Raw genomic sequence first — 57,671 nt, 5'->3', positions numbered from 1 at the left:
GCGGGACAGCAGGGCGCGGCGGCGGGTGCCGAGCGCCGCCTCGCTCCACTCCAGGGTCTGCAGCAGCAGCTCGTCCTTGGTGCGGAAGTAGTAGAGGAGGTGGCCGCTGCTCATGCCGACCTGGCGGCCGAGGCCCGCCATGGTCAGACCGTCCAGGCCGCGTTCGGCGATGGTGGCCATGGCGGCGACCAGTACGTCCTCGCGCGGCGGCGCGTTCTTGCGCGCGGCACGTACCTCACCCGCCACCATGGCCCACTCCTCGTCCCGGCCGCCCGCTCGGGGTCAGGCCTTCGGCTGCTGCTGGGTGATGCAGTGGATACCGCCACCCCCGGCGAAAATCGTACGTGCGTCGACGAGCGTCACGGTCCGCTCGGGGAACAGACCGCGGAAGATCTCCGCCGCCTCTTCGTCGCGGGGGTCGTCGAAGGCGCACAGGACCACGCCGCCGTTGCACAGGTAGTGGTTGATGTAGGAGTAGTCCACCCACTCCCCGTCCTCTTCCAGCACGGTCGGCGCCGGGATCTCCACGACCTCCAGCTGCCGCCCCTGCGCGTCGGTGGAGGCGCGCAGGAGGGCGGCGATGGTCTTGCCGCGCTCGTGGTCCGGGTGGGCCGGGTCGGGCTGGCTGTGGACCATGACCACGCCGGGGCGGGCGAAGGCGGCGACGATGTCCACGTGGCCCTGGGTGCCGTAGGTGCCGTAGTCGCCGGCCAGGCCGTACGGGAGCCAGATCGCCTTGGTGGTGCCCAGGTGGGCGTGGATCTCGGCCTCGACCTGCTCGCGGGTCCAGTCGGGGTTGCGGCCCTTGCCGAGCTGCACGGTGTCGGTGAGGAGCACGGTGCCCTCGCCGTCCACATGGATGGCGCCGCCCTCGTTGACCAGCGCGGTGCTGTAGGTGCGGGTCCCGACGAGGCCGGAGATCTCCCGGGCGATCTTCGAGTCGTGGTCCCAGCGGGCCCACTCCTGGGCGCCCCAGCCGTTGAAGGTCCAGTCGACGGCGGCCAGCTCGCCCGCGTCGTTGGTGACGAAGGTCGGGCCGATGTCGCGCATCCAGGCGTCGTCGAGCTGCCGCTCGACCAGCTCGACGTCGTCGCCGACGATCGCGCGGGCGCCCTCGGCGTCTCCCGGGGAGACCACCAGGGTCACGGGCTCGTACGTGCGCACGGCGCGGGCGACGGCGCCCCAGGCCTCGCGGGCCGCGGCGAGCTCGGCCTCGTCGGTGAAGGTCGGGTTGGGGCTGGGCCAGGCCATCCAGGTGCGCTCGTGGGGCGTCCACTCGGCGGGCATCCGGAATCCGGCGTTCACGGGCGTGGTGTCGGTCATGGCAGGGAGGTCCTTAAGGGGCTGTGCTGGATTGCAGACTGGGCCGGCTTACGGGTTGGGCCGGCTTACAAGAAGTAGAGGCGGTTGAGGGAGACCGAATCGGCCGCCTCGGAGCGCAGCGGTTCTCCGTCGAGGGAGACCAGTCCGCTGCGCGCGTCCACATCGACCGCGCCCACCCGGGAGTTGAGGAGCAGGTTCGCGGGGCCGATGCCCCGGGTGCCGCGGACGGCGACCCGGCGTCTGCGGGTCGGCATCCCGTCGCTGCCGAGGGCCGCCGCGGCGGCCGAGACGAAGGCGACGGAGATATCGGCCGCGGTGGCCCCGTACGAGCCGAACTGCGGTCCGAGGACCAGCGGTTCGCAGGTGTCGGTGGCGGCGTTGGGGTCGCCGGTGACCCCGTAGGCCGGGAAGCCGGACTTGAGGACCAGCTGCGGCTTGGCGCCGAAGAACTGGGGGCGCCACAGCACGATGTCGGCGAGCTTGCCGACCTCGATGGAGCCGATCTCGTGGGCCAGGCCGTGGGCGATGGCGGGGTTGATGGTCAGCTTGGCCATGTAGCGCAGCACGCGGGCGTTGTCGTCGCCCTCGCCGTCGCCCTCCAGGGGCCCCAGCTCGCCCTTCATCTTGGCGGCCATGGCGAAGGTGCGCCGGATGGTCTCGCCGGCGCGGCCCATGCCCTGGGCGTCGGAGGAGGTGATGCCGATCGCGCCCAGGTCGTGCAGGACGTCCTCGGCCCCCATCGTGCCCGCGCGGATCCGGTCGCGGGCCATCGCGGCGTCACCGGGGAGGTCCGGCTTGAGGTCGTGGACGGAGACGATCATCCCGTAGTGCTCGGCGACCGCGTCCCGGCCGAAGGGCAGGGTGGGGTTGGTGGAGGAGCCGATGACGTTCTCGACGCCGGCCATCTTCAGGACGTTGGGGACGTGGCCGCCGCCGCAGCCCTCGATGTGGAAGGCGTGGATGGTCCGGCCGTCGAGCACCCGCAGGGTGTCCTCGACCGAGAGGCATTCGTTGAGGCCGTCGCTGTGCAGGGCGACCTGGACGTCGTACTCCTCGGCCACGCGCAGGGCGGTGTCCAGGGCGCGGGTGTGGGCGCCCATGTCCTCGTGGACCTTGAAGCCGCAGGCCCCTCCCTCGGCGAGCGCCTCGACCAGAGGGGCCGGGTCCGAGGAGGAACCGCGGGCCAGGAAGCCGATATTGACGGGCCAGGCGTCGAAGGCGTTGAAGGCGTGCTTCAGCGCCCACGGGGAGTTGACGCCGACGCCCCAGACGGGGCCGAACTCCTGGCCGATGATCGTGGTGACGCCCGCGGCGAGCGAGGCCTCCATGATGCGCGGGGAGAGCAGGTGCACATGGGTGTCGACGGCGCCGGCGGTGGCGATCATGCCCTCGCCGGAGACGATGCTCGTGCCCGTGCCGACGACCACGTCCACCCCGTCGAGGGTGTCGGGGTTGCCGGCCCGGCCGATCGCGTGGATGCGGCCCTCGCGGATGCCGATGGAGACCTTGCGGATGCCGAGGACGGCGTCGATGACCAGCACGTTGCTGATCACCACGTCGCAGGTGTCGCGTACGGCGGCGGCCTTCAGGTGCAGTCCGTCGCGGGCCGTCTTGCCGAAGCCGGCCAGGAACTCGTCCCCGGGCTTCTGGGAATCCGACTCCACCCGGACGGTCAGCCCGGAGTCGCCGAGCCGGACCCGGTCCCCGGCGCGGGGGCCGAAGACGGAGGCGTACTCGTGCGGGTCGATGTGCCGGCTGCCGGGGGCGCAGTGCGCGCTGTGGTCCGTGTGGGGCGTCTGCCGGCTCATGCCGTGGTCCCTTCCGGGCGGTCACTGGAGCCGGGAGCGGCGGCTCCGCCGCGCGGGGCGGGCCCGGAGCCCGGGGCCGGGGCGGCGCCCGGCGGGCCCGCCGAGGCCGCCGAGGCCGCGCCGAGATAGCCGCAGGCCTCGGCGCGGGTCAGCGCCTGCTCCTTGGCTCCGGGAGCGTCCAGCGGGCCGTCCACCAGGCCGGCGAAGCCGATGGCGATGCGGGCGCCGCCGATCGGGACCAGGCCGACCTCGGCCTCGCCGCCGGGGTCGAAGCGGACCGAGGAGCCCGCGGGCACGCACAGCCGCATGCCGTACGCGGCCGCGCGGTCGAAGTCGAGGCGCGGGTTGGCCTCGAAGAAGTGGAAGTGGGAGGTGACGCTCACCGGCACCGGGGCGGTGTTGCGTACGCGCAGGTGGACCGCGGGCTCCGGCTGGGGGGCGCCGGGGCCGGGGACGACCGCGCCCGGGGCGTGCTCGCCGAGGCCGGTGGCGCCGCGGATCGGGGAGGAGACCACCGCGAGGCGGGAACCATCGTCGAAGACGGCCTCCACGTGCACCTCGGTGACCACGTCGCTGACACCCGGCAGGACGTCGGCGGGGCCCAGCACGGAGCGGGCCTCCTCGATGGCCTCGGCGAGCCGCTTTCCGTCGCGCGCGGCCTCGCAGACCGTGTCCGCGATGAGCGCGGTGGCCTCCGGGACGTTGAGCTTGAGTCCGCGGGCCCGCCGGGCCCTGGCCAGTTCCGCAGCACCGCGGAGCAGCAGCCGGTCGCGCTCCGTAGGGGTCAGCCGCACGCCGATCCACCACCCTTCGAGTCGATGGGTTAGAGCATCACTCTAACTCTTCATTTCCCGGCAATGAAGCATTGACCTGAGACCAAGGCTTAGGTCACATTGAGTGTCGCTCAAACATTGCATTGCCACCCCCCGCCCTGCCAAGGGAGTCCCCCCATGCCCATCGAACAGCGCGGAGTCGACACCATCCCGGAGGAGGAACGGACGAGCGGTCCCCGTGACCTGATCTCGATCCTCCTCGGCTCCAATCTCTGCCTCGGTGTGATCGTCTTCGGCTGGCTGCCCCCGTCCTTCGGGCTGGGTCTGTGGCCCTCGGTCACCGCCATCGTGACCGGCACCCTCGTCGGCATCGCCTTCACCGCGCCGCTGGCGCTCGTCTCCCTGCGCACGGGGACCAACCTCTCCACCTCCAGCGGCGCCCAGTTCGGCGTACGCGGCCGGCTCGTCGGCTCGGTGGTCGGCCTGCTGCTCTCCCTCGGCTACACCGCGCTGACCCTGTGGATAGGCGGCGACGTGATGGTCGGCGCCCTGTCCCGGCTCACCGGGCTGCCCGACACCGGCCTCTCCCGGGCCGTGATGTACGGGGTGCTCGCCGCGGCCACCGTCGTCGCGGCCGTCTTCGGCTACCGGCTGCTGCTGCGCATGAGCAAGGTGCTCTCCATCGGCATGGTGCTGCTGCTGGCCGCCGGCGTGTTCGCCTACGCCCCCGACTTCACCGCCGCCGCCCCGCCGGACACCGCGTACCTGCTCGGCTCCTTCTGGCCGACCTGGCTGCTCGCCGCCGTCGCCGCCGGGCTCAGCGGGCCCGTCGCCTTCATCACCCTGCTCGGCGACTACACCCGCTACATCTCCCCGCACCGGCACAGCCCCCGCAAGGTGCTCCGGTCCACCGGGCTCGGCCTGCTCGTCGGACTGCTGGTCCCGCAGCTCTTCGGCACCTACACCGCGCTCGCCGCCCGCGCCGGGGCCGACTACGCCGGTCCGCTGGTCGAGGCCGCGCCGTTCTGGTACCTGCTTCCGCTGCTGGTCGCCGCGGCCGCCGGATCGGTCGGCAACGCCGGCCTGATGCTCTACTCCATGGGCCTCGACCTCGACGCCATCGTCCCCCGGGCCACCCGCACCACCGCCACCGTGATCGCCGCGGCCGTGGCCACCGCCTTCGTCTTCGTCGGCTCCTTCGAGTGGGACGTCCAGGCCGCGATGACCTCCTTCGTGCTGGTGCTGACCGCGCTCGGCACCCCGTGGGCCGTGATCACCCTCATCGGCTACGTCCGCTGCCGCGGGCACTACGACGCCGATGCCCTCCAGGTCTTCAACCGCCGCGCCAAGGGCGGGATCTACTGGTTCCGCGGCGGCTGGAACGTCCCTGCCGCCCTCTCCTGGGCCATCGGCGCGGGCGTCGGCCTGCTCGCCGTGACCACCCCGTTCTACGAGGGCCCGCTGCTGGCCCTGACCGGCGGCGTCGACTGCTCCTTCGTCCTCTCCGGACTGACCGGCGGCCTGATCTACGCGGCCCTGACCGCCCGCACGGCCCCCGCCCCGGCACCGGCCGAAGCCGCCGAGGAGCCGGTGGCCGCCTGAGTCACCCCGTACGCGGGTCCCCGTACCTGCTGCGGCGCTCAACCAACCGGCCCGCGGCGGCGTCTCCCTCTGCAGCGGCGGCCGAACAGGAAAAGGGCCGCCCCGAACGGCACGGGGAGGCGTCGTGGAAGAACTCGCATACGTGGCGGGAAAGATCGTCAAGGGAGTCGCGGGTCTGGCCTACGCCTTCGGCGACACCCTGGTGGGCCTCGGTCCGGAGGGAAAGGACCAGGAGCGCGGGAAGAAGCCCGGGGACGAGAAGAAGTCCGAGGGCACGAAGGAGTACGAAGGCGAGGGCGAGGCGGACGGGAAGCGCTGACCACGCCCCCTGCCCCCTCACACACCGAAGGCCCCCCGTGCACTGCGCGGGGGGCCTTCGGGCGGTTCGGGGCGGGGCCGACTAGCCGAGCTGGTGCATCCAGCCGTGGGTGTCGGCGGTGTGGCCGGTCTGGAGCTCCAGGAGGGCCTTGCGGAGCTTCATGGTGACCTCGCCGGGCTCGCCGTTGCCCTGGGTCCAGTTCGCGCGCTCCGACTTGACGGAGCCGACCGGGGTGATCACGGCGGCCGTACCGCAGGCGAAGACCTCGGTCAGGGTGCCGTTCTCGTTGTCGCGCTTCCAGTCCTCGGTGGTGATGCGGCCCTCCTCGGCGGTGTAGCCGAGGTCGCGGGCGATGGTGAGGAGGGAGTCGCGGGTGATGCCGGGGAGGAGCGAGCCGGTGAGCTCGGGGGTGACGATGCGGTCGCCGTACACGAAGTACAGGTTCATCCCGCCCATCTCCTCGATCCAGCGGTGCTCGACGGCGTCGAGCCAGACCACCTGGTCGCAGCCGTGCTCGGCGGCCTGGGCCTGCGCGACGAGCGAAGCCGCGTAGTTGCCGCCGGTCTTGGCGGCGCCGGTGCCGCCCTTGGCGGCGCGGACGTACTCCTCGGAGAGCCAGACGGAGACGGGCTTGACGCCGCCGGGGAAGTACGCGCCGGCCGGGGAGGCGATGACGATGAAGAGGAACTCGTTGGCCGGGCGGACGCCGAGGCCGACCTCGGTGGCGAACATGAAGGGCCGCAGGTAGAGCGAGGCCTCGCCGGAGTCCGGCACCCAGGCGCGGTCCTGCTTGATCAGCGCGTCGCAGGCGTCGATGAACAGCTCGGTCGGCAGCTCCGGCATCGCCATGCGGCGGGCGGAGGCCTGGAAGCGCTCGGCGTTGGCCTGCGGGCGGAAGGTGGCGACGGTGCCGTCGGGCTGCTTGTAGGCCTTGAGCCCCTCGAAGATCGTCTGCGCGTAGTGCAGGGTCATGTTCGCCGGGTCCATCGACAGCGGCGCGTACGGGACCAGCTCGGCGTCGTGCCAGCCGCGGCCCTCGGTCCACTTGACCGTGACCATGTGGTCGGTGAAGTGGCGGCCGAAGCCGGGGCTCGCCAGGATCGCCTCGCGCTCCGCGGCGGACAGGGGGGTCGAGGAGGGCTTCAGCTCGATCGTGGGCGTCGTCGTCATGAGTGCTTGTCCTTCACCGGTTGTGTATGGCGGACCGCGCTCACGGCGTACTAGGACGTCCGAGCTTCCCCGTAGTCCGCGGCCTCGCGTTCGATTATCGCGCGGGAGGAGGCTTCGGTGAAACGGGGTGTGTGCGGCCCAGAGGAGATGGTGGCACCCGGGGCCGCACAGGAAAAGCCGCCGGGTGCGATGGTCGCGACCCGGCGGCTTCCTGGAGGTGGGGCTACCGGGTCAGCCGGCTACTCGAGCGGCGAGGGCGTCGCCGATCGCGTCGGTGGAGCGGAAGGTGCCGTCGCGCTCGGCCAGGTCGGCGGAGACCGCCTCCTCGATGCGGGCGGCCTGCTCCTCGTAGCCGAGGTGGCGCAGCAGGAGGGCGACCGAGAGGATCGTCGCGGTCGGGTCGGCCTTGCCGGTGCCGGCGATGTCCGGGGCGGAGCCGTGGACGGGCTCGAACATGGACGGGAAGGCGCCGGTCGGGTTGATGTTGCCCGAGGCGGCCAGGCCGATTCCACCGGTCACGGCGGCGGCCAGGTCGGTGAGGATGTCACCGAAGAGGTTGTCCGTGACGATGACGTCGAAGCGCTCCGGCTGGGTGACGAAGAAGATCGTCGCGGCGTCGACGTGCAGGTAGTCGGTGGTGACCTCGGGGTACTCCTGGCCGACCTTGTCGAAGATGTTCTTCCACAGGTGACCGGCGTAGACGAGGACGTTGTTCTTGTGGACCAGCGTCAGCTTCTTGCGCGGGCGGCCGTTGGCGCGCTCGTACGCGTCACGGACCACGCGCTCGACGCCGTAGGCCGTGTTGAGGCTGACCTCGGTGGCCACCTCGGCCGGGGTGCCGGTGCGCAGGCTGCCGCCGTTGCCGGTGTACGGGCCTTCGGTGCCCTCGCGGACCACGACGAAGTCGATCTCCGGGCGGCCGGCGAGCGGGGTGGCCGTGTTGGGGAAGAGCTTCGAGGGGCGCAGGTTGATGAAGTGGTCGAAGGCGAAGCGGAGCTTCAGCAGCAGACCGCGCTCCAGGACGCCCGACGGGACCGAGGGGTCGCCGATGGCGCCCAGCAGGATCGCGTCGTGGTGCTTGAGGGCTTCGAGCTCCGCGTCCGGGAGGGTTTCACCGGTGCGGTGCCAGCGCTGGGCGCCGAGGTCGTATTCCTTGGTCTCCAGCTTCACATCCTGGGGCAGGACCGCGGTAAGGACCTTGAGGCCCTGAGCCACGACTTCCTGGCCGATGCCATCACCGGGGATCACTGCGAGATTGATGCTGGTCGACATGGTGGAACCGTACTCCTTGTCCCATCCCTCAGACATATTGCGTCCACCATGTGGACGCAATATGTCTCGGGCCGGGGAACGCTCAGCGGCAGGTCAGAGGCCGGCCAGTCGTCGGCCGGCGGCCGGTCAGTGGCCGGTCGAGCCGCCGTTGTCGCGGCGGTCCAGCGCGCGCTGCAGGGCGGCGGCGGCGTTCTTGCGGTCCGTGTCGGCGGACGCGGAGCGGCGGACGCGGCGGGCGGGGGCGGAGGGGGAGGTGTGCGTCATGGTGATCGACTCCTTGAGATCACGGCGCGGCGGGGCCGCGGATGAGGGGTTCCTTCAAGGCGCCGGAAGAGGCGGGGAGCGGTGCGCGGCAGGGGTTGCCTGCCATGGGGCGCGCGCTCTCGACCGCCATTCGCCGGATCGGCGAGACGTTCGGCTTCTACAACGTAGGCCAGCTCCCGCTGTATGTCTCCGCAATTACTCGGACTTCCTACTATCTGAGACGCGAAACCCCCGGAAAGGTCGCTCAGCGGGCTCCGTTTTCAGCCCGCCCGGGAGCGAAGTTCCCTGATCAGAGCCCTGACGGCGAGGGTGCCCGCAGATTCCGGTGTGGTGACGTACCCCACGTGCCTCACCGGCCCCTCGGGGCCCAGACCGGTGACGTCCACGGCCGCGGTCGCCTCCCGGAGGGACAGCTCGGGCATGATCGCCATGCCGAGCCCGCGGCCGACCATGGTCAGCACCATCGCGTCGTCCTCGGCCTTGACGGTCGCCCGGGGGATCCAGTCCTGCGCCCGCCACCAGGCACGCGTGTAGGAGCCGCAGTTCTCGTCCCAGTCCATCAGGGGCAGCGCCTTGGGGTCGGGATGCCCGGCCGGGTGCACCAGGGAGTACGCCTCCTCCACGAGCACCCCGGTCAGCAGGCCGGGCGGTACGTCCTGCGCGGCGCCCAGGGTGGCGATGCCGAGGTCCGCGCGCCCGGCGGCGACCTCCCCGGCCGTGCCGGCGCCGATCTCGCGGACCACCCGGACCTCGGGGCGGATGCCGGGGTGGCGGGCGGTGAGCCGTTCGAGGGCGGGCGGCAGCAGGTGCAGGGCCGCGCTGCGGAAGGCGGCGATGCGGAGCACGCCGTCCAGCGGGTCCGCTCCCTGGGCCGCCCGGCCCGCGCCGCGCACCTCCGCGCCCATCACCTCGTACAGCCGCAGGATCCGGCGGGCGTGGCCGACGGCCCGCTCCCCCGCCGGGGTGGGCGAGGCGCCGCCGCGGCCGCGCTCGAAGAGGACCGCACCGAGCTTGGCCTCGCTGCCGCGCACCGAGTGCGATACGGCCGACTGGGTGAGGCCGAGCGCCCCGGCCGCGGCGGAGAAGCCGCCGGTCTCGGCGACCGCCACCAGGACCCGCAGTTCCTGCGGCATCAGCTCGGCCATACCCGCTCCCACCTGGTCGTATGAGCGCCGTTCATGGAACGGCGGCATCCATGAACGCTACCCCCTGCCCGGGCCCGGGATTGCCTCCTAGCGTCGGCGCCATGACCACGAACACCGCGAGCACTGCAAGCACCGCGAACACCGCATACGCCGTCCACCAGATCGCCCGCCCCGCCGGCTTCCCCGACGCCTCCGACTTCGCCCTCGTGCGGACGCCTCTTCCCGAGCCGGGGCCCGGCACCGCCCTCGTGGAGAACCTGCTGCTCTCCGTGGACCCGTACCACCGCGGAATGATGGACGGCGGCGAGGGCGGCTTCGAGCTGAACACCCCGCTGGAGGGCCGCTCGGTCGGCCGGGTGCTCGCCTCCCGCGATCCGGGGCTGCGCGAGGGCGACCTGGTCTTCCACCGCGAGGGCTGGCGTACGCACGCCCTCGTCACCCTCGGCGCGGACGGCGCCCGCAAGCTGCGCGGGTACCCGGGCGTCCCGCTGGAGGCCCACCTCTCCATCCTGGGCGGCACCGGCCTCACCGCGTACGCCGCCCTGACCCGGACGGCCGCGCTGCGCGCGGGCGAGGACCTCTTCGTGTCGGCCGCGGCCGGCGGGGTCGGCACCGCGACCGGCCACATCGCCCGGCTGCTCGGCGCCCGCCGGATCATCGGCAGCGCCGGATCGGCGGCGAAGGTCCGCCACCTCACGGAGCGGCTCGGATTCGACGCCGCCTTCGACTACCACGACGGGCCGGTCGGCGAGCAGCTCGCGAAGGCCGCCCCCGAGGGCATCGACGTGTACGTGGACAACGTGGGCGGGGACCACCTGGAGGGCGCGCTCGGGAGTCTGCGCGAGTACGGGCGGATCGCCTGGGTCGGCGCGATCTCGACGTACAACGGGGACCGCTCGCCGGCCGCACCCCGCAACCTCTTCGAGGTCGTACACAAATCGCTGCGCCTGGAAGGGGTATTGGTTCGGAATCACACCAATCTGCAGGAGGAGTTGGAGGAGTTCCTGGTCCCCCATCTGCGCAGTGGCCGCGTGGGCACCGACACCACGGTTGTGCAGGGGATCGACCGCACGGTGGAGGCCTTCCTGGGCATGCTGCGCGGGGAGAATCTGGGCAAAATGCTCGTCCGCCTCGGGGACTGATTCCGGCCACCCGGATGTTCACCGACTTCTTACCGCACGGATGTAGACCTTTGGCGCGGCTGCCGCCACTCTTGCCGTCAATGTGCCAGCGGGGCACTTGAGTTGGAGGCGAGCAGCCAGTGACACCTATCAGCCGCAGAGGATTCGTGGGGATCGGCGCCGGGCTGATGGCAGGGGCGGCCCTGCCCGCGATCGCGCCGACCTCGGCGGCCGCGGCCGCCGCGTCGGGCACGATCACCGACGTGAAGCACGTGGTGATCCTGATGCAGGAGAACCGCAGCTTCGACCACTACTTCGGCAAGCTGAAGGGCGTCCGCGGCTTCGGAGACCGCGCGGCCGGCAACATCCCGGGCGGCTGGGGCATGTTCAACCAGCCCAACTGGGGCGGCCGCCAGTACCCGTGGAAGCTCAGCTCCACCCCGCCGGCGGGCGGCGTCGACGGCGAGACCCTCGCCCAGTGCAACGGCGATCTCCCGCACAGCTGGACCTCGCAGCACGCGGCCTGGAACAAGGGCCGCATGGACAACTTCGTCACCGGCGTCGGCAACACCCGCACCCTGGGCTACCTCGACCGCAGCGACATACCGTTCCACTACGGCCTCGCCGACAACTACACGGTCTGCGACGCCTACTTCTGCTCCGCCCTGAGCGCGACCGGCCCCAACCGCACCTTCCTGTGGAGCGGCAAGATCGACGCCTCCAGCAAGGACGGCGGCGACGAGTCCGGGCTGACCTGGGAGACGTACGCGGAGGCCCTCCAGCGCGCCGGCATGACCTGGAAGGTCTACCAGAACGCCCAGGACAACTACGGGGACAACGGGCTCGCCTACTTCAAGAAATTCACGGACGCCGCCCCCGGCAACCCCCTGTGGGACCGCGGCATGGGTTCCGTCCCCAAGGTCACCGGTTCCACCCCCGACGACATCGCGGCCGCGATCCGCGCGGACGTCGTCGCCGGCACCCTCCCCCAGGTCTCCTGGGTCGTGGCGAACGAGGCCTTCTCCGAACACCCGTACGCCCCGCCCGGTGACGGCGCGCACTTCGTGGACCTCGTCTACCGCGCGCTCTCGGCCGACCCGGAGGTCTTCGACTCCACCGTCCTCTTCCTCAACTACGACGAGAACGACGGCTTCTTCGACCACGTCCCGCCGCCGGTCGCCCCGCCCGGCACCCCCGGCGAGTACCTCGACGGCGTCCCGATCGGACTCGGCTTCCGCGTCCCGATGATCGTGATGTCCCCGTGGACCCGCGGCGGCTGGGTGAGCTCCGAGGTCTTCGACCACACCTCGGTCCTGCGCTTCATGGAGAAGTGGACGGCCGCGCTCGGCACCCCCGCCACCTGTCCGAACATCAGCGCGTGGCGCCGCAAGGTCACGGGCGACCTGACGGGCGTCTTCGACTTCGCGCACCCGGTCTACGGGGTTCCCGCCGGCCTGCCCTCCACGGCCAAGGTCATCGGCCAGGCGACCTGCGGCCCGCTCCCCAACCCGGTGCCGCAGGACAACGCGCAGCCGGTCCAGGAGGCCGGGACGCGGCCCGCGCGCGCCCTTCCGTACCAGGTCAACGGGAACCTGGACCGCTTCGAGTTCGGTTCGGGCGGCAAGATCCTGGCCTGGTTCTCGATGACGAACGCGGGCACCGAGGCGAAGCAGGCGGCGCACTTCTCGATCCACCCGCACCAGTACCGGGACACGGCCGCCTGGCAGTACACGGTGGACGCCGGCGCCACCTCCACGGACTACTTCAACATCGGCACGGGCAGCGGCTCCGGCAAGTACGACATCTCGATGTACGGGCCGAACCGCTTCCTGCGGCGGTTCATCGGCGACGCCTCGAAGGCCGGGAAGTCCATCGAGGCCGCGGCCCGCTTCGCGGTGGAGCCGGGCACCGGCAAGACGGCGCTCTACTTCAAGCTGACCAACTCCTCCGCCTCGCCGGTCACCTTCACGATCCGCTCGAACGCCTACCGCGCGGACGGCCCGTGGACCTACACGGTCCCGGCGAACTCCTCGCGCGAGGACTTCTTCAACGCCGTGGCCTACAACAACGGCTGGTACGACTTCACGGTCCTGGCGGACTCCGACGGCACCTGGTCGCGCCGCTACACGGGCCACATCGAGACGGGCGCCCCGAGCATCAGCGGCAGCTAGAGGACGTCGCCTTCGCGCCAGTCGAAGTCGAGCCGCCCGGCGGGGTCCAGCCTGACCCCGCCGGGCGGCGTCCACACGTACGTCGACCCCTCCTCCTCGGGCAGCCGCTCCGGCCCGCCGGGCCCGAGCACCCCGATCTCCCCGCCCCACGCCGACCAGCCGCGGGCCCGGTAGAGCCCGGCCCCCGCCTCCGAGGCGGACAGCGCGCCCAGCACGTAGGCCCGCGCGACGACCTCCTCCAGCCGGGCCATGACCAGCCCGCCGAGCCCGCGGCGCCGCCGGTCGCCCCGTACGGCCACGGCCTCCACGTACCCGGTGCGCAGCGCCCGGCCCGCGTGCAGCACGCGGCGCTGCACGACGCTCCCGTGCGCGACGAGCTCCCCGTCCTCGTACACCAGCGCGTGCATCCCGCCGAGCGCGTGCTCGAAGTCCTCGTCCCCGAAGTCCCCCTCGAAGGCGGCGTCGAGCAGGCTCCGTACCGCGCGCAGTTCGCCCGCGGTGAGTTCCGACGTGTGCGCGGTGCGCACACCACTGTCCCTGGCACCGGTCATCCCGGGACCGTACCAAGCTCCGGCGGTCGGGCATTCCGATATCCGGACATGAAATATCGCCCACCGGCCGAATGGGGCCGACACGACTCTGGCGGTCTGGACCATTGCCTCGGCAGACTCGCCCCATGTCTCCCGATACCCAGCAGTGGACCCCGATCCACGGCCAGCCGTACCGCCCCGCCCCCTACCGCCCCGAGCGGATGCCGGAGCAGGAGTCCCTCGCACGCGCCGCCGAACTCCGCACGCGGATGGACGGCCGCAGGACCGTACGCCACTTCTCCCCCGACCCGGTGCCCGAGCAGGTGGTCAGGGACGCCATCGCGTGCGCGGCGACCGCCCCCTCCGGCGCCCACCAGCAGCCGTGGACCTTCGTCCTCGTCAAGGACCCGGCCGTGCGGGAGCAGATCCGCGCGGCCGCCGAGCAGGAGGAACAGCTCTCCTACGACGGCCGCCTCGGCGACGAGTGGCTGGCGGCCCTGCGCCCCATCGGCACGGACGCCGTGAAGACCCACCTCACCGACGCCCCGGCCCTGATCGTGGTCTTCCAGCAGCGCTACTGGCTCGGCGAGGACGGCACGAAGCACAAGCACTACTACGTCGACGAGTCGGTCGGCATCGCGGTCGGCATGCTCCTGTCGGCCCTCCACCTCTCGGGCCTGGCCGCCCTGATCCACACCCCGAGCCCGATGCGCTTCCTCTCCCACGTCCTGGACCGCCCGGAGAACGAGAAGGCCTTCGCGGTCATCCCGGTCGGCTACCCCTCCCCCGACTGCGAGGTCCCGGACCTGACCCGCAAGTCCCTGGACCAGGTCCTGGTCGAGGTCTAGACCGGCCTCGGGGAAATGGAAACCGCCCCCGCTCCGGACTTGGGGGTACCGGAACGGGGGCGGGGTTCAGTGGGGCTGGTCAGCCCATGTGGGGGTAGCCGTACTCGGTCGGCGGGACCAGGGTCTCCTTGATGGAGCGGGTCGAGGTCCAGCGCGTCAGGTTCGAGGCGGCGCCGGCCTTGTCGTTGGTGCCCGAGGCGCGGCCGCCGCCGAAGGGCTGCTGGCCGACGACGGCGCCGGTCGACTTGTCGTTGATGTAGAAGTTGCCCGCGGCGAAGCGGAGCTTCTCCATCGCGTCGGCCGCCGCGTAGCGGTCCTGCGCGATGACGGCGCCGGTCAGGGCGTAGGCCGAGACGGACTCCATCTGCGCGAGCATCGCGTCGAAGTCGGCGTCCTCGTAGACGTGGATCGCCAGGATCGGGCCGAAGTACTCCGTCGTGAAGACCTCGTTGGACGGGTCCGTGCACGCGATGACGGTCGGGCGGACGAAGTAGCCCTCCGAGTCGTCGTAGGTGCCGCCGGCGACGATCTCGCAGGTCGGGTCGGCCTTCGCCCGGTCGATCGCGGCCTTGTTCTTCGCGAAGGAGCGCTCGTCGATGACGGCGCCGATGAAGTTGGTCAGGTCGCGGACGTCGCCCATGGTGATGCCGTCGACCTCGGCGGCGAAGGCCTCCTTGAAGCCGTCGTTCCAGATCGAGGCCGGGACGTAGGCGCGCGAGGACGCCGAGCACTTCTGGCCCTGGTACTCGAAGGAGCCGCGGGTCAGGGCGGTCTTCAGGATCGCGCGGTCCGCGGACGGGTGCGCGACGACGAAGTCCTTGCCGCCGGTCTCGCCGACCAGGCGCGGGTAGGACTTGTACGTCTCGATGTTGTTGCCGACCGTCTTCCACAGGTACTGGAAGGTCTTGGTCGAGCCGGTGAAGTGGATGCCCGCGAGCTCGGGGTGGGTCAGCGCCACGTCGGAGACGGCGATGCCGTCGCCGGTCACCAGGTTGATGACGCCCTTGGGCAGGCCGGCCTCCTCCAGGAGCTCCATGAGGAGGACCGCGGAGTGGGTCTGCGTCGGGGACGGCTTCCACACGACCACGTTGCCCATCAGGGCGGGGGCGGTCGGCAGGTTGCCCGCGATGGCCGTGAAGTTGAAGGGGGTGATCGCGTAGACGAAGCCCTCGAGCGGGCGGTGGTCGCTGCGGTTCCACACGCCGGCGGAGTTCGCGACGGGCTGCTCGGCCAGGATCTGGCGGGCGAAGTGGACGTTGAAGCGCCAGAAGTCGACGAGCTCGCACGGGGTGTCGATCTCGGCCTGCTGCGCGGTCTTCGACTGGCCCAGCATGGTGGACGCGGCCAGCTTCTCGCGCCACGGGCCGGAGAGCAGCTCGGCGGCGCGCAGGATGATCGCGGCGCGGTCGTCGAAGGACATCGCGCGCCAGGCCGGGGCGGCGGCGAGGGCGGCGTCGACGGCCTCCTGGGCGTCGGCCTGCGTGGCGTTCGCGTAGGTGCCGATGACCGACTTGTGGTCGTGCGGCTGCACGACGTCGAAGCGCTCGCCGCCACCCATCCGCTTGACGCCGTTGATCGTCATCGGGAGGTCGATCGGGTTCTCGGACAGCTGCTTCAGCTGCGTCTCGAGACGCGCGCGCTCCGGGGTGCCGGGGGCGTACGAGTGGACCGGCTCGTTGACCGGCACGGGGACCTGGGTTACAGCGTCCATGATGCGGAGTGCTCCTTGAGCTAGTGGGAGGGCTAGTTCTTGGTGATCATCGAGCGGAGGAAGAAGAGCAGGTTGGCCGGCTTCTCCGCGAGGCGGCGCATGAAGTAGCCGTACCAGTCGGTCCCGTACGCCGTGTAGACGCGCATGCGGTGGCCCTCGGCGGCCAGGCGCAGGTGCTCCTCGCTGCGGATGCCGTACAGCATCTGGAACTCGTACTCGTCGAGCTTGCGGCCCGCCTTGCGGGCGAGCTCCTGGCCGATGGCGATCAGGCGCGGGTCGTGGGACCCGATCATCGGGTAGCCCGCGCCGTCCATCAGGATCTTCAGGATGCGGACGTACGCCTTGTCGATCTCGGCCTTGTCCTGGTAGGCGACCTCGGCGGGCTCCTTGTAGGCGCCCTTCACGATGCGTACGCGGCTGCCGGCCGCGGCCAGGCGGCGGGCGTCGGCCTCGGTGCGGAACAGGTACGCCTGGATCACGCAGCCGGTCTGCGGGAAGTCCCGGCGCAGCTCCTCGTGGATGGCGAACATCGAGTCGAGGGTGGTGTGGTCCTCGGCGTCCAGGGTCACGGTGGTGCCGATGGCGGCGGCGGCCTCGACGACCGGGCGGACGTTGGCGAGGGCCAGCTCGTGGCCGCCTTCCAGCGCCTGGCCGAACATGGACAGCTTCACGGACATCTCGGCGGTCTCGCCGAGGCCCAGGTGGGCGAGCTGCTCGATGAGCTGGAGGTACGCGTCGCGCGCGGCGTGGGACTGCTCCACGGTGGTGATGTCCTCGCCGACGACGTCGAGGGTCACCTCCAGGCCCTTGGCGGTGAGGTCCTCGACGATCGGGATGACCTGGTCGACCGTCTCACCGGGGATGAACCGGTTCACCACGGGCTTGGTCACCGGGGCGGCAGAGACGATTCGGCGCATCTTGTCGCTGCGCGAGGCGGCGAGGATCGCGGGACCCAGCACGGGTACCTCCAACGGGTGGCGGGCAGAAGCCGACAATAGCCCCACGCCGGGACGACGGAGGCCATAAGGAAAACGCAAGTAAAACCACCGTGAAACCTAGGGATCTCCCCGATCCTCTGCCATCGACAGCTGTCACGCATCCGTGGCCCGGATCTCATACACCTGTCTGAAGGGCGGCCGCGGGGGTGGGAGAATGTGCGGGTGAAGGGCGATTACCAGGACCTGGTGGACGAGATTTCGGCGCTGCTCGGCGCTCCGGCGACGCTGGAGAACCGCGACTTCCGCCTCATCGCCTTCGGCGCGCACGACAGCGATGACGACCTCGCCATGGACCCGGTACGGACCCGCTCGATCCTGACCCGCCAGTCGACGGCGGCCGTCCGGTCCTGGTTCGAGGGCTTCGGCATCGCCCGCGCCACCGGACCGGTCAGGATCCCGGCCGCCCCGGACGCCGGGGTCTTCCGGGGGCGGATCTGCCTGCCGGTGCGCTACCGCGGGATCGTCCAGGGCTACGTGTGGCTCCTCGACCAGGAGCCCGGCCCCGGCACGGAGGCGCTGGCCGATGCCATGGAGGTGGCCCAGCGGATCGGGCTGCTCCTCGCGGAGGAGGCCCGGGCGGGGGCCGACCTGTCCCGGGAGTTCCTCGCGGTGCTCACCGCCGGGCGCGGATGGCAGCAGGACATGGCGGTGGCCGCGCTACGGGTGGCACTCGGCCCGGGCGGCGAGGGACCGCACGCCGCGGTCTGCGTGAGCCCCTGGCGGGGCGAGGCCCCGGCTTCGGTCCCGGGAGCCGCGGCCGTGTGCGTGGTCCCCTGGCGGGGCGCAGCCGAGGAGGAGCCCCGCACCGGCGGAGGCCGCCCGGCGGGGCAGTGCCTGGCGGTCCTGGTCCGGCTGCGCGGCGCGGACCCGCTGGCTCCGGCCCTGACGGCGGTCTCCCGCCTGATGCCCCGCGCGGCCGCCGGGGCGGGCGGGGCGGGCTCCGGAGCCGGCCCCAGCCCCGCCTCGCCGAAGGCGGGCGGCAAGGCCACCGCCCCCGGATCGGCCGCCCGATCGGCCGCCGGGGTGACCACCGGACCGCCGGCCGGAGCCGCCACCGGAGTGACCGCCGGCGTGTCCGACCCCGTGCGGGCGCTCACCGGGCTGCCCGCCGCCTGGCAGCAGGCCACCGCCGCCGCCCGGGCCGCCGCCGCGGGGCCGCGGCTGGGGCCGGTCGCGCAGTGGTCCTCGATCGGGCCCTACCGCATGCTGGCCTCCGTCGCCGAGGAGGCCCTGGACGACCCGGTGACCCGCACCTTGCGCGGCCCTGCCAACCCCGAACTGGCCCGCACCGCCGAGGTGTTCCTGGACTGCGCGGGCCAAGCGGGCCGCGCGGCCGCGGCCTTGGGGATCCACCGCCAGACCCTGTACTACCGCCTGTCCCGGGTCGAGCAGCTGACCGGCCTGGACCTGGACGAGGGCGAGGACCGCCTCCTCCTCCACATGGCCCTCAAGGCGGCCCGCCTGCACGGCTAGGCCGTCTCCCTCGAACCATCCCGGTCCCGCCCGCCTGCCAGTACCGTGGGGGCGTGCCGGAGCATCAGCCCACCGTTCTCGTTCTGGTCTCAACCGCCTCTGAACACAACGCCGTTCGCACGCACCTCGAACAGTTGCGGGAACTCGTCCACCCCGACGGGATCCGGGTCGAGAAGGGCCTGCTGCCCGGCACCCCCTGGCAGGTCGTCATCGGCGACCCGGAGCCGGGCGCCGGGCGGGCGGATGCCGTGAGCGCCCTGCTCGTCGACTGGCTGCGGCCCGAGGCCGTCTTCTCCGTGGGTGTCGCCGGCGGCCTGAGCGACGAGGTCGCGATCGGGGACGTCGTCGTCGCCACAGGGACGTACGACCTGAGCGGCGCCATGAAGGCGCAGTCGTCCGAAGGGGTCCAGGTCCGGCCGGAGGTCGTCCCGGGCTCGCACTTGCTCGAACGGGCGGCCCGTTCGGCCGTGCAGGACATGCGGGGCGTACGAGCCCACTTCGGGCCGATCGTCAGGGACGACAGCCCTCTGATCGACCCCGGACCCGGACTCGCCCTGGTCCTCAGCTACTTGCGCGACGCTCTCGCGATCGACCTGCAGGGCTTCTGGCCCGCCCGCGCGGCCACCCCGAGCCGACGGCCCGAGGTCCTGGCGATCCGGGGCATCGACGATCACATCGACGCCCTCAAGGACGACGCCCTCGGCGCGTACCACGCCGCCGAGCGGGCCGCCTCGGTGCTGGCGGCGGTGCTGCGCAGGTACCGGCCGAAGGCCGAGGGCGTTCCGGGGCGCCGCTACGCGATCCTCGTGGGGGTCTCGCAGTACGCGGCGCCCTCCATGAACCTGCCCGGGGTCACGGACGCCGTTGAGCGCCTCTACGAAGCCCTCGCCCCGATGGGGTACGAGCGGGTCCTGACCGAGGTGTCATCCGATCCGACCTCGGCCCAGCTGCGCGGCGGCCTGCAACGCTGGGCGAGGACGACCCGGCTGGGTCCGGACGACATCGTGTTCGCGTACTTCGCCGGGCACGGGGCCCAGCACGGCGGTCGGCAGTACCTGCTCGGCTCGGACGACGACGCGGAAGGCTTCCCGTACTCCGCCATCAGCAGCGACGATTTCTCCTCCCTGGCGACGGACCGACTGTCCGGGCATTCCGTCGTCGTCTTCGACATCTGCCAGAGCGACCCCGTCTCGGGGGACGCGACCGTACCGGACTTGGCGGCGGCGAGTACCCGCCCGTCGGAAGGCAGGACCTGGGTCCTCACCTCCTCCCACGGCAGCCGCGCGGAGAGCGGCGTGTTCACGCGCGCGCTGCGGGAGGTGCTCGACGAACTGCTGGCCGACCGCCGGCAGCGTTTCCTCAGCGTCCCGTCGGTGACCGAGGGCGTGCGGGAGCGGCTCCGTGCGCACGGCACGTCCGGGCTGCTGCGGACGGCCGGCACGGCGACGGACGGGGAGGACCCCTTCTTCCCCAACCCGGCCTATGTACCCGGTCTTCCGCCCGATGAGCTCGACCTCGCCGGCGCCGCCCGGATCCGCCGGGAGCACGGCGAGCACTTCGCGGCGCTCGGCCGCGGCGTGCCGCACGCGTCCGTCGCGGGGGACCTCTTCGTCGGGCGCGTGACGGCGTTGACCGCGCTCACCGAATGGCTCTCCTCACCGGACGCCGACAACGAGTCGCTCGCCGTGACGGGCGCCGCGGGCAGCGGCAAATCCGCGCTGCTCGGCCGCCTCGTCTCCCTCATGAACCCGGACAGCGCGGCCAGGCTGAGCCTGCCGCCCTCGGTGTCACCGCCGAACACGGCCCTCATCGCCCTGAGCTGCCGTACGGCCACTCCCACGGACATCGTCTCCAGGCTCGCGGCGGCACTCGGCCTGCCCGCCGCCTCCGACCGCTACGACGTGTTCGCGGCGCTCGGCGCACGTACCAACCCGCTCGTGATCCTCCTCGACGGACTCGACGAGGCGCAGGACCCCCGCCGGATCGCCGCCGACGTGATCCGGCCCCTGAGTTCCGTCCCGGGGGCACGGCTGGTCATCGGCACACGCCGGGACGAGCTCACCTCGCTCGGCCCGGCTCTCAAGGTCATCGACCTCGACGAGCCGCCCTACCGCGACGACGACGACCTGCGCGTCTACGCCCGCCACCTGCTCGACCAGGCGAACCTGCCGGCCCCGAGGCGTTCAGCCCGCTACGCCGGCGACCCGGCCCGAGCCGCGGCCGAAGCCGATGACATCGCCCGGCAGGCGCGGGGATCCTTCCTCTTCGCACAGCTGGCGGCGCTCACCCTGCTGAACGGCGGGACGACGGACACGGCACCGGCCCGCTTCCCGGCCGTCGAGGAGGTGTACGAGAGCCTCTTCAGGCAGCACGTTCACGACGAGGGCCGCGCATCCCCCTCCACCCGCCTCCTGTTGCCCCTCGCCTACGCCCAGGGGGCCGGACTGCCGGCCGAGCTCTGGGCTCCGCTGGCCGCGGCCCTCACGGACGAACCCTGCACGGAGATGGGCGTGCAGGCGCTCCTCGCCCAGCGCAACGGGATCGTCACCGAGGACCGGGAGCACGACACCACCGTCTACCGGCTGTTCCACCAAACCTTCGCGGAGCACCTGCGGACCGCCGGCCAGGACCGGGAGCGGCACCGCCTCATCGCCCTGGCCCTCGTCCAGCAGGTACCGGTCACCCCGTCCGGCGAGCGGGACTGGGGGGCGGCGCACCCCTACATCCGCGAGCACCTCGTCACCCACGCGGCGGCGGGCCACGTGCTGGACGGCCTGCTGACGGACGCCGCCTTCCTGCGCCATGCCGCGCCGGGCCCGCTGCTGCGGGCGCTCCAGGACCGCGCCGACACCGGCTCCGCCCCCTCCCCGTCCGGCCCTGAAGCGTCCGGCCCCGACCCGTCCGGCCCCTCGCCCGCCGGCGATGACGGGACGGCCGAGGACATCGCCTCGCGCCTGCTCGCCGAGCGGCCCGTCGTCCTCGTCGTCGCCACCGAGTGGTTCTCCGCGCACGGCGGCCTGAGCAGCTTCAACCGGCACCTCTGCACGGCACTCGCTGCCGCGGGGGCCCAGGTCTTCTGCACCGTGCTCGAACTGACCGATGCCGAGTCCCTCGACGCGGAGGCCAAGCACGTCACCCTCCTGCGCCACCCGGGTGCGCCCGGCGCCCCCGAATACGGCAGGCTCACCCGCCGGCCCCTCATCCCGGTGACGCCCCACCTCGTCATCGGCCACGGGCGGATCACCGGACCCGCCGCCGTGCACCTGCAGGAGGACTACTTCCAGAACGCCCGGAGACTGCACATCATCCACATGGCACCCGACGAGATCGAGTGGCACAAGCTCGACGCTGCCACGGACCGTGCCCAACTCGCCGAGGACCGTACGGAGATCGAGCGGAAGCTGGGCACCACCGCCCACCGCGCCTTCGCCGTCGGCCCGCGCCTGCACGGACGGTTCGCCAACGAGCTCCACGAAGCCGCCCTACCGCCGACGCAGCTCGACCCGGGATTCGACGTGCAGTCGGGCACCAGACCCGCCCCGCGCACCCCGCCGCCCGGGCTCCCGCTCAAGGTGCTGCTGGCCGGCCGGACCGACGAGGCCGTGCTCAAGGGCGTCGACCTGGCGGCCCTCGCCCTGGGCCGGGTGCACGAGCTGCGGGCCAAGGCTTCCATCGATCCGGTCGAACTCCTGGTGCGCGGAGCCCCCTTGGGCAAGGGCGACGCACAACGGGACCAGATCATCGACTGGTCGGGGGTGCCCGCGCTGGAGGTGACCGTACGCGGCTTCTCGCCGGACCCCGGCCGCCTCGACCAGGACATGGGCTGCGCCAGCCTGGTGATCATGCCCTCCCGCTCCGAGGGGTTCGGGATGATCGGGGTCGAGGCCATCATCCGCGGCGTCCCGGTCCTCGTCAGCGGCAACAGCGGGCTGGCTCAACTCCTGCGCGAGGAGTTGCGCGGTGACGCCGACGACCTCATCGTGCCGGTCACGAGGAACCTGGACGAGGACGCCGTCGTGTGGGCCGAGCGGATCAATCGGTGCCTCACCCACCGGGACGCAGCCTTCGAACGGATCGCCAAGCTCCGCAACCGCCTCGCCGCCCGCGTGACCTGGGAGGCGGCGGCCTCGCTCATCCTGGCCGAGGCGCCGCCGCGCCCGTGAGCCGGCCACGGGCCGCGAGCCGCCCGGCGCTCCCCCGGCCTCAGGACGCGGATCCCCCCACCGCGCCCGTCCTCGCCATCGCCTCCACCGCCCGCCGCATCCCCTCGGTCAGCTCCGCCGGGGTCGCGGCCGACGCGGGGTCGAAGAGCCACTGGAGCATGAAGCCGTTGAGCAGGGCCTGGTAGAAGGCTCCGCTCGTGCGGACGTCCTCCTCCGTGACCTCCGCCTCCGGCGTGCCGGTGAACATGGCGATCAGCCCCTTGCGCCCCTCCCCCTGCGAGGCCCCGATCAGCTCGCGCAGTTCCGGGAGGCGTTCGCCCGCCAGGGCGACCTCCATGCTGGCGGCCCAGATGGGACCGGACTCCTCGTGCCCGGCGTGCACCCCGTCCCACACCTCGCGGAAGCGTTCGAGCGAGCCGCCCTCGGCACCGAGGTCAGCCGTGAAGCTCTCGCCCCATTCCTCGATCAGACCGATGAACGCCTGCGTGAGGAGCGCGTCCTTCGAGCCGTAGTGATAGCCGATCGACGCCAGATTCGCGCCGGAGGCACTGACGATGTCGCGTGCGGTCGTGCGCACGAAACCCTTCTCGACCAGGCACTTCTTCGCGCCTTCGAGCAGATCTTCACGGTGTCCCATGCCCTCACCGTAGCAAGACAACCGTCCAAGACAGAAGTCCCATACATCCGTCCTAGACAAGTGTTTATGACGCTTGTACATTACTGCTCATGACGAACCCCGCAGCACGTCTCGCCGGTCGCCGGGAATGGACCGCCTTCACCGTTCTCCTGCTCCCCCTGCTCCTGGTCTCGATGGACGTCTCCGTCCTCTACTTCGCCATCCCGGCCATCACCCGGGAGCTGGACCCCAGCGCCACGCAGCAGCTCTGGATCTTCGACAGCTACGCCTTCGCCCTCGCCGGCCTGCTGATCACGATGGGCTCGCTCGGTGACCGGATCGGCCGCCGCAAGCTGCTGCTGTTCGGCGCCGCCGCCTTCGGAATCGCCTCCGTCGGCGCCGCCTACGCCACCAGCGCCGACATGCTCATCGCCGCCCGCGTCCTGCTCGGCATCGGCGGTGCGACCCTGATGCCGTCCACGCTCGCCCTCATACGCAACCTCTTCCAGGACGACAAGCAACGCGGCAAGGCCATCGCGATCTGGTCCGGTGCCATGACCGGCGGCATCGCCCTGGGCTCGGTGCTCAGCGGGGTGATGCTGAACCACTTCTGGTGGGGCTCCGTCTTCCTGATCAACGTGCCCGCGATGCTGCTCCTGCTGGTCCTGGTCCCCGTGCTGGTCCCCGAGTTCACGGACCCGGCGCCCGGCCGCTTCGACCTGCTGAGCGTGCCGCTGTCGATGGCCGCCGTGCTGCCGGTGGTCTACGGGCTCAAGGAGATCGCCGCCGAGGGCCTCACCCCGCTGTACGCCGGCTGCCTCGCCGCCGGCCTGGCCTTCGGATGGCTCTTCGTGCGCCGGCAGCGCACCCGTGACGACGCCATGGTCTCCCGGGCCCTCTTCAGGGGGCGCGGCTTCGGCGCCGGCATCGGCCTGAACACCGTCGCCGCCTTCGCGATGATGGGCTCGGCCTACTTCAACACCCAGTACCTGCAGTCGGTCCTCGGCATGGGCACCCTGGAAGCCGCCCTCTGGAGCCTCGCCCCCTCGGTCCTCATCGGCGCCGCCGCCCCCGTCAGCGCCGCCCTCGCCCAGAAGACCGACCGGGCCTACGTCATCTCGGGCGGCTTCGCCCTCGCCGCCGCCGGGTTCGCCCTGACCAGCCTGGTGGGCACGGACTCGCTGTGGCTGCTGCTGGCCGGAGCCGGGGTCCTCGCCTGCGGCATCGTCACCGTGATGTCCCTGGTCTCGGACATGGCGCTCGGCTCCGCCCCCGCCGAGAAGGCCGGCTCGGCCGCCTCCCTGCTGGAGACCGGCCAGGAGTTCGGCGGAGCCCTCGGGATGGCCGTCCTGGGCAGCCTGGGGACCGCCGTCTACCGCTCCGACCTGGCGGGCTCCGAACCCGCCGTGCGGGAGACCCTGGGCGGGGCCGTGGCCACCGCCCAGGCACTCGGGGGCACGGCCGGCGGGCAGGTCCTGGCCGCCGCCCGGGAGGCCTTCGTCCACGGCATGCAGTACGCAGCCTGGGGCGGTACGGTCCTGCTCCTCGCGGCGGCGGTGCTCGCCGCGGCCCTGCTCCGGGGCCGCGGAGCACAGGCCCCGGCTCCGGCGGAGCCGGCCCCGGCCGGCGAAGCGCTCGCGCACTGAGCGACGTAGGAAAGGCGCGGGACACGCGAAAGGGCCCGGGGTCTCCCCCGGGCCCTTCGCTGCGTCAGCTGCCGCAGCGTCAGCCGAGGCTGACCGTACGGGCCGAGACGGCGCCGATCTCGGTGGCGATGTCCGCGAGGACGTTCACCGGGGCCTCGGCGTCGACGGTGAGGACCGCGAGGGCCTCGCCGCCCTCTTCGGCGCGGGCGACCTGCATGCCCGCGATGTTGAGGCCGGCCTCGCCGAGGATGCGGCCGACGGTGCCGACCACGCCCGGGCGGTCGGCGTAGCGCAGGACGACCATGTGGTCGGCGAGCGCCAGGTCCACGTCGTAGTCGCCGATGCCGACGATCTTCTGCAGGTGCTTCGGGCCCACCAGCGTGCCGGAGACCGCGACCTCCTGGCCGTCCGACAGGGTGCCGCGCACGGTCACCACGTTGCGGTGGTCCGGGGACTCCGAGGAGGTGGTCAGGCGGACCTCGACCCCGCGCTCCTGCGCGAAGAGCGGGGCGTTGACGTAGGAGACCGTCTCATCGACGACGTCCTCGAAGACGCCCTTGAGCGCGGAGAGTTCGAGCACCTTGACGTCGTGCTGGGTGATCTCGCCGCAGACCTCTACGTCGAGGCGGACCGCGACCTCGCCCGCCAGCGCGGTGAAGATGCGGCCGAGCTTCTCGGCGAGCGGCAGGCCCGGACGGACGTCCTCGGCGATGACGCCGCCCTGGACGTTGACCGCGTCGGGCACGAGCTCACCGGCGAGCGCGAGGCGCACCGACTTGGCGACCGAGACACCGGCCTTCTCCTGGGCCTCGTCCGTGGACGCGCCGAGGTGCGGGGTGCAGACGACCTGGTCGAGCTCGAACAGCGGGGAGTCCGTGCAGGGCTCCTTCGCGTACACGTCGAGGCCGGCGCCGGCGACGCGGCCCTCCTTGATGGCCGAGTACAGCGCGGCCTCGTCCACGATCCCGCCGCGGGCGGCGTTGACGATGCGGACGGACGGCTTGACCTTGTGCAGGGCCTCGTCCCCGATGAGACCGAGGGTCTCGGGGGTCTTGGGAAGGTGCACGGTGATGAAGTCGGCGACCTCGAGCAGCTCGTCGAGGGCCAGCATCTTGACGCCCATCTGGGCGGCGCGCGCGGGCTGCACGTAGGGGTCGTACGCGACGATCTTCATGCCGAAGGCCGACATGCGCTGGGCGACCAGGACGCCGATGCGGCCGAGGCCGACGACACCGAGGGTCTTCTCGCTGAGCTCGACGCCCGTGTACTTGTTCCGCTTCCACTCGCCGTTCTTCAGGGCGGTGTTGGCCTGCGGAATGTTGCGGGCCGTCGCGACGAGCAGGCCGCAGGCCAGCTCGGCGGCGGTGACGATGTTGGACGTCGGAGCGTTCACGACCATCACGCCGGCCTTGGTGGCGGACGAGACGTCGACGTTGTCCAGACCGACGCCCGCGCGGGCGACGACCTTCAGCTTCTTGGCGGCGGCGATGGCCTCGGCGTCGACCTTGGTCGCGGAGCGGACCAGGATCGCGTCGACGTCCACGATCGCGGGGAGCAGCTCCGCGCGGTCGGCACCGTTGCAGTGCCGGATCTCGAAGTCCGGGCCGAGCGCCTCGACAGTGGCGGGCGACAGCTCTTCGGCAATGAGTACGACAGGTTTCGAGCTCACGTGGGTCCTCACAAGTCCAGTGCGGACGGCCGTCCCGACGGCCGCAGGCGGTGGAGGGGGTAGCCGCGTGGAAGACGCACGACACTGTGGGCCTGACGCGTTGTGTTGAGCAGTGTAGTGGCGGATCCGGAAGGGAAATCCGCCTGTACGGAAGGATCACCCGCACGAGATTGGCCGGGGTGGACAAGCGGGCCTCCGCGAGGCCCGTCGTACGGGTACCCGAACCGGTGTGCCGCGGGGCCGGGACGGCGTGTCCCGGCCCCGCGGCGACGCGGATCAGCTCTCGTCGTTGTCGACCCAGCTCATCAGCTTGCGGAGCTTCTTGCCGGTGGTCTCCAGCAGGTGCGCCTCGTCGGCGCTCTTGTACTCGTTGTACTTCGGCAGACCGGCCTTGTACTCGGCCATCCAGGTGTTGGCGAACTCGCCGCTCTGGATCTCCGCGAGGACCTTCTTCATCTCGGCCTTGGTGGCGTCGGTGATGATGCGGGGACCGGTGATGTAGTCGCCCCACTCGGCGGTCTCGGAGACCGACCAGCGCATCTTCTCCAGGCCGCCCTCGTACATGAGGTCGACGATGAGCTTCAGCTCGTGCAGGCACTCGAAGTACGCGATCTCCGGCTGGTAGCCGGCCTCGGTCAGCGTCTCGAAACCGGCCTTCACCAGCGCGGAGGCGCCACCGCAGAGGACGGCCTGCTCGCCGAAGAGGTCGGTCTCGGTCTCCTCGGTGAAGGTGGTCTTGATGACGCCGGCGCGCGTGCCGCCGATGCCGGCCGCGTACGACAGCGCGAGCTGGAAGGCGGAACCGGTGAAGTCCTGCTCGACGGCGGCGATGCAGGGCACGCCGCGGCCTTCCTCGTACTGGCGGCGGACCAGGTGACCCGGACCCTTGGGCGCGACCAGGGCCACGTCCACGTTGGTCGGGGGCTTGATGAAGCCGTAGCGGACGTTGAAGCCGTGGCCGAAGAAGAGCGCGTCGCCCTCTTCCAGGTGCGACTCGATCGACGCGGCGTAGATCTCGGCCTGGAGCGGGTCCGGGGTCAGGATCATGATGACGTTCGCCCAGGCCGCGGCTTCGGCGACGGGGAGGACCTTCAGGCCCTGCTCCTCGGCCTTGGCCTTGGACTTCGAGCCCTCGTGCAGGCCGACGACGACGTCGACGCCGGAGTCACGGAGCGACAGCGCGTGGGCGTGGCCCTGGCTGCCGTAACCGATGACCGCGACCTTGCGGCCCTGGATGATGGACAGGTCGGCGTCGTTCTCGTAGAACAGCTCGGCCACTGGGATATCTCCTTGGTGCGCTGGTGTTGCTCCCACCGTACGGCGGGGAACGGAATACGTGGTTCTCGGTCTCGCCATACGAGCGAGCGAGAAACGAACGGGCGGGGCACGACCGGGCCGGTGGTGTCACCGGCCCGGCCGGGCTCAGGCGCTGCGGTCGAGCGCGCGCAGGCTGCGGTCCGTGATGGACCGGCCGCCGCGCCCTATGGCGATCGTGCCGGACTGGACGAGCTCCTTGATGCCGAAGGGCTCCAGCATCTTGAGCATGGCGCCCAGCTTGTCGGTGCCGCCGGTGGCCTCGATGGTGACGGCCTCCGGGGAGACGTCGACGGTCTTGGCGCGGAACAGCTGGACGATCTCGACGATCTGCGAGCGCGTCTCGTTGTCGGCGCGGACCTTCACCAGAACGAGTTCGCGCTCGATGGCGTTGGTGTGCTCCAGCTCGACGATCTTGAGCACGTTGACCAGCTTGTTGAGCTGCTTGGTCACCTGCTCCAGCGGGAGGTCCTCGACGTTCACGACGATGGTGATGCGCGAGATGTCGGGGTGCTCGGTGACACCGACCGCGAGGGAGTCGATGTTGAACCCGCGGCGGGAGAACAGTGCGGCGATCCGGGCGAGGATGCCGGGCGTGTTCTCGACCAGGACGGAGAGCGTGTGCTTGGACATGTGAGTCGTTCTCTCTCTCGGGCTCTCTCGGCTCAGTCGTCTTCGTTGTCGCCGAAGTCGGGGCGGACGCCCCGGGCGGCCATGACCTCGTCGTTCGAGGTGCCGGCGGCGACCATCGGCCACACCATGGCGTCCTCGTGGACGATGAAGTCGACGACGACCGGGCGGTCGTTGATCGCGTTGGCCTCGGCGATGACCTTGTCCAGGTCGGCCGGGTCCTCGCAGCGCAGCGCCACGCAGCCCATGGCCTCGGACAGCTTGACGAAGTCCGGGACGCGGGTGCCCATGCGGGGGGCGGCGGACTCGCCGAGCTGGGAGCCGACGGCCGTGTCGGTGCCCGTCTCGTCCCCGTGCAGGACGGTGTTCGAGTACCGCTGGTTGTAGAACAGGGTCTGCCACTGGCGGACCATGCCCAGCGCGCCGTTGTTGATGATCGCGACCTTGATCGGGATGTTGTTCAGCGCGCAGGTGGCCAGTTCCTGATTGGTCATCTGGAAGCAGCCGTCGCCGTCGATCGCCCAGACGGTGCGCTCCGGCATGCCGACCTTGGCGCCCATCGCGGCGGGGACCGCGTAGCCCATGGTTCCGGCGCCGCCGGAGTTCAGCCAGGTGCGGGGCTCCTCGTAGTTGACGAAGTGCGAGGCCCACATCTGGTGCTGGCCGACACCGGCCGCGTAGATGGTGCCCTTCGGCGCCAGCTGGCCGATCCGCTCGATGACCTGCTGGGGGGAGAGCGAGCCGTCCTCGGGCAGGTCGTAGCCCAGGGGGTACGTGTCGCGCCAGCGGTTGAGGTCCTTCCACCAGGCGGTGTAGTCGCCGGCGTTGCCGTCGTTCGCCTCGGCCTGGACGGCCTGGATCAGGTCGGCGATGACCTCGCGCGCGTCGCCGACGATCGGAACGTCCACGGCGCGGTTCTTGCCGATCTCCGCCGGGTCGATGTCCGCGTGGATGATCTTGGCGAAGGGGGCGAAGCTGTCCAGCTTGCCGGTGACGCGGTCGTCGAAGCGGGTCCCGAGCGCGACCAGCAGGTCCGACTTCTGGAGCGCGGTCACGGCGGTGACGGCACCGTGCATGCCGGGCATGCCGACGTTCTGCGGGTGGCTGTCCGGGATGGAGCCCAGGGCCATCAGGGTGGTGACGACCGGGAGGCCGGTGAGCTCGGCGAGGACCTTCAGCTCGGCGGTCGCGCCGGACTTCATGACGCCGCCGCCGACGTAGAGGACCGGCCGCTTGGCGGCGGCGATCATCTTGGCGGCCTCGCGGATCTGCTTGGCGTGCGGCTTGGTGACCGGCCGGTAGCCGGGGAGGTCCTGGGTGGGCGGCCACGAGAACGTGGTCTTCGCCTGCAGGGCGTCCTTGGCGATGTCGACCAGGACCGGGCCGGGACGGCCGGTGGAGGCGATGTGGAAGGCCTCGGCGATGGTCTTCGCGATGTCCTCGGCCTTGGTGACCAGGAAGTTGTGCTTGGTGATCGGCATGGTGATGCCGACGATGTCCGCCTCCTGGAAGGCGTCGGTGCCGATCGCCTTGGAGGAGACCTGGCCGGTGATCGCGACGAGCGGCACGGAGTCCATGTGCGCGTCGGCGATCGGCGTCACCAGGTTCGTGGCCCCCGGTCCGGAGGTGGCCATACAGACGCCGACCTTGCCCGTGGCCTGCGCGTAGCCGGTCGCGGCGTGGCCGGCGCCCTGCTCGTGGCGGACCAGGATGTGACGGACCTTCTTGGAGTCCATCAGCGGGTCGTACGCGGGGAGGATGCAGCCGCCCGGAATGCCGAAGACGGTGTCGCACCCCACCTCTTCGAGAGAGCGGATGAGGGACTGCGCACCCGTGACGTGCTCAACTGCGGCGGTCTGGTGTCCGCCGGTACGGGCCCGCGGCTGCGGATGGTGGGCCCCGGTGGCCTGCTCGGTCATCGGCATTCTCTTCTCGAAGCTGAGGGTTTTACGAGGAGGGTTTTACGAGATTCGACGTTGCCAGTGCAACAAAAAACCCCTCGTGCCGGGAGGCAAGCGAGGGGAGCGCGTCGGGTGCGTTGAGCGGGGACATGCTGGCCCCAGCTTCAGCCGACGCGCTTTCCAAGTACGAGAATTCGGGTGCGCATGGCATTGACCCTCCCTCCGGCGGGAGGGTGATGTCAAGTGGGTGGGACGGGCGTCTCATTATGTGAGCCTCTGCGGATGGCCATCGAGCCCCCTGGGGAACCACCGGCCAACGCAGGTTGGGCCGCGCCGCCCGGTACTGGGAACGTACCGCGCACGAGCGCCCGGCGCAGCCTGTACTCGTCCAGAGGGCCGGAGAAGGCCATTCCCTGCCCGTGGGTGCAGCCCATCGCACGCAGTGCCATGACCTGCTCCGGGAGGTCCACGCCCTCTGCCACCGACTGCATCCCGAGGTCGTTTGCGATCCGCAACAAACCTGCGGTGATCTTGTGCAGCCGGGGGGATTCCACGACCCCCTCGACCAGGCCGCGGTCGAGCTTGAGCATGTCCACGGGGAGCCTGCGGAGCGCGCTGATGGCCGCGTAACCGCTGCCGAAGCCGTCCAGGGCGATCAGGACCCCGAGCCGGCGCAACGCCGCCAGACGGCGCTCCAGGTCGTCGAAGGGCACCCTGGGATCGGAGACGGCGAGCTCCAGGACGAGCGCGCCCGACGGCAGCCCGTTGCGGGTCAGCAGGGCTTCCACCGAGCCCAGCGGCATCGACCGGTCCAGCAGCCGCTGCGCCGTCATCCGTACGGCCACGGGGACGGAGTGCCCGGCCCGGTGCCGCTCGGCGGCCTGCCCGACGGCCTGCTCCAGCAGCCAGCGCCCCAGCTCGGCGGTGCGCGAGGCGTCCGGCACGGCCGGGTGCGCTCCCTCGCCGGCACGTCCGTCGCCGGCACCCCCCTCGCCGGCACCTCTCTCGCTGGCACCTCTCTCGCTGTACATGGCGACCCGCAGGAACTCGGCGGGGGTGAACAGGATCCCCTGGGCGGAGCGCCACCGGGCCTGCGCCACCACGGCCGAGATCTCCCCCGAGGCCAGGGAGACCACCGGCTGGTGCAGCAGGGCGAACTCGCCGTCGTGCAGCGCGGTGCGCAGCCGGCCCGCCAGCTCCGCCTTGCGGACGACCTCGGCCTGCATCTGGGGCGCGTACATCTCGACCCGGTCCTTGCCGCCCGCCTTGGCGCGGTACATCGCGAGATCCGCGTTGCGCATGAGGTCCGAAGGGGTGATGCCGGGGTCCGCGAAGGCCACGCCGATGCTGGCGGCGACCCGGACCTCGCTCCCGGCGATCCGGTAGGGCTGGGAGAGGGTGGTGCGCAGCCGGTCGGCGATCTCGTGGACCTGGTACTCGCGGGCGCTGCGGTCGCGGCTGCCGTCGCCCAGGATCAGGGCGGCGAACTCGTCGCCGCCGAGGCGGGCCGCGGTGTCCCCGGCCCGGACCGAGTCCTGGAGGCGTCGGGCGGCCTCGATGAGCAGCTCGTCGCCCGCCTGGTGGCCGATGGTGTCGTTGACCGCCTTGAACCCGTCGAGGTCGATGAAGAGCACGGCGGTGCTGTGGTCCCCGGCCCGCCGTCCGGTGAGGGCCTGGCGGACCCGGCGGGTGAAGAGCGCCCGGTTGGGGAGGTCGGTGAGCGGATCATGCTCGGCGCTGTGCTGGAGCTGTGCCTGGAGCCGGACCCGCTCGGTGACGTCGCGGCTGTTCAGGATGAGGCCGCCCTGGTGGCGGTTGACGGTGGACTCCACATTGAGCCACTCGCCGCCGCCCGATCTGAACCGGCACTCGATGCGGGTGGTCGGCTCCTCGGCGGGCGGCGCGGCCAGGAAGCGGCGCACCTCGTGGACCACGCGGCCGAGGTCCTCCGGGTGGATCAGGGTGGCCAGCTCGGTGCCGACCAGCTCTTCCGCCTCGCGGCCGTAGACCCCGGCGGCGGCGGGGCTGACGTAGCGCAGGGTCCCGGTGGGTGCGGCGATCATGATGACGTCGCTGGAGCCCTGGACCAGGGAGCGGAAGTGGTTCTCCTTCTGGGCCAGTTCCTGGGTCAGCGCGATGTTGTCGAGCAGCATGATGCCCTGGCGGATGACCAGGGCGAGCACGACCGTGCAGCCGGTGAAGACGACGACCCGGTCGACCTTCCGCCCGTCCACCACGTTGTAGAGGATGCCCAGCGTGCAGACGGCGGCCGCGAGGTACGGGGTGAGCGCGGGCAGGGAGCCGGTGATGGGGCGGCTGTGCGGCCGCTCGGCGCGCGCGTGGGCGACGGGGTCGGGGTGCAGCCGGCGGGCGCCCCAGGGGGCGTAGGCGAGGAGGAGCGAGCCGGCGAACCAGCCGGCGTCGAGGAGCTGGCCGGACTGGTACTCGGCGCTGAGCAGCGGCGAGGTGAACAGCGCGTCGCTCAGCACGGTCAGGGCGAGGGCCGCGATGGCGGTGTTCACGGCGGAGCGGTTGGTCTCGGAGCGGCGGAAGTGCAGCACCAGCACCATCGAGACGAGCGCGATGTCCAGGAGCGGGTAGGCCAGCGAGAGGGCGGCGCGCGGGACGCTGCCGGGGGCGCCGGACTGGGCGGTGCGCGCGGCGTGCGCGAGGGCCAGGCTCCAGGAGAGGGTGAGCAGGGAGCCTCCGATGAGCCAGGAGTCGAGGCCGAGGCAGACCCAGCCGGCCCGGGTGACCGGGCGCTTCGCGAGGACGAGCAGGCCCACGATGGCGGGCGGCGCGAAGCAGAGGAAGGCGAAGTCGGCGAGGGAGGGCTTCGGCACGGCCTCGCCGAGGACCACCTCGTACCAGCCCCAGACGGCGTTGCCGAAGCTGCCCATGAGCGAGGAGAACGCGAACAGCAGCCAGGCCGGGCGCTCCCGGCTGTCAATGGCCCGGGCGTAGGTGAAGCAGGAGACGGCGGCGAGCAGACCGGCGGCGCTGAGCCCGAAGTCGCCCATGATCTCGGCGAGTTCCTCGGAGCCCCAGCCGAGGGCCGCGCCCACCGCGTACCCGCTGCTGACCACCGCGAGGAGGAGCTGCATCGCCAGCCCCTTCGAGCCGCTGCCACCGCTCCCGCTTCCGGCGAGGGGCCGGCGGGTCAGCAGCGCCGCCCCCGGGGTGCTCACCGGTCCCCCTCGCTGGCTGGTTCCGGCGCGGTCCAGTCCCGGCACCGTCGCCTCCGGCGGCTTCGCCGCATCGGATCCTTCGTCCATTGGCCGTGCATCGCCCGTCGCCCCCCAAAGTGTCCGATCACTCCCCAGCGCCAGACGTTCGTGGCGCAGCCCCTTGTTCCGGACGATACACCACTTTCGTCACTCAGGGACATAGTTTCTCTACGCTCCGTCACCAACAAGGGAGTTGTGCCCACCGAGCGCATCCGGACGAACGCGGAGCGTGTGCATCACGCGTCAATCCGTGATCAGCACCGTGTTCTCCACGGGCTCCCCGGCGGCGAAGCTGCGGAGCTGACGGGCCACCAGACGCTTGGCCCGCGGCTCGAACGCGGAGCTGCTGCCGCCCACATGGGGCGTGATCAGGACACCCGGAGCATGCCAGAGCGGATGGCCTGAAGGCAGCGGTTCCGGATCGGTGACGTCCAGCGCGGCGCGCAGCCGGCCCGACTCCACTTCCGCCAGCAGGGACTTGGTGTCGACGACGGGTCCGCGGGCCACGTTCACGAGCAGCGCGCCGTCCTTCATCCGGCCGAGGAACTCCGCGCCCGCGAGCCCCCTCGTCTCCTCGGTGAGCGGCGTGGAGAGGATCACCACGTCGGCTGCGGGCAGGAGTTGGGGCAGCTCGGCGAGGGCGTGCACCGGCCCGCGCGCCGTGGTGCGCGCCGTCCGCGCGACCCGGACGATCCGCTCGCACTCGAAGGGCGCGAGCCGGTCCTCGATGGCCGCGCCGACCGCCCCGTAGCCGACGATCAGTACGGACTTGTCCGCCAGGGCCTCGTAGAACCCGAAGCGCCACTCCTCGCGGTCCTGGCCGCGGACCATGCCGGGGATCCCGCGCAGGGAGGCCAGGGTCAGCGTGAGCGCGAGCTCGGCGGTGCTGGCGTCGTGGACGCCCTTGGCGTTGCACAGCCGCACCCCGGGAGGCAGGTCGCCGAGGCCGCCCAGGACGTGGTCGACGCCGGCGGTCAGGGTCTGGACGACGCGCAGCCGGGGCATCGCGGGCAGCGGGCGCAGGGTGACGGCCGGGGACTTCATGTACGGGGTGACGTAGAAGACGCAGGCGGCGGGATCGCCGGGGAAGGCTTCCTCGCCGTCCCAGTGGCGGTAGCGGAAGGAATCGGGCAGGCCCTCGATCTCCCCGGCGGGGAAGGGGAGCCATACCTCGGGGGTTTCGGGGGTCTCGGGAATCTCTGCAGTCATGATCAGGAGGCTATGCCAGGGGATCCGGATCGAGCCGTTAGTTTGTGTGCCGGACCGAGAGGGCCGAGCAGGGACCAGGGGGAACGCACGGTGGAGCGCAGGTCGATCGGGGCGGGGGCGCTCACGGTGGGTGCCGTCGGCCTCGGCTGCATGCCGATGAGCGGGGCGTACGGGTCTTCGCGCAGGCGGGGCGAGGACTCGGTGCGGACCGTGCACACGGCCCTCGACCTGGGGGCGAACCTGCTCGACACCGCCGATCTGTACGGCCCCTACACCAATGAGCTGCTGCTCGGCCGGGTGCTGCGCGAGCGCCGGACCGACGCCTTCGTCTCCGCGAAGGCGGGGCTGCGCGCCGACGGGGTGCACGTGGTGGCCGACGGCCGTCCGGGGTACCTGCGGCGGGCCTGCGACGCCTCGCTGCGGCGGCTGCGCACGGACGTCATAGACCTGTACCAGCTGCACCGGGTGGACCCGGAGGTGCCGGTCGAGGAGTCCTGGGGCGCGATGGCGGAGCTGGTGGGCGCGGGGAAGGTGCGGGCGCTGGGCTTCTGCGCGCTGGGGGCGGGCGCCGGGCCGGGTGCGGGGCGGCGCGGGGACCGGGCGTACGAGGAGACCGTGCGGCACCTGGAGCGGGCGCAGCAGGTGTTCCCGGTGAGCGCGGTGCAGGCGGAGCTGTCGGTGTGGTCGCCGCAGGCGGCGTGGCGGCTGCTGCCGTGGTGCGCGGCGCGGGGGGTGGGGTTCCTGGCGGCGATGCCGCTGGGGAGCGGTTTCCTGACCGGGACGCTGGTCCCGGGCGAGGGGTTCGAGCCCGAGGACGTACGGGCCAGGCATCCGCGGTTCACGGCGTACGCGATGGCGGCGAACCAGGTGCTCGTGGCGGGGCTGCGGCGGGTCGCCCGGCGGCACGGGGCGGAGGTCACGGCGGCGCAGGTGGCGCTGGCGTGGGTGCTGGCGCAGGGTCCGCAGGTGGTTCCGGTGCCGGGGGCCGGGCAGGCGCGGTGGGCGGCGGAGAACGCGCGGGCGGCGGAGGTGCGGCTGACCGCCGGGGACCTGGCGGAGCTGTCGGAGCTGCCGGTGCCGGTGGGGGCCTGAACCACTCGATCGAGTGTACGAGTGGAGGAACTTGGGGCATGGTCGGCGCTGTTGAGTCGTGTGAGGGCACGATCGGAGGACCGGAGGGGAGTACGGCGATGCGATACGGACACGAGCGGGGACACGAGCAGGGGTCGGCCGCGGGGCCGGGGCAGGACCGGGGGGCGGCGCAGGCACAGGGGGCAGCGCAGGCCCAGGGGGCAGCGCAGGCCCGGGGGGCGGGTCAGGGCCGGGTGTGGAGTCGGGCGGGAGTGCCGACGGGGGTCTACGGGGGCCCCCGCGGGCGGGCCCGGGGGGTGCTGGCGGTGTTCGCGCTGGTGGGATGTGGGGCGCTGCTGGCGGCGGGGTGTTCCCCGCCGCCCGGTACCGGGGCCCGGCCGAGCGAGGCTCCACCGGGGACGACGGCGGGCTCGGCGCCGCCGGGGGCCTCCGCCTCCCCCTCCCCCTCCGCCTCGCCCTCGGGGCCGGCGGCCAAGGGCCGGGTGACGGTGAGCGGCGTGGCCGCCCAGGGGCTGGAGTCCCCGTGGGGCGTGGCTCCGCTGCCCGACGGGAACCTGCTGGTCGCCTCGCGGGACAAGGGCACCATCAGCCGGGTCGATGTGGGCACGGGCGCCGTCACCCCGGTCGGCAAGGTGCCCGGGGTGGCCCCGGGGGGCGAGGGCGGCCTGCTCGGGCTGGCCGTGTCCCCGTCCTTCGCCTCGGACCTCATGGTGTACGCCTACTTCACCACCGAGTCCGACAACCGCATCGCCCGGCTCCGCTACGACGAGAAGAGACCGGCGGGCGAGCAGCTGGGCGCGCCCGACACCGTCTTCAGGGGCATCCCCAAGGGGCTCATCCACAACGGCGGGCGGATCGCCTTCGGCCCGGACAAGATGCTCTACGCCGGGACGGGCGAGACCGGGGAGACCGGGCTGGCCCAGGACAAGAAGTCGCTGGGCGGGAAGATCCTGCGGATGACCCCGGACGGGGAGCCGGTGCACGGCAACCCCGAGGCGGACTCGGTCGTCTACTCCTACGGGCACCGCAATGTGCAGGGGCTCGCCTGGGACAAGGACAAGCGGCTGTGGGCGGCCGAGTTCGGCCAGAACACCTGGGACGAGCTGAATCTGATCGAGCCCGGCGCGAACTACGGCTGGCCGGAGGCCGAGGGCAAGGCCGGCAAGCCGGGGATGCGCGATCCGGTGGCGGTGTGGAAGACGGACGAGGCCTCGCCGAGCGGGATCGCCTGGGCGCAGGGCTCCGTCTGGATGGCCGGGCTGCGGGGTCAGCGGCTCTGGCGGATCCCGCTGGCCGGGGCGACCCCGGTGGCGGAGCCCGAGGCGTTCCTGTCGGGCGAGTACGGCCGGCTCCGCACCGTGGTGGCCCTCGGTGGGGACAGATTGCTGCTGGTCACGAGCGAGACGGACGGGCGCGGGTCGCCGGAAGCCGGCGACGACAGGATCCTGACTCTGACGGTGGAATGACCGGCGGGCCCCGACGGTGGGCCGGAAGGCGCGGTGGACGCGGTGTTCAACATGATCGAGGAGCTGTTCAGTCCGGGCCGCAAGCACACGGACGAGGAGAAGAAGCGGCTGGAGCTCTCCCGGATCGACGTGAACGACGGCGATCCGGGAAAGGGCCCGATAGACCTGGACTCCGGCAAGGTGCTCATACGTCCGAAGGAACACCCGGCGGCCTAGGCCGGGGCGGCCGGGAGGCCTCCCTCAGCCGCCCGGCCTCCCTCAGCCGGTCCCGGCCGGCTGCTGGGAGACGGGGCCGAAGAGCCGCAGCCGGTGGGCCAGGGCGGCGGCCTCGCCACGGCTCGCGACGCCGAGCTTCGCCAGGATGTTCGAGACGTGCACGCTGGCCGTCTTCGGGGAGATGAAGAGCTCCTCGGCGATCTGGCGGTTGGTGTGGCCCACCGCGACCAGGCGCAGCACGTCCCGTTCGCGGCTGGTCAGACCCAGCGCCTCGACCGGGTCGGTGTCCGGGGCGAGCAGGGCCCTGGCGGCGGCGTCCACGGGGGTGAGCGGGAGCCTGGCGCGCTGGGCGAGCAGGGCCAGGTCCTCCCGGAGCCTGCGGGCGCCGAGCCGCTCGGAGGTGGCGTACGCCTCCTGGAGGAGTCCGACGGCGGCCTCGCGGTCCCCGCCGGCGGCCAGCAGGGCCTCCACGAGCCGGTACTGGGCCCTGGCGAGCAGGTAGGGGCGCTCCAGGGGACGGATGGCCGCTTCCACGGCCGTCCAGTCCTCCACGGTGTCCCGGGCCTCGGCGCGCAGCAGCTCGGCCCTGAGGTACTCGGAGTGGGCGCTCCACAGCGGGACCGGGGTGGCCAGGCCCCGGGCCGCGGAGCGCAGCATGCCCAGTGCCTCCTCGCGGCCCGCCTCGGCGGCGGGCAGGCCCCGGGCCTCGGCTTCGGCCGAGGCGGCGGCGAGCAGCAGCGGCCAGGCGTAGCGGTGGTTGCCGAGGGGGAAGCCGAGGTGGACGGCGGCGGCGGCCTCGGCGCGGACGTCGGCGATCCGGCCCTCCCCCGCGGCCACCCCGATGGCGAGCCGGGACAGCGGGATCTGGTGCTGGGGCTGGCCGTCGTGGGATCCGAAGTGGGCGCGGGCGGCGGTGAGCTGGGCGGCGGCCTCGGCGAGTTCGCCGCGGGCCAGGGCCAGGTAGGCCAGCCGTCCGGTCGCGGCGGCGCGCGGGGCGGCTCCACCGCTGACGATGCCCATGGTGCGCCGGGCCTCCGCCTCGGCCTCGTCCCAGCGGCCGAGGCTGTACAGGCTCTCCGCCAGGTTCCCGCGGACCCAGGCCTCGGAGTCCATCAGCTGGGACTTCTTGACCAGCTCGACGCCCTGTTCGGCCAGTTCCACGGCTTCGGGGGACCGGCCCAGGGCTTCCAGGTGGGAGGTGAGGTTGATGTGGGCGCGTCCCACCAGAGCCCCGAGTCCGAGTTCGGCGGCCCGGTCCTTGACCGCGTACATCTCGGCGAGTCCGCGCTCGGGGTCGCCCGTGTCGACGAGCAGGCTGCCGACGGTGATCCGGGCGTTGAGTTCGGTGTCCTCGGCGCCGATCATCCGCGCGTACTCCACGGCGCGTTCGGCGGCGACCAGGTTGTCGGGTCCCGGTGTGTGGAGCATGCCCCAGCTCGCGGCCCGGACCAGCACGTCGGCATGCACCTGGGACGGGGGCAGCCCGCGGACGAGGTCCTGTGCCCGGGCGAGCTCCTCCCAGCCGTCGCCGCGGCCGAGGCCGGTGATCAGACGGGAGCGTTCGGTCCAGAACCAGGCGGCGCGCAGCGGGTCGTGGCCGTCGTCCAGCGCGCGCAGGGCCGTCTTGGTGAGCTTCAGGGCCCGCTCGCGTTCGCCGCCGAAGCGGGCCGCGACGGTGGCTTCGGCCAGCAGGTCGAGGCGCTGCAGCGGAGTGGTCTCCGGGTCGCAGCCGCAGGGCGGGTACACCTCGGTGTAGTCCGCCGGGCGCAGTGCGCCGCGCACCTCCTCCGGTACGGCCTCCCACAGTTCCATGGCCCGCTCCAGCAGCCGCAGCTGCTCGGAGTAGGCGTGCCGGCGCCGGGCGGCCACCGAGGCGGCGAGCACGGCGGGCAGGGCCTTGGCCGCGTCGTTGGCGTAGTACCAGTAGGTGGCGAGCCGGATGACCCGCTCCTCCGCGCGGATCAGCGAGTCGTCCTCTTCGAGCTCCTCCGCGTAGCGGCGGTTGACGCGGGCGCGTTCGCCGGGGAGCAGGTCGTCGGAGACGGCCTCGCGGACCAGGGAGTGGCGGAAGCGGTAGCCGTCGCCGTCGGAGGTGGCGAGGAGGATGTTGGCGCCGACCGCGGAGCGCAGGGCCTCGATCAGTTCGTCCTCGGTGAGCCGGGTGACGGCGCGCAGGAGGGGGTACTCGACCGTGGAGCCGCCCTCGGCGACGATGCGCACGACGCGCTGCGCGGCGTCGGGGAGGACTTCGACGCGGACGAGGAGCAGGTCGCGCAGGGATTCGGTGAGGCCGGTGCGGCAGCCGCTGGCGCGGGAGGCGACGAGTTCCTCGACGAAGAAGGCGTTTCCGTCGGAGCGGTCGAAGACCGATTCGACGAACTCCTCGTCGGGCTGCGAGGCGAGGATTCCGGCGAGCTGACGGCGCACTTCGGCCCGGTTGAAGCGGGAGAGCTCGATGCGCTGGACGGTGCGCAGCCGGTCGAGTTCCGCGAGGAGCGGGCGCAGCGGGTGGCGGCGGTGGACGTCGTCGGCGCGGTAGGTGGCGACCACGACGAGCCGGCCGCTGCCGAGCGCGCGGAAGAGGTAGGAGAGGAGGTGCCGGGTGGAGGTGTCCGCCCAGTGCAGGTCCTCCAGGACGAGGACGACGGTGCGGTCGGCGGCGAGCCGTTCCAGCATCCGGGCCGTCAGCTCGAAGAGCCGGGCCGTGCTCTCCTCGTCGTGCGGGCCGCGCGGGGTCTCGCCCAGTTCGGGGAGGATGCGCGCGAGTTCGTCCTCCTGGCCGACGGCGGCCGCGGCCAGTTCGTCGGGGAGCAGCCGGTGCAGGGTGCGCAGGGCCGTCGAAAACGGGGCGAAGGGAAGGCCCTCCGCCCCGATCTCCACACAGCCTCCGACGGCGACGACCGCGCCGCGGCGGTCGGCCTCGCAGAGGAACTCCTCGGTGAGCCGGGTCTTGCCGACCCCGGCCTCGCCGCCGATGAGCAGTGCCTGGGGCTCCTGGCCCTCGGCGCGCGTCAGGGCGTCGGTGAGTATGGCCAGTTCGTCGGCTCGGCCGACGAACACCGGGCTGACAGATCGGGTCTCCACGCCGCCGAGCATCGCACAGAGGCCCTGCTCATCGGCACTGGATATCGGTGCGCTTCTCATCACGTGCCGGTTCGCACAGTTTCGCGGCGCGGGTTACGCGGCGCGGGTGAACCGGCCGCGCTGTCCTCTCACCGACCCCTCCGGTTCCTGGCTGCGGGAGAAGGGGCGGCGGGCCTTCTTCGCTTCCCGGACCAGACGGTAGGCGTCGGCCTCGCGGATGAGGTCGTCGCGGCGGGCGGTGGCGATCTCGTACTCGAACATCTCGTGCTCCCTGGTTCGCGTTTCTCGGACACCTCGTTCGGTGTGATCCAAGATTCACGCCCCAGGGGGTGCCGGCACATCGGGAGCATGCCGCATCTGCACGGGCCGGGGTGCCTTAGGCCGGGACCCGGGGTCCCTGAGGTGGCCTAAGGCAGTACCTAGGCGGGCCGCGGAACAGCGGCGGACGGCCTGGGCGGACCGCTTGCGGGCGGCCCGGACGGCCTAGGCGCCGGGGGCCGTCGGCAGGGCGAGGAGGTACATGAACACGAAGGCGATGATGCCGACGACGGCGAGGACCACGGCGGCCCAGGACACGGAGCGGACCCATGCCGGGAGGGTGCGGCCGGGGGCGCCGAAGGCCGGGCGGGCCAGCACGAACACGGCGAGGAGCAGCGCGATCGTCGACAGGACGCCGTTGACCAGGGCGGTCATGTGCCAGGCGTTGCCGTACAGCGCCTCGATCTTGTCCGCGGTGGAGGTGGCGTCGGCCGCGCTGATCTGGCCCTTGAGGGTCTCCCGCTCGGCTATGACGCGGGAGGTCCAGCTGCCGCTGAGGGCGATCAGGCCGAGGCCGGCGGCGACGATCGCGGAGGCTCCGGAGGCGACACCACTGTCCTGCACATCGTCGGCGGCGGCCTCGAGCTCGTCGAGCTCGTCGAGGTCCCCGAGCTCGTCGGCCTCGGCGGGGGCCTGCTCGGTGGCGGCGGTGTCCGCGGCGGCCGGGGCGGTCGTCTCGTCGGTGGCGGCCTTCTTCAGGTCGGCCGGGGAGTCCGCCTCGGGAGCGGTCGGGGCGGGGGTCTTGGTGGTGTCCATGCGGGGCACCGTAGGCGGCTTTTCTGAGAGGTTCCTGAGAATCCGTCCGGCCGGCGGCCGGCGCCCCGCCCCGGCCCGGCGGGAGAGCGGGGACGGGGCGGCGGCGGCCGGGCACGGAAGGTGGCCCGGAAGGTGGTGCGGGGATGGTGCGGAGGGCCGTCCGGAGGCGGTCCGAGGCCGGTCCGGAGCCGGTCCAAGGCCGACCCAGAGGCGGTCCAAGGCCGATCCGGAGGCGGTCCAAGGCCGATCCGGAGGCGGTGCGAAGGCGGGCCCGGAGGCGGTCCGAAGGCGGGCCCGGAGGCGGTCCGGAGGCGGTCCGGAGGCGGTCCGGAGGTGGTCCGAGGGCGGCTACGCCGGGCGGGCGGCGGCCCATTCGTCGGCGAGCAGCGCCCAGACCTCGGTGTCCTGACGGACGCCCCGGTGCAGGTGGTTCTGGCGCAGGACGCCTTCGCGGGTCATGCCGAGGCGCTCGGCCACGGCGAGGCTCTTCTTGTTGCCGGAGGCGGCGTGCCATTCGACGCGGTGCATGCCTCGCTCGCCGAAGGCATAGTCGATCAGGACCCGGCAGGCCTTGGTCACCAGGCCGCGGCCGGCCGCGGCGGGCTCCAGCCAGCAGCCGATCTCACAGTTGCCCGTCCCCGCGTCGAACGCCGGGAAGAGCACCCCGCCCACGAGGGTGCCGTCCAGCCGGATCCCGAAGAACCGCGCGCCGTCCTCCCCCGCCGTGAGCGCGTACTTGGCCAGCAGGGCCCGGGCCGACTCCAGGTCGGAGGACCGGTCGGGGAAGCCGACGTACTGGCCGATGAACTCCCGTCCGCGTTCGATGTGGGCGAAGAACTCCTCCGCGTGCCGGGCCTCCAGCGGGAACAGCTGGGCGTCGTCGGCGAGGTCTATCGAGAACATGCGCGTTCTTCCTTGGGTATCGGGCGGCGGGTGGCCGGATCACCGGGAGCTGGGCACCGGCTCGGTCCGGTCCCCGCTCGTGACGGGGTCCGCGCCGGGCCGCTGCTGGGGAAGTTTCGCATGCGGGCGGCGCTCCGGGGGCTCGATGCTGATCCTCGGGAGCCGGCGGTCCAGCCAGGCCGGCAGCCACCAGTTGGCTCCGCCGAGCAGGTGCATCAGGGCCGGGACGAGGAGGGTGCGCAGCACGAAGGCGTCGAGGGCGACGGCCACGGCGAGCGCGATGCCGAACATGGCGATGAGCCGGTCGCCGCTGAGTACGAAGGCCAGGAAGACGGAGATCATGATGACGGCCGCCGAATTGATCACCCGGCTGGTCTCGGCGAGGCCGACGCGCACCGCCCGCCGGTTGTCCCCCGTCTCCAGCCACTCCTCGTACATCCGGCTGACGAGGAAGACCTGGTAGTCCATGGAGAGCCCGAAGAGCACGGAGACCATGATCACGGGGAGGAAGGGCTCGATCGGCCCCGCGCTGCCCAGCCCGAGCGGTTCGCTGCCCCAGCCCCACTGGAAGATCGCGACGACGACTCCGAAGGAGGAGGCGACGGCGGCGACGTTCATGGCGGCCGCCTTGACCGGGATGCCTATGGAGCGGAAGGCCAGCAGCAGGAGCACGCAGCCGAGTGCGACGACCACCCCGACGAAGAGCGGCAGCTTCCCGACGATGACCTCGGCGAAGTCGTCGTACCCGGCGGTCACGCCGCCCACGTGGGCCTGCAGGGAGGTGTCCTGGCCGGCGCGCGGGATGACGTCCTCGCGCAGCCGGTCGACCAGTTCGCTCGTGGCCCTGGACTGCGGGGAGGAGTCCGGTACGACGGTGACCACGGCGGTGTCGCCGCCCTGGTTGAAGACCGCCGGTCCGGCAGAGGCCACGCCCCTGGTCGTACGGATCGACTCGGTCAGCGCCTCCACGGCGGCGCGGTCGCCGGGCCGCTCGCCGAGGCGGGCGACCACGGTCAGCGGGCCGTTCATCCCCGGGCCGAAGCCCTCCGCGAGCAGGTCGTAGGCCTTGCGGGTGGTGGAAGTCGCCGGGTTGTTGCCCTGGTCGGAGGTGCCGAGGTGGAGGGAGAGCGTGGGCAGCGCCAGCACCACCATGACCGCCGTGGCGACCAGCCCGAGCAGCTTCGGGTGGCGCTCGACGAAGGCCGACCAGCGGGCGGCGAAGCCGGTGACCGCTTCGGGCCGCGGGCCCTCGGCGGCCAGCCTGCGGCGCTCGCGGCGGGAGAGCGCGCGCATGCCGATGTACGAGAGCAGCGCGGGCAGCAGGGTCACCGAGGCGGCGACGGTCAGGACCACGGTGAGGGAGGCCGCGATCGCGACCCCGTTGAGGAAGTTCAGCCGGAGCACCAGCATGCCGAGCAGCGCGATGCAGACGGTGGCCCCGGCGAAGACCACGGCCCGGCCGGTGGTGGCGACGGCGTTCTCGGCGGCCTCCGCGACCGGGAGTCCGCGCTGGAGGCCCTTGCGGTGGCGGGTGACGATGAACAGCGCGTAGTCGATGCCCACTCCGAGGCCGACGAGGGTGCCGAGCATCGGGGCGAAGTCGGCGACCGGCATCGCGTGGCCGAGCAGGGTGATGCCGAAGTAGGCGGTGCCCACACTGACCAGGGCGGTCGCGATGGGCAGCAGGCTGGCGGCGAGCGATCCGAAGGCCAGGAACAGCACCAGGGCGGCGATGGCCACGCCGATGACCTCGGCGAGGTGGGCGGAGGGGGCTTCGGTGAGGCCGACGGCGCGCCCGCCGAGCTCGACCTGGAGCCCGTCCGCCCGGGTCTGCGGGTTCCGCGCGGCGTCGACGACGGCCTTGGCCTGGGCCTTGGGCACCGCGTCGGCCTGCCGGTCGAAGGTGACCACCGCGTAGGCGGTCCGGCCGTCGGGGCTGATCCGTGCCGCGCTGTCGGGCCCGGGGCCGTAGGGGCCGGCGACCGATCCGACACCGGGCAGCCCGGCTATGGAGTCGAGCGCCCGCGTCATGCGCTCCTGCACCGCCGGCGTCCGCGCGCTCTGCCCGTCCGGGGTCCGCCACACGATGGTGTCGGTGTCGCCGCCCTGCCCCTGGAAGCCTTCCCGCAGCAGGGCGTGCGCCTTGGCGGACTCGGTGCCGGGGACCTCGTAGTCGTTGGAGAATGCCGTCCCGGCGCCCATCGCGGCGGCGGCGGTCCCGCCGAAGGCGAGGAGCCAGATCAGGACGGCGACGAGTCGGTGCCGCATGCACCAGCGTGCGAGGGCTGACAACGGACGGGCTCCCTGGTGGTTCGGATCCTTACCGGGGAGCGGCCGGGAACGGCCCGTCGGAAAGAACGCGTGAACACGTGAACACGGAAAACTGGACGGAAACTGGGTTGGTCTACACCTCCACGATCGCAGCGTCGCATGATCGTTGGCGGCCATCGTGGGCAGCGTCACAGCCGTTCGGGCAGGTGCGGGACCATGGTCACACGGGGTTCGGAGCGGAGGTCCGGGCGGACTGGTCTCCGGTGCCTTCGGCGGGGGTCTCGGCGGGCTTCTCGGCGGGGGTCTCGGCGGGGGTCTCGGCGGGGTCCTCGGAGGGCTCTTCGCCCGGCTCCTCGTCCGGCTCCTCGTCCGGCTCCTCGTCGGCGCGGTAGCCCGGCAGCGAGGGCCAGCGCACGGTGAGCACCACCGCGTCCTCCTCCGCGTACCAGGAGTGGTCGACTCCGCGTCCCCAGACGACGTAGTCCCCCTGTTCGGCCAGGACCACGCTCCGGCCCGGGAACTCCAGCCGGAACCGGCCGCTGATCAGCACCTGCAGGGCCGTACGGGACTCCCCGCGGACCCAGCTCGCCCGCTCCTCGCCCTTGGGGTGGACGCCCCACTTGATCTCCACGTCCTCGCTGTGGCGGGGATCTCCGGGCTCCTTGAAGTGCCCCAGCAGCCAGCCCCGGTCGACGGCGGCGTCGGGACCGGCCTTGCCGGTGTAGACGGTGGGGTGGGTGGGGTGGGTGGGGTGGGTGGGGTCGCTCACGGGGTGAGGTTAATGCAGTTGTCGGACCCCTCGGCGGCTGGTGAGCTGGCCCGATGACGATGGATGCAGAGGACCTGCTGAAGGTGCGCGCCGAGTTCGACTCCGTGATGCGGCGGGAGGCCCGGCCCGATACCAGCGACGCGCGGGTGGAACGGGCGGGCGCGGTCGTACGGCAGATCGTGCCCGGCCCCGGAGGGAACACGGTGCTCTGGTCGGACCTCGACGAGCACACGGCGGACGCGGTGATCGCGGAACAGGTGGCGTACTTCACGGAGCTGGCCGGCCGGGGCGAGATCGCGTCGGCGGAGTTCGAGTGGAAGCTGTACGGCCACGACCGCCCCGCGGACCTCGGGGACCGGCTGCGCGCGGCCGGTTTCGTCGCGGAGCCCGCGGAGACCCTGCTGGTGGCGCGGGTGCCGGAGCTCGCCGGGCTGTCCGTGGAGCCGCCGGAGGGCATCACGCTCCGCGTGGTGACCGACGAGGCGGGCGTGGACCTGATGATGGAGGCCCACCGCCGGGCCTTCGGCGCGGACCGCCCGCGCATCAAGGACCTGATGCTGAACCTGCTGCGGGACGAGCCGGACACGATCGAAGCCGTCGTCGCGATGGCGGGCGACACCCCGGTGAGCGCGGCCCGGATGGAGATGCGCCCGGGGAGCCCCTTCGCGGGCCTGTGGGGCGGCGGCACGGTCCCGGAATGGCGGGGCCACGGCATCTACCGGCTCCTGGTGGCCCACCGCGCCCGCGTGGCGGCGGCCCGCGGCATCCGCTACCTCCAGGTCGACGCCTCCGAGGACAGCCGCCCGATCCTGGAACGGCTGGGGTTCGGGGTGCTGGGCGTGACCGTGCCGTGGGTTTGGGAGGGATAGGGGTAGGGGTGAGGGCTTTGGCTGCGTGAGGTTCCGGGGGGCGTCCCGGCAGTCCAGTGTCCTTTCGGGGTGGGCCGGTCCCTCAAGGGCGCTCCCTGCGGTCGCGTCGCTACGCGATGGCCTTCGGCCACCCTTGACCGACCGACCCACCCCGAAACGCCACAAGACTTCCGGGATCCCCCCGGGGAACGGCCTGGAGGGAGGAGTGGGGAGGAGCGGCCCCGTCTGAGATGCGCAGCCCCCTGTGGTTGGGGGGCATCTGGACACGGCCCCGGCAGGACCGTGACCTCGGCCGGTACGGACGCGCGGGGCGATCAGAGCATCCAGGGCCGGGGGGCCGGGGACCCGGTCCGTGATCTTTGACCGCCAGCTGGAGCGGGAGGGGGACGAGACCGTGGCCGCCGCTTGACCGCCACCCTCCCGTCCCGGGAAGCTGAGGCCCACTCAACTCACCGGCGCTGGGGGGAAATTGACCAGCCAGAATCTGCACATCGGGCCGGACGCGGCAGCGGACCGTTACCGCTTGCTCCGGTCCATCGGACGCGGCGGGGAGGCCGTGCTCTATCTCGCGGAGATCGAGCTCGCGGGGGGTTCCGAGCCCGTCGTCGTGAAGGTGCTCGACTCCAAGACCACGATCACCCCGGACGTCTTCGACCGGATCAGCCAGAAGTGGAACGAGCAGGCCGAGCTGCTGCGCTTCGTCCACCGGCCCGGTGTGGTCGGCGTACGGGAGCATTTCGAGGGGCCGCCCATCCACCGGCCCGGGGAGTCCTCGACCCTGACCGGGCGGGCGCTGGTCCTGGTCATGAACCATGTCGACGGACTCGACCTGCGCGACTGGCGGGCCGAGCGGACCCTCGCCACGGCCGCCGAGCGGCGCGAGGTGATGCGCACGCTGGAGCAGCTGGCCGACGTACTGGACTGGCTGCACTCGGGGAAGGCCACTCCCTCCGGGCGCCAGGTGATCCACGGTGACCTGTCACCCGGCAATGTCATGGTCGACGCGCACGGGCAGGCCACCCTGGTGGACTTCGGCCTCAGCAAGCTGACCGCCGACCACCAGACGGCGGAGGTGTGGTTCACCCAGGGCTACGCCGCGCCGGAGGTCTTCGAGGGGAAGCGGACCCCGGGCGCGGACCGGTACGCCTTCGGGGCCATCGCGTACTTCCTGCTGAGCGGGGAGTCCCCGCCCTCGACGCCCGAACTGCTCGCGCATGCCCTCTTACGGCTGCCGCAGTTCGCGGTGCTGGACGCCGAGCAGCGGGCGCGGATCGCGTCCATCTACGCCGCCGACCCGCTGAAGCGTCCGGTCAACCTGGCCGGCTGGATGAAGGACATCCGCCGAGCTGTGGTGTCCACGACCTCGTCCACCTCGCAGCAGGTGGTCCAGGACGCACCGCCGGTACCGGCCCTTCCGGCGGCGCCGCCGGCCGTCCCCCCGGCCCCGGCGGCGGCCCCGCCGAAGCCGGTGGCCCCGCCCCAGCAGCCCTCGCAGCCGCCGGCGACTCCCCCGGCCCAGCCGGTGTACGCGCCACCGCCGACCGAGCCCGCGCCCACCCCGCCGCCGGTCCAGGCGAGCGTGCCGCAGGGCTACGGTCCAGCGCCCGCGGCCGAGTCCCGTACGGAACCGGCGCCCGCGCCGCCGCGCAAGAAGCGGCGGCGGGGGCTGGTACTCGGGGCAGTGCTCACCGTGCTGGTCCTGGCCGCGGCCGCGCTGGCCGGCGTAGAACTGCTCAAGGACAGGGGCAAGGACGCTTCGAACCGAGCCGGCGGAGACAAGCCGACCTCGTCCGCCTCGGGTTCCGTAAGCCCGACGCCCACGCCGACCCCGACGCCCACCCCCAGTGCGACACCGAGCCCGAGCCCGAGCGCGGCCCCGACGGACGCGGTCTCGCCGACCCCGCCGGGGCCGAACAGCAAGGAGGCCAGCCTCCTGGCCCTGGAGCCCTTGCGGGGCGGCTTCACCGCGGAGACCGCCAAGATGGACACCAAGCGCTACAACTCCGCCTTCAACGTCGGGTGCGGCGAGGCCGAGTACGACATCAACAAGGATTGGAGCTCGCTCGAATTCTCCGCCGGGATGGACGACGGATCTCCCTTGAAGAGCGGTCAGATCATCATCTACGGGGACGACGTCGAGCTGTTCAGTGAGTCCGTGGAACGGGTCAAACCCGTCACCAGGACGGTGAACGTCACTGGTGTCCTGATCCTGCGCGTCGAGATGCGTTCCGGATGCAGCGAACGCAACGCCGTGGTCATGGCCTCCCCCACCCTGCGGCGCTGACGGCCACCGCGCACGGCCCGCACGCACGGCGGCCCCGCACCGGAGATCCGGTGCGGGGCCGCCGTGTACGTACCGTGTGACTACTCGGAGACGCCCAGGCGCTCCAGGATGAGCTCCTTGACGCGCGCCGCGTCCGCCTGGCCGCGGGTGGTCTTCATGACCGCTCCGACCAGTGCGCCGACGGCGGCGATCTTGCCGCCGCGGATCTTGTCGGCGATGCCCGCGTTGCCCGCGATGGCCTCGTCGACGGCCGCGCCGAGCGCGCCCTCGTCCGAGACGACCTTCAGGCCGCGCTTCTCGACGACCTCGTCCGGGGTGCCCTCGCCGGCGAGGACGCCTTCGAGGACCTGGCGGGCCAGCTTGTCGTTGAGCTCGCCGGCCGCCACCAGGGCCGCGACGCGCGCGACCTGGACGGGGGTGATGGGCAGCTCGTCGACGACGACGCCCTGCTCGTTGGCGTTGCGGGCCAGCTCGCCCATCCACCACTTGCGGGCGGCCGTCGAGTCGGCGCCGGCCTCGATGGTGGCGACGATGGAGTCCACCGCGCCCGCGTTGAGGATCGACTGCATGTCGTGCTCGTTGATCCCCCACTCCTGGAGGAGGCGGTTGCGGCGCACGCGCGGCATCTCCGGCAGACCGGAGCGCAGCTCCTCGACCCAGGTGCGGGCCGGGGCGATCGGGACCAGGTCGGGCTCCGGGAAGTACCTGTAGTCCTCGGCGTTGTCCTTGATGCGGCCGGCCGTGGTGGAGCCGTCCTCCTCGTGGAAGTGCCGGGTCTCCTGCACGATCGAGCCGCCGGAGGAGAGCACCGCCGCGTGGCGCTGGATCTCGAAGCGGGCGGCGCGCTCGACGGAGCGCAGCGAGTTGACGTTCTTCGTCTCGCTGCGGGTGCCGAACTCGGACTCGGGGGTGGGGCGCAGCGACAGGTTGACGTCGCAGCGCATCTGGCCCTTGTCCATGCGGGCCTCGGAGACGCCGAGCGCCTTGATGACCTCGCGCAGCTCGGCGACGTACGCCTTGGCGACCTCGGGGGCCCGTACGCCCGCGCCCTCGATCGGCTTGGTGACGATCTCGATGAGGGGGATGCCGGCGCGGTTGTAGTCCAGCAGGGAGTGGGACGCGCCGTGGATGCGGCCGGTGGCGCCGCCGACGTGCAGCGACTTGCCGGTGTCCTCCTCCATGTGGGCGCGCTCGATCTCCACGCGGAAGATCTCGCCGTCCTCCAGCTGCACGTCGAGGAAGCCGTTGAAGGCGATCGGCTCGTCGTACTGGGAGGTCTGGAAGTTCTTCGGCATGTCCGGGTAGAAGTAGTTCTTCCGGGCGAAGCGGCACCACTCGGCGATCTCGCAGTTCAGCGCGAGACCGATCTTGATGGCGGACTCGATGCCGATCTCGTTGACGACCGGCAGCGCGCCGGGCAGGCCGAGGCAGACCGGGCAGGTCTGGGAGTTCGGCTCGGCGCCCAGCTCGGTGGAGCAGCCGCAGAACATCTTGGTCTTCGTGCCGAGCTCGACATGGACCTCCAGGCCCATGACGGGGTCGTACGACGCGAGGGCGTCCTCGTACGACAGCAGTTCGGTGACAGTCACAGTGGAAATTCCCTCTCAGCCCAGCAGGACGTCGTCGTCGCCGAGACGCTTCAGCTCGCGGTACAGGATCGCGAGGCCGGTGACGATGGCGGCGGCGGACACGACGGCGTCGATCAGCTTCAGCGTGTCGTGCTCGGAACGGGCCTTCTTGGCCTGCTTGACCACGCTGAAGGCACCGAAAGCGGTGGTGCCGATCGACAGGTACGTACCGGACTTGGACTTCTTGAAGCCCTTGGCCTTGGACAGCGCACTCGTACTCGAACTCACAGCGACGGAGCCTCCTCAAGCAGCGGGTGACCCCAGCGCTCGACGAAGGCGGCCTCGACTGCGGCACCCACCTTGTACAGGCGGTCGTCCTTCATCGCCGGGGCGATGATCTGGAGCCCGACCGGCAGACCGTCCTCCGGAGCCAGGCCGCAGGGCAGCGACATGGCGGAGTTGCCGGCCAGGTTGGTCGGGATGGTGCACAGGTCCGCGAGGTACATCGCGAGCGGGTCGTCGGTGCGCTCGCCGATCGCGAAGGCGGTGGTGGGCGTGGTCGGGGAGACGATCACGTCGACCTGCTCGAAGGCCTTCTCGAAGTCGCGCGAGATGAGCGTGCGGACCTTCTGGGCGGAGCCGTAGTACGCGTCGTAGTAGCCGGAGCTGAGCGCGTACGTACCGAGGATGATGCGGCGCTTGACCTCGTCGCCGAAGCCGGCTTCGCGGGTCAGGGCGGTGACGTCCTCGGCGGACTTGGTGCCGTCGTCGCCGACGCGCAGGCCGTAGCGCATGGCGTCGAAGCGGGCCAGGTTCGAGGAGCACTCGGACGGCGCGATCAGGTAGTACGCGGCCATCGCGAGGTCGAAGGACGGGCAGTCCAGCTCCACGATCTCGGCGCCGAGCTCCTTGAGCAGGGCGACGGACTCGTTGAACCGCTGCACGACGCCGGCCTGGTAGCCCTCGCCGGCGAACTGCTTGACGACACCGACGCGCATGCCGGCGACGGAGCCGTTGCGGGCCGCCTCGACGACCGGCGGGACCGGGGCGTCGATGGAGGTGGAGTCCATCGGGTCGTGACCGGCGATGACCTCGTGCAGGAGGGCCGCGTCCAGGACCGTACGGGCGCACGGGCCGCCCTGGTCGAGGGAGGAGGAGAAGGCCACCATGCCGTAGCGGGAGACGCCGCCGTAGGTGGGCTTCACGCCGACGGTGCCGGTGAGCGCGGCGGGCTGGCGGATGGAACCGCCGGTGTCCGTGCCGATGGCCAGCGGCGCCTGGAAGGCGGCCAGCGCGGCCGCGGAGCCGCCGCCGGAGCCGCCGGGGACCCGGGTGAGGTCCCAGGGGTTGCCGGTGGCCCCGTAGGCGCTGTTCTCGGTGCTGGACCCCATGGCGAACTCGTCCATGTTGGTCTTGCCGAGGATGACGACGTCGGCTTCCTTCAGCTTGCGCGTCAGGGTGGCGTCGTACGGCGGGATCCAGCCCTCGAGGATCTTCGAACCGACGGTGGTCGGGATCCCGACGGTCGTGAAGATGTCCTTCAGCGCGAGCGGTACGCCGGCCAGCGGGCCGAGCTCCTCGCCGCGCTCCCGCTTGGCGTCGACGGCGGCGGCCTGGGCGAGCGCGCCCTCGCGGTCGACGTGCAGGAAGGCGTTGACCTTCTCGTCCGTCGCCCCGATGCGGGCCAGGTGGGCCTCGGTGACCTCGACGGCCGTGAGCTCGCCGGAGGCGATCTTCTCGGCGGTCTGGGCGGCCGTCAGCTTGATGATCTCGATGGTGCTGTTGATGTCAGCCATGGTGATTAGTCCTCCCCCAGGATCTGCGGCACCTTGAAACGCTGCTGCTCCTGGGCGGGAGCGCCGGAAAGCGCCTGCTCGGGGGTGAGCGACGGACGGACCTCGTCCGCGCGCATGACGTTCGTCAGCGGCAGCGGGTGGGAGGTCGGCGGGACGTCTTGGTCGGCGACCTCGGAAACGCGGGCGACCGCGCCGATGATGTCGTCGAGCTGTCCAGCGAAGTGGTCGAGCTCTTCGCTCTTCAGCTCCAGACGTGCCAGCCGAGCGAGGTGGGCGACCTCCTCGCGCGTGATGCCAGGCATGCAGCGATCCTCTGGGGGTTCGAGTGTGTAGGTTTCGGCCCCAATCCTATGGGGCCCGGCCCCCACCCGGCGCAACGGTTTCCCCCCGGGGCGGTACGAAGCCCCCACACGGGCCGATTTCCGCTGCGCGGGGCGGGGCCGCCTGCGGCGGCTTATACGTCACCCGGAGCCCGCCCCCGGCCGCAGACAGGCCGCTGCGCGGGGCGGAGTTCCCCTACCCGCCCTTCCACCGTTCCCCGGGCGCTGCCCGGACCCCGGTCCTCAAACGCCGGACCGGCTGAAAGCAGGGTCCCGGGCTGCGCCCGGACCCCCTGGGGCTCCGCCCCAGACCCCGCGCCTCAAACGCCGGCGAGGCTGGATTTCCCAGCCCCTCCGGCGTTTGAGGAGCGGGGGTCCGGGGGCTGGCCCCCGTGAAGGGCTCCGGGCGTAGCCCGGGGAACGGTGGAAGGGCGGGTAGGGGACTTGCCCCGCAGGGCCGACCCAGCCGCACCACCGACCCACCCGCCAAGGAAGGAAGAGGCCATGTCACCAGTGCAGGCGGCCCCCGCCCCCGCATCCCTCCGGCTGAGGGGGTCCCTCGGGCACCCGGGCAGCGGCAAAGCCGTGCTCGACGCCGTCGAGCTCGATGTCCGGGCGGGCGAGGTGCTGACCGTCGTCGGACCGTCCGGCTGCGGGAAGTCCACCCTGCTGCGGACGCTCGCCGGGCTGCTCCCGCCCCTGCCCGGCGGCAGCGTGGAGCAGGACGGCCACCCGATCACCCGCCCCGACGCCACCCGCGCGCTCGTGTTCCAGGACGACGCCCTCCTCCCCTGGCGCACCGTCCGCGCCAACGTCGAACTCCCCCTGGCCATCGCCGGCACCCCCCGCGCGGCCCGCCGCCTCGCCGCCACCGACTGGCTGGCCCGCGTCGGCCTCGCCGACCACGCGCACAAGCACCCGCACCGGCTCAGCGGCGGCCAGCGCCAGCGCGTCCAGTTGGCGCGCGCCCTCGCCGCCGCCCCGCGTGCCGTGCTGATGGACGAGCCCTTCGGCGCGCTCGACGCCCAGACCCGCGCCGAGATGCAGGACCTGCTCGTCACCGTCCTGGCCGGTACCGGCGCGACCGTCGTCTTCGTCACCCACGACGTGGACGAGGCCCTCTTCCTGGGCGACCGCGTCGCACTGCTCGCCACGGGCGAGCTGATCGACGTACCGCATCCCCGTGCACGTACGGCGGACCGTTCCGCCCTCCGCCGCCGCATCCTCGACTCCCTCTGATCACTCCGATCCCTCTGCCCCCTCTGCCCCCTCTGGAAGGCCGCCCCATGGACATCCCCGCGATCGCCGACGCCGAGGAACTGACCTGCGACGTCCTCGTCATCGGCGGCGGTACCGCCGGCACGATGGCGGCGCTGACCGCCGCCGAGGCGGGCGCGCGGGTGCTGCTCCTGGAGAAGGCGCACGTGCGGCATTCCGGCGCCCTCGCCATGGGCATGGACGGGGTGAACAACGCCGTCGTCCCGGGCCGCGCCGAGCCCGACGACTACGTCGCCGAGATCACCCGCGCCAACGACGGCATCGTCGACCAGTCCACGGTCCGCCAGACGGCGACCCGCGGATTCGCGATGGTGCGGCGCCTGGAGTCGTACGGGGTGAAGTTCGAGAAGGACGAGCACGGCGAGTACGCCGTCCGCCAGGTGCACCGCTCCGGCTCGTACGTGCTGCCCATGCCGGAGGGCAAGGACGTCAAGAAGGTGCTGTACCGGCAGCTCCGCCGCCGCGAGATGCGCGAGCTGATCCGGATCGAGAACCGGGTGATGCCGGTCCGCGTGCTGACCTCCCCCGAGGACGGCCGGGCGATCGGCGCGGCCGCCTTCAACACCCGTACCGGCGCCTTCGTGACCGTCCGCGCGGGGGCCGTCATCCTGGCGACGGGCCCGTGCGGACGGCTCGGACTCCCGGCCTCCGGATACCTCTACGGGACGTACGAGAACCCCACCAACGCCGGTGACGGCTACGCGATGGCGTACCACGCGGGCGCCGCGCTCACCGGCATCGAGTGCTTCCAGATCAACCCGCTGATCAAGGACTACAACGGCCCGGCGTGCGCCTACGTCGCCAACCCCTTCGGCGGCTACCAGGTCAACCGGCACGGCGAGCGGTTCGTCGACTCCGACTACTGGTCGGGCCAGATGATGTCCGAGTTCGCCGCCGAACTCGCCTCCGACCGGGGCCCGGTGTACCTCAAGCTCAGCCACCTCCCCGAAGAGACGGTCTCGGCCGTCGAATCGATCCTGCACACCACCGAACGCCCCACCCGCGGCACTTTCCACGCCAACCGGGGCCACGACTACCGCACCCACGACATCGAGATGCACATCTCGGAGATCGGCCTGTGCGGCGGCCACTCGGCCTCCGGCGTACGCGTCGACGACCACGCCCGCACCACCGTGCCCCGGCTGTACGCCGCGGGCGACCTGGCCTCGGTCCCGCACAACTACATGATCGGCGCGTTCGTCTTCGGCGATCTGGCGGGCGCCGACGCCGCCCAGTACGAGCCGTACGAGGGGGACTTGCCCGCGGACCAGCTCACCGCCGCCCACGACCTGATCTACCGCCCCCTCCTCCACCCGGACGGCCCGCCGCAGCCGCAGGTCGAGTACAAGCTGCGCCGCTTCGTCAACGACTACGTGGCCCCGCCCAAGACGGGCGCGAAGCTGTCGCTCGCCGTGGAGGCCTTCACCCGGATGGCGGGCGAGATCGGCGGGATGGGAGCCACGACCCCGCACGAGCTGATGCGCTGCGCGGAGGTCTCCTTCATCCGGGACTGCGCGGAGATGGCGGCGCGGGCCTCGCTCGCCCGTACGGAATCCCGCTGGGGGCTTTACCACGAGCGCCTCGACCACCCCGAGCGCGACGACGCGGGCTGGCTGCACCACCTGGACCTGCGCAAGTCCCCTTCGGGGGCGATGGAGTTCACGGCGCGCCCGGTCGATCCCTACCTCGTCCCGGTCCCGGAGTTCACCCCGACGGGCGGCCCCTCCCGGCACCTGGGCGAGGTGGAACTGGTCGGCGTGGCCCTGGCGGGCGGCGCGGGCCGGGCCGCGGCCCCCACCCCCTCCGGCACCGGATCCGCACCGGGATCGCCCCGCATCCTGGAACTCCTCTCCCTGGCGGAGGAATCCCCGGACCTGCCCTCCCTCCTCCCCTACCTCGACGACCCCGACCCGGCGGTCCGCGCCACGGCGGTGGCGGTGCTCGGCGAAACCGTCCCGGCGGGCGCCGGCCCCGCCCTCGGGGAGCGGCTGGCCGACCCCGACCCGGCGGTCCGCGCCGCCGCGGCGGCCGCGCTGCGCGAACTGCTGGAGGTCCTCGCACCCGACCCCGCACTGGGAGCGGCCCTGCGGGCGGGCCTCGCGGTGGCCGACCCGGCCGTCCGGTCGGCGGCGCTCGAAGCCCTACGGGTCCTGCGGCTCGGGGAGCCCGGCCTGTACGAGCGGTCCCTGCGGGACGCCGACGTGGACGTCCGCATCCAGGCGGTACGCGCACTGGTCTCGGTGGACGCCCTCGCCCCACTGGCTACGGCCACCGCCGACCCCTCCCGCGAGGTCCGCGTGGCCGTGGCCAAGGCCCTGGGCACCCTCCGCGCGAGCTCCGCCCTGACCCCGCTCCTCTCCGACACGGACCCGCTGGTCCGGGCAGCGGCCCTGGGCTCCCTCGCCACCACCGGAGGCCACACCGACCGAGCCGTCTCCGCCCTCTCCGACCCGGCATGGCAGGTCCGCGCGGGGGCTGCCACCGGCCTGTCCTCGGCGCCCGCCGCAGCGGCGGTGGCCCCGCTCGCCCTGGCCCTCTCCGACCCGAACGCGGACGTCCGCAAAGCCGCGGTGCTCTCCCTCCGCGCCCACCGCCCCGACCCGGCGGCGACTTCGGCCCTGGCCACGGCCGCCACCGACCCCGACGCGGACGTCCGCGCGTACGCCGTTCGTCCGTGACCTCAGACGTGGAGCTCCGGCGGGAAGCCGGTCCAGCGGAGCTCGGCGGGGAGGTGACCGGTGTCGTTGAACAGGAGCACCGCCGGGGGCCGGCCCGGTGCGTAACGGATGACGGTCAGGGCCGCGTTGGCGTGGTTGATGCCCATCCAGCGCCACTTCGGGGCGTCGAGGGCGGCCCGGACGAGCCAGCCGACGAGGAAGTTGTGGGTGACGAGGAGTTCGTGGCGCGGCTCGTCGCCGGGGACGGGGCCGGTGAACTCCGCGAACGCCTCCGCCGCGAGCCTGGGTCCGTCCTCGCGCTCCCGCGCCGGTATCCCATCCAGGAACCCGAGCATGGCATCAGCCGTCTCGGGCGGCAGCTCCTCCCGTGCCGGCAGGTAGGGGACGTAGTCCCCGGCCGCAGCGGAGGGCTGCACGCGAACCCCGTCGAGCCGTTCGCCGACGAGCCGGGCGGTCTGCTCGGCACGGGCGAGCGGCCCGTGGTGGACAGCCGCCAGCGGCACCCCGCGCAGCCGCTCCCCCAGCAGGGCGGCCTGCTGCCGGCCCGCGTCCGTCAGCTCGCTCTCGTCCGGGGATGCCTCGCCATGGCGGGTGAGATACAGATAACGGGCGGCCATACCGTTCACGGGGAACCCTCCAACGAAGTCGATCTTGCGCCCTGGAGGGACGCCCCCCCTCCCGCCCCGGTTCCACGAGGGGGCCGCCCCCCTCCAGCCCCGGCACATCCGGAACCCGGTCCCGCTGCCCCGCCTGCCGCTGCGCGGTGCCAGTCCCCTACCCACCCTTCCACCGTTCCCCGGGCGCTGCCCGGACCCCGGTCCTCAAACGCCGGACCGGCTGGGAGGGGGCCCCGGGCTGCGCCCGGACCCCCTGGGGCTCCGCCCCAGACCCCGGTCCTCAAACGCCGGACGGCTGAAAAGACCAACCCCGGCCCGACCGAAAGCGGCTCGGGCCTAGGTCCGAGGCCAAGGCCGGGGCCGGGGCCGGGCCGGGGCCTGTCCCCAACCCGGCCCGGGGCCGGACGCGGGGGGCGCAGGCGGCCGGGGCGGGGACGGGGGCGGGGTGGGGTGTTGGCCGGGACGTAAAGCGTGATTTGTGGC

At 72.2% G+C, this 57,671-nt stretch carries 43 protein-coding genes and 1 pseudogene (1 of these 44 running past the window's edge); 15 read left to right on the top strand and 29 right to left on the bottom strand.

The genetic code is table 11. The features are described 5' to 3' along the window. The 4 genes from NLX94_RS27135 to ureA all read right to left on the bottom strand — a co-directional run. On the bottom strand, positions 1-249 hold the 5' portion of the coding sequence (locus NLX94_RS27135; RefSeq protein WP_254385727.1) for a TetR/AcrR family transcriptional regulator. It extends 387 nt beyond the left edge of the window; 249 of the gene's 636 nt are visible here — the first part of the coding sequence; the start codon lies at positions 247-249; its stop codon lies beyond the left edge, outside the window. A gap of 33 nt (positions 250-282) precedes the next feature. Beyond that, on the bottom strand, positions 283-1,323 hold the full coding sequence (locus tag NLX94_RS27130; RefSeq protein WP_254385726.1) for an agmatine/peptidylarginine deiminase: 1,041 nt from the start codon (positions 1,321-1,323) through the stop codon (positions 283-285). A 65-nt stretch (positions 1,324-1,388) separates the two neighbouring features. Continuing rightward, complete coding sequence (locus NLX94_RS27125; protein ID WP_254385725.1) at positions 1,389-3,131, bottom strand: urease subunit alpha; 1,743 nt, start codon at positions 3,129-3,131, stop codon at positions 1,389-1,391. Beyond that, positions 3,128-3,925 (bottom strand): urease subunit gamma, encoded by a 798-nt coding sequence (ureA, locus tag NLX94_RS27120; RefSeq protein ID WP_254385724.1) that lies wholly within the window; start codon positions 3,923-3,925, stop codon positions 3,128-3,130. The genes NLX94_RS27125 and ureA overlap by 4 nt, the downstream gene beginning before the upstream one ends. A 156-nt stretch (positions 3,926-4,081) precedes the next feature. Here ureA and NLX94_RS27115 point away from each other — a divergent pair, with 156 nt between their 5' ends. Together NLX94_RS27115 and NLX94_RS27110 are read left to right on the top strand one after the other, a co-directional pair. Then, on the top strand, positions 4,082-5,506 hold the full coding sequence (locus NLX94_RS27115; protein ID WP_254385723.1) for a cytosine permease: 1,425 nt from the start codon (positions 4,082-4,084) through the stop codon (positions 5,504-5,506). A 124-nt stretch (positions 5,507-5,630) separates the two neighbouring features. Further along, positions 5,631-5,825 (top strand): hypothetical protein, encoded by a 195-nt coding sequence (locus NLX94_RS27110; protein WP_254385722.1) that lies wholly within the window; start codon positions 5,631-5,633, stop codon positions 5,823-5,825. A gap of 81 nt (positions 5,826-5,906) precedes the next feature. Here the strand turns inward: NLX94_RS27110 and NLX94_RS27105 are convergent, their stop codons facing one another. The 4 genes from NLX94_RS27105 to NLX94_RS27090 all read right to left on the bottom strand — a co-directional run bounded on the left by NLX94_RS27105 (position 5,907) and on the right by NLX94_RS27090 (position 9,676). Continuing rightward, on the bottom strand, positions 5,907-6,995 hold the full coding sequence (locus tag NLX94_RS27105; protein WP_254385721.1) for a branched-chain amino acid aminotransferase: 1,089 nt from the start codon (positions 6,993-6,995) through the stop codon (positions 5,907-5,909). A 231-nt stretch (positions 6,996-7,226) separates the two neighbouring features. Continuing rightward, complete coding sequence (locus NLX94_RS27100; RefSeq protein ID WP_254385720.1) at positions 7,227-8,267, bottom strand: 3-isopropylmalate dehydrogenase; 1,041 nt, start codon at positions 8,265-8,267, stop codon at positions 7,227-7,229. Positions 8,268-8,393: 126 nt separating this feature from the next. Continuing rightward, positions 8,394-8,531, bottom strand: coding sequence for a hypothetical protein (locus NLX94_RS27095; protein ID WP_254385719.1), 138 nt, complete (start codon positions 8,529-8,531; stop codon positions 8,394-8,396). A 260-nt stretch (positions 8,532-8,791) separates the two neighbouring features. Then, positions 8,792-9,676: a LysR family transcriptional regulator gene (locus NLX94_RS27090; protein ID WP_254385718.1), complete on the bottom strand. Its 885-nt coding sequence runs from the start codon at positions 9,674-9,676 to the stop codon at positions 8,792-8,794. Positions 9,677-9,777: 101 nt separating this feature from the next. On the opposite strand from NLX94_RS27090, the gene NLX94_RS27085 reads away from it, so the two are divergent. Together NLX94_RS27085 and NLX94_RS27080 are read left to right on the top strand one after the other, a co-directional pair. After that, on the top strand, positions 9,778-10,818 hold the full coding sequence (locus NLX94_RS27085; RefSeq protein ID WP_254385717.1) for an NADP-dependent oxidoreductase: 1,041 nt from the start codon (positions 9,778-9,780) through the stop codon (positions 10,816-10,818). A gap of 119 nt (positions 10,819-10,937) precedes the next feature. Further along, positions 10,938-12,968, top strand: a complete 2,031-nt coding sequence (locus tag NLX94_RS27080; RefSeq protein WP_254385716.1) for a phosphocholine-specific phospholipase C — start codon at positions 10,938-10,940, stop codon at positions 12,966-12,968. Here the strand turns inward: NLX94_RS27080 and NLX94_RS27075 are convergent. Then, entirely contained in the window at positions 12,965-13,519 is a 555-nt protein-coding gene (locus NLX94_RS27075; RefSeq protein WP_254385715.1) for a GNAT family N-acetyltransferase, read from the bottom strand. The genes NLX94_RS27080 and NLX94_RS27075 overlap by 4 nt on opposite strands. Positions 13,520-13,644: 125 nt before the next feature. Between NLX94_RS27075 and NLX94_RS27070 the strand changes: the two genes are divergently transcribed. Beyond that, a complete protein-coding gene (locus tag NLX94_RS27070) occupies positions 13,645-14,346 on the top strand; it encodes a nitroreductase family protein (protein WP_254385714.1) in 702 nt (233 codons plus the stop codon). 79 nt (positions 14,347-14,425) lie between these two features. Here the strand turns inward: NLX94_RS27070 and pruA are convergent, their stop codons facing one another. Together pruA and NLX94_RS27060 are read right to left on the bottom strand one after the other, a co-directional pair. Beyond that, positions 14,426-16,057, bottom strand: coding sequence for an L-glutamate gamma-semialdehyde dehydrogenase (gene pruA, locus NLX94_RS27065; RefSeq protein WP_254385713.1), 1,632 nt, complete (start codon positions 16,055-16,057; stop codon positions 14,426-14,428). 32 nt (positions 16,058-16,089) lie between these two features. Next, on the bottom strand, positions 16,090-17,016 hold the full coding sequence (locus tag NLX94_RS27060; RefSeq protein WP_254385712.1) for a proline dehydrogenase family protein: 927 nt from the start codon (positions 17,014-17,016) through the stop codon (positions 16,090-16,092). 201 nt (positions 17,017-17,217) lie between these two features. On the opposite strand from NLX94_RS27060, the gene NLX94_RS27055 reads away from it, so the two are divergent. Beyond that, positions 17,218-18,528 (top strand): helix-turn-helix domain-containing protein, encoded by a 1,311-nt coding sequence (locus NLX94_RS27055; RefSeq protein WP_254385711.1) that lies wholly within the window; start codon positions 17,218-17,220, stop codon positions 18,526-18,528. A 53-nt stretch (positions 18,529-18,581) separates the two neighbouring features. Next, on the top strand, positions 18,582-22,691 hold the full coding sequence (locus NLX94_RS27050; protein ID WP_254385710.1) for a caspase family protein: 4,110 nt from the start codon (positions 18,582-18,584) through the stop codon (positions 22,689-22,691). 40 nt (positions 22,692-22,731) lie between these two features. Here NLX94_RS27050 and NLX94_RS27045 read toward each other — a convergent pair whose 3' ends face one another. Next, positions 22,732-23,328 (bottom strand): TetR/AcrR family transcriptional regulator, encoded by a 597-nt coding sequence (locus NLX94_RS27045; protein ID WP_254385709.1) that lies wholly within the window; start codon positions 23,326-23,328, stop codon positions 22,732-22,734. Positions 23,329-23,417: 89 nt separating this feature from the next. Here NLX94_RS27045 and NLX94_RS27040 point away from each other — a divergent pair, with 89 nt between their 5' ends. Beyond that, positions 23,418-24,953: an MFS transporter gene (locus tag NLX94_RS27040; RefSeq protein WP_254385708.1), complete on the top strand. Its 1,536-nt coding sequence runs from the start codon at positions 23,418-23,420 to the stop codon at positions 24,951-24,953. Positions 24,954-25,032: 79 nt separating this feature from the next. Here the strand turns inward: NLX94_RS27040 and serA are convergent, their stop codons facing one another. From serA to NLX94_RS27010, 6 genes are all read right to left on the bottom strand, one after another. Continuing rightward, positions 25,033-26,622: a phosphoglycerate dehydrogenase gene (gene serA, locus NLX94_RS27035; RefSeq protein WP_254385707.1), complete on the bottom strand. Its 1,590-nt coding sequence runs from the start codon at positions 26,620-26,622 to the stop codon at positions 25,033-25,035. 276 nt (positions 26,623-26,898) lie between these two features. Continuing rightward, a complete protein-coding gene (gene ilvC, locus NLX94_RS27030; protein WP_243337812.1) occupies positions 26,899-27,900 on the bottom strand; it encodes a ketol-acid reductoisomerase in 1,002 nt (333 codons plus the stop codon). A 144-nt stretch (positions 27,901-28,044) separates the two neighbouring features. Then, positions 28,045-28,569: an acetolactate synthase small subunit gene (gene ilvN / locus NLX94_RS27025; protein ID WP_243337813.1), complete on the bottom strand. Its 525-nt coding sequence runs from the start codon at positions 28,567-28,569 to the stop codon at positions 28,045-28,047. A gap of 32 nt (positions 28,570-28,601) precedes the next feature. Continuing rightward, complete coding sequence (locus NLX94_RS27020; protein WP_254385706.1) at positions 28,602-30,491, bottom strand: acetolactate synthase large subunit; 1,890 nt, start codon at positions 30,489-30,491, stop codon at positions 28,602-28,604. 215 nt (positions 30,492-30,706) lie between these two features. Next, the gene (locus tag NLX94_RS27015) at positions 30,707-33,571 is read right to left on the bottom strand and encodes a bifunctional diguanylate cyclase/phosphodiesterase (RefSeq protein WP_254385855.1); all 2,865 of its coding nucleotides are present in this window, start codon (positions 33,569-33,571) and stop codon (positions 30,707-30,709) included. 366 nt (positions 33,572-33,937) lie between these two features. Next, complete coding sequence (locus NLX94_RS27010) at positions 33,938-34,903, bottom strand: 2-hydroxyacid dehydrogenase (protein ID WP_254385705.1); 966 nt, start codon at positions 34,901-34,903, stop codon at positions 33,938-33,940. A 90-nt stretch (positions 34,904-34,993) separates the two neighbouring features. Here NLX94_RS27010 and NLX94_RS27005 point away from each other — a divergent pair, with 90 nt between their 5' ends. From NLX94_RS27005 to NLX94_RS26995, 3 genes are all read left to right on the top strand, one after another. After that, positions 34,994-35,995: an aldo/keto reductase gene (locus NLX94_RS27005; RefSeq protein ID WP_254385704.1), complete on the top strand. Its 1,002-nt coding sequence runs from the start codon at positions 34,994-34,996 to the stop codon at positions 35,993-35,995. Positions 35,996-36,300: 305 nt separating this feature from the next. Next, positions 36,301-37,461, top strand: coding sequence for a PQQ-dependent sugar dehydrogenase (locus tag NLX94_RS27000; protein WP_254385854.1), 1,161 nt, complete (start codon positions 36,301-36,303; stop codon positions 37,459-37,461). A gap of 33 nt (positions 37,462-37,494) precedes the next feature. Then, positions 37,495-37,677, top strand: coding sequence for a DUF6191 domain-containing protein (locus NLX94_RS26995; protein ID WP_308402546.1), 183 nt, complete (start codon positions 37,495-37,497; stop codon positions 37,675-37,677). 42 nt (positions 37,678-37,719) lie between these two features. Here the strand turns inward: NLX94_RS26995 and NLX94_RS26990 are convergent, their stop codons facing one another. From NLX94_RS26990 to NLX94_RS26965, 6 genes and pseudogenes are all read right to left on the bottom strand, one after another. Further along, positions 37,720-40,773: a helix-turn-helix transcriptional regulator gene (locus NLX94_RS26990; protein ID WP_254385852.1), complete on the bottom strand. Its 3,054-nt coding sequence runs from the start codon at positions 40,771-40,773 to the stop codon at positions 37,720-37,722. 81 nt (positions 40,774-40,854) lie between these two features. Next, positions 40,855-41,022, bottom strand: a complete 168-nt coding sequence (locus tag NLX94_RS26985; RefSeq protein ID WP_254385703.1) for a hypothetical protein — start codon at positions 41,020-41,022, stop codon at positions 40,855-40,857. Between the two features lie 222 nt (positions 41,023-41,244). Next, on the bottom strand, positions 41,245-41,835 hold the full coding sequence (locus tag NLX94_RS26980; RefSeq protein ID WP_254385702.1) for a hypothetical protein: 591 nt from the start codon (positions 41,833-41,835) through the stop codon (positions 41,245-41,247). Positions 41,836-42,183: 348 nt separating this feature from the next. Beyond that, positions 42,184-42,738, bottom strand: a complete 555-nt coding sequence (locus NLX94_RS26975; RefSeq protein ID WP_254385701.1) for a GNAT family N-acetyltransferase — start codon at positions 42,736-42,738, stop codon at positions 42,184-42,186. A 39-nt stretch (positions 42,739-42,777) separates the two neighbouring features. Continuing rightward, complete coding sequence (locus NLX94_RS26970; RefSeq protein ID WP_254385700.1) at positions 42,778-45,030, bottom strand: MMPL family transporter; 2,253 nt, start codon at positions 45,028-45,030, stop codon at positions 42,778-42,780. 343 nt (positions 45,031-45,373) lie between these two features. After that, a pseudogene (locus NLX94_RS26965) lies at positions 45,374-45,778 on the bottom strand (hypothetical protein); the annotation flags it as partial. A 59-nt stretch (positions 45,779-45,837) separates the two neighbouring features. Between NLX94_RS26965 and NLX94_RS26960 the strand changes: the two are divergent. Further along, positions 45,838-46,647, top strand: a complete 810-nt coding sequence (locus NLX94_RS26960) for a GNAT family N-acetyltransferase (protein WP_254385851.1) — start codon at positions 45,838-45,840, stop codon at positions 46,645-46,647. Positions 46,648-47,170: 523 nt separating this feature from the next. After that, positions 47,171-48,931, top strand: coding sequence for a protein kinase (locus NLX94_RS26955; protein ID WP_254385699.1), 1,761 nt, complete (start codon positions 47,171-47,173; stop codon positions 48,929-48,931). An 80-nt stretch (positions 48,932-49,011) separates the two neighbouring features. Here the strand turns inward: NLX94_RS26955 and gatB are convergent, their stop codons facing one another. From gatB to gatC, 4 genes are read right to left on the bottom strand one after another with little or no spacing between them, the layout of a single operon-like run. Next, entirely contained in the window at positions 49,012-50,520 is a 1,509-nt protein-coding gene (gene gatB / locus NLX94_RS26950; protein ID WP_308402544.1) for an Asp-tRNA(Asn)/Glu-tRNA(Gln) amidotransferase subunit GatB, read from the bottom strand. Positions 50,521-50,535: 15 nt separating this feature from the next. Next, positions 50,536-50,787 carry a hypothetical protein gene (locus tag NLX94_RS26945; protein ID WP_254385698.1) on the bottom strand — a complete coding sequence of 84 codons (252 nt, stop codon included), beginning with the start codon at positions 50,785-50,787 and terminating at the stop codon, positions 50,536-50,538. Then, positions 50,784-52,295, bottom strand: a complete 1,512-nt coding sequence (gatA, locus tag NLX94_RS26940) for an Asp-tRNA(Asn)/Glu-tRNA(Gln) amidotransferase subunit GatA (RefSeq protein ID WP_254385697.1) — start codon at positions 52,293-52,295, stop codon at positions 50,784-50,786. The genes NLX94_RS26945 and gatA overlap by 4 nt, the downstream gene beginning before the upstream one ends. A gap of 5 nt (positions 52,296-52,300) precedes the next feature. Next, positions 52,301-52,597: an Asp-tRNA(Asn)/Glu-tRNA(Gln) amidotransferase subunit GatC gene (gatC, locus tag NLX94_RS26935; protein ID WP_007266718.1), complete on the bottom strand. Its 297-nt coding sequence runs from the start codon at positions 52,595-52,597 to the stop codon at positions 52,301-52,303. Positions 52,598-53,119: 522 nt separating this feature from the next. Between gatC and NLX94_RS26930 the strand changes: the two genes are divergently transcribed. Both NLX94_RS26930 and NLX94_RS26925 read left to right on the top strand, forming a co-directional pair. Further along, positions 53,120-53,854: an ABC transporter ATP-binding protein gene (locus NLX94_RS26930; RefSeq protein WP_254385696.1), complete on the top strand. Its 735-nt coding sequence runs from the start codon at positions 53,120-53,122 to the stop codon at positions 53,852-53,854. Between the two features lie 47 nt (positions 53,855-53,901). Continuing rightward, positions 53,902-56,571, top strand: a complete 2,670-nt coding sequence (locus tag NLX94_RS26925; RefSeq protein ID WP_254385695.1) for a fumarate reductase/succinate dehydrogenase flavoprotein subunit — start codon at positions 53,902-53,904, stop codon at positions 56,569-56,571. 2 nt (positions 56,572-56,573) lie between these two features. On the opposite strand, the gene NLX94_RS26920 is transcribed toward NLX94_RS26925, so the two are convergent. Then, positions 56,574-57,197 (bottom strand): histidine phosphatase family protein, encoded by a 624-nt coding sequence (locus NLX94_RS26920; RefSeq protein ID WP_254385694.1) that lies wholly within the window; start codon positions 57,195-57,197, stop codon positions 56,574-56,576. Between the last annotated feature and the right edge of the window lie 474 nt (positions 57,198-57,671).

Source organism: Streptomyces sp. TBY4 (genome assembly GCF_024213195.1).
Lineage (GTDB): Bacteria > Actinomycetota > Actinomycetes > Streptomycetales > Streptomycetaceae > Streptomyces.
Note: the sequence above shows the minus strand (reverse complement) of the source record. Positions and strands in the feature narration are given on the sequence as shown.

Excerpts from the sequence above, each read along its gene's own strand:
- NLX94_RS27075 (WP_254385715.1), bottom strand. The coding sequence starts at position 13,519 with ATGACCGGTGCCAGGGACAGTGGTGTGCGCACCGCGCACACGTCGGAA.
- NLX94_RS27010 (WP_254385705.1), bottom strand. The coding sequence starts at position 34,903 with ATGACTGCAGAGATTCCCGAGACCCCCGAAACCCCCGAGGTATGGCTC.
- NLX94_RS27125 (WP_254385725.1), bottom strand. The coding sequence starts at position 3,131 with ATGAGCCGGCAGACGCCCCACACGGACCACAGCGCGCACTGCGCCCCC.
- NLX94_RS27130 (WP_254385726.1), bottom strand. The coding sequence starts at position 1,323 with ATGACCGACACCACGCCCGTGAACGCCGGATTCCGGATGCCCGCCGAG.
- NLX94_RS27040 (WP_254385708.1), top strand. The coding sequence starts at position 23,418 with ATGACGAACCCCGCAGCACGTCTCGCCGGTCGCCGGGAATGGACCGCC.
- NLX94_RS26960 (WP_254385851.1), top strand. The coding sequence starts at position 45,838 with ATGGATGCAGAGGACCTGCTGAAGGTGCGCGCCGAGTTCGACTCCGTG.
- NLX94_RS26930 (WP_254385696.1), top strand. The coding sequence starts at position 53,120 with ATGTCACCAGTGCAGGCGGCCCCCGCCCCCGCATCCCTCCGGCTGAGG.
- NLX94_RS27115 (WP_254385723.1), top strand. The coding sequence starts at position 4,082 with ATGCCCATCGAACAGCGCGGAGTCGACACCATCCCGGAGGAGGAACGG.
- pruA (WP_254385713.1), bottom strand. The coding sequence starts at position 16,057 with ATGGACGCTGTAACCCAGGTCCCCGTGCCGGTCAACGAGCCGGTCCAC.
- NLX94_RS27020 (WP_254385706.1), bottom strand. The coding sequence starts at position 30,491 with ATGCCGATGACCGAGCAGGCCACCGGGGCCCACCATCCGCAGCCGCGG.
- NLX94_RS27015 (WP_254385855.1), bottom strand. The coding sequence starts at position 33,571 with ATGCAGCTCCTCCTCGCGGTGGTCAGCAGCGGGTACGCGGTGGGCGCG.
- NLX94_RS27100 (WP_254385720.1), bottom strand. The coding sequence starts at position 8,267 with ATGTCGACCAGCATCAATCTCGCAGTGATCCCCGGTGATGGCATCGGC.
- NLX94_RS26985 (WP_254385703.1), bottom strand. The coding sequence starts at position 41,022 with ATGTTCGAGTACGAGATCGCCACCGCCCGCCGCGACGACCTCATCCGC.
- NLX94_RS27070 (WP_254385714.1), top strand. The coding sequence starts at position 13,645 with ATGTCTCCCGATACCCAGCAGTGGACCCCGATCCACGGCCAGCCGTAC.
- NLX94_RS26975 (WP_254385701.1), bottom strand. The coding sequence starts at position 42,738 with ATGTTCTCGATAGACCTCGCCGACGACGCCCAGCTGTTCCCGCTGGAG.
- NLX94_RS27090 (WP_254385718.1), bottom strand. The coding sequence starts at position 9,676 with ATGGCCGAGCTGATGCCGCAGGAACTGCGGGTCCTGGTGGCGGTCGCC.
- NLX94_RS26980 (WP_254385702.1), bottom strand. The coding sequence starts at position 41,835 with ATGGACACCACCAAGACCCCCGCCCCGACCGCTCCCGAGGCGGACTCC.
- ilvN (WP_243337813.1), bottom strand. The coding sequence starts at position 28,569 with ATGTCCAAGCACACGCTCTCCGTCCTGGTCGAGAACACGCCCGGCATC.
- gatC (WP_007266718.1), bottom strand. The coding sequence starts at position 52,597 with ATGCCTGGCATCACGCGCGAGGAGGTCGCCCACCTCGCTCGGCTGGCA.
- NLX94_RS27085 (WP_254385717.1), top strand. The coding sequence starts at position 9,778 with ATGACCACGAACACCGCGAGCACTGCAAGCACCGCGAACACCGCATAC.
- NLX94_RS26925 (WP_254385695.1), top strand. The coding sequence starts at position 53,902 with ATGGACATCCCCGCGATCGCCGACGCCGAGGAACTGACCTGCGACGTC.
- NLX94_RS27045 (WP_254385709.1), bottom strand. The coding sequence starts at position 23,328 with ATGGGACACCGTGAAGATCTGCTCGAAGGCGCGAAGAAGTGCCTGGTC.
- NLX94_RS27095 (WP_254385719.1), bottom strand. The coding sequence starts at position 8,531 with ATGACGCACACCTCCCCCTCCGCCCCCGCCCGCCGCGTCCGCCGCTCC.
- NLX94_RS27105 (WP_254385721.1), bottom strand. The coding sequence starts at position 6,995 with ATGACGACGACGCCCACGATCGAGCTGAAGCCCTCCTCGACCCCCCTG.
- gatA (WP_254385697.1), bottom strand. The coding sequence starts at position 52,295 with ATGGCTGACATCAACAGCACCATCGAGATCATCAAGCTGACGGCCGCC.
- NLX94_RS26990 (WP_254385852.1), bottom strand. The coding sequence starts at position 40,773 with ATGCTCGGCGGCGTGGAGACCCGATCTGTCAGCCCGGTGTTCGTCGGC.